The organism is Nocardioides agri (assembly GCF_013778305.1).
Lineage (GTDB): Bacteria > Actinomycetota > Actinomycetes > Propionibacteriales > Nocardioidaceae > Nocardioides > Nocardioides agri.
On record NZ_JACEIC010000002.1, the window covers coordinates 2,812,815 to 2,869,273 of the forward strand.

At 72.2% G+C, this 56,459-nt stretch carries 51 protein-coding genes, 1 tRNA gene and 1 riboswitch (2 of these 53 cut by a window edge); of the genes, 27 read left to right on the forward strand and 25 right to left on the reverse strand.

Going from position 1 to position 56,459, the window contains the following annotated elements:
• The 4 genes in view from HZF07_RS18170 to HZF07_RS18185 are tightly spaced (at most 19 nt apart) and all read left to right on the forward strand, a layout consistent with a single transcriptional unit that may run on beyond the window.
• Window positions 1-618, forward strand: the 3' portion of a protein-coding gene (locus tag HZF07_RS18170; protein WP_157343585.1) for a sulfate ABC transporter substrate-binding protein. 423 nt of this gene lie to the left of the window's left edge; only the last 618 of its 1,041 coding nucleotides appear in the window; its start codon lies beyond the left edge, outside the window; it ends in the stop codon at window positions 616-618.
• Window positions 618-1,499 carry a sulfate ABC transporter permease subunit CysT gene (gene cysT, locus HZF07_RS18175; RefSeq protein ID WP_157343587.1) on the forward strand — a complete coding sequence of 294 codons (882 nt, stop codon included), beginning with the start codon at window positions 618-620 and terminating at the stop codon, window positions 1,497-1,499. Before HZF07_RS18170 ends, cysT begins: the two co-directional genes overlap by 1 nt.
• Window positions 1,492-2,301, forward strand: a complete 810-nt coding sequence (locus HZF07_RS18180) for a sulfate ABC transporter permease subunit (RefSeq protein WP_181645355.1) — start codon at window positions 1,492-1,494, stop codon at window positions 2,299-2,301. Before cysT ends, HZF07_RS18180 begins: the two co-directional genes overlap by 8 nt.
• A 19-nt stretch (window positions 2,302-2,320) precedes the next feature.
• The gene (locus HZF07_RS18185) at window positions 2,321-3,301 is read left to right on the forward strand and encodes a sulfate/molybdate ABC transporter ATP-binding protein (RefSeq protein ID WP_157343589.1); all 981 of its coding nucleotides are present in this window, start codon (window positions 2,321-2,323) and stop codon (window positions 3,299-3,301) included.
• 61 nt (window positions 3,302-3,362) lie between these two features.
• On the opposite strand, the gene HZF07_RS18190 is transcribed toward HZF07_RS18185, so the two are convergent.
• Window positions 3,363-4,430, reverse strand: a complete 1,068-nt coding sequence (locus HZF07_RS18190) for a hypothetical protein (protein ID WP_157343591.1) — start codon at window positions 4,428-4,430, stop codon at window positions 3,363-3,365.
• Between the two features lie 16 nt (window positions 4,431-4,446).
• Window positions 4,447-4,938, reverse strand: coding sequence for a YajQ family cyclic di-GMP-binding protein (locus tag HZF07_RS18195; protein ID WP_157343593.1), 492 nt, complete (start codon window positions 4,936-4,938; stop codon window positions 4,447-4,449).
• A 124-nt stretch (window positions 4,939-5,062) separates the two neighbouring features.
• Here HZF07_RS18195 and HZF07_RS18200 point away from each other — a divergent pair.
• A tRNA-Tyr gene (locus HZF07_RS18200) sits at window positions 5,063-5,144 on the forward strand.
• A gap of 26 nt (window positions 5,145-5,170) precedes the next feature.
• On the opposite strand, the gene HZF07_RS18205 is transcribed toward HZF07_RS18200, so the two are convergent.
• Both HZF07_RS18205 and HZF07_RS18210 read right to left on the reverse strand, forming a co-directional pair.
• A complete protein-coding gene (locus HZF07_RS18205; protein ID WP_157343596.1) occupies window positions 5,171-5,947 on the reverse strand; it encodes a DUF2306 domain-containing protein in 777 nt (258 codons plus the stop codon).
• A complete protein-coding gene (locus HZF07_RS18210) occupies window positions 5,944-6,255 on the reverse strand; it encodes a hypothetical protein (RefSeq protein WP_181645356.1) in 312 nt (103 codons plus the stop codon). The genes HZF07_RS18205 and HZF07_RS18210 overlap by 4 nt, the downstream gene beginning before the upstream one ends.
• A 261-nt stretch (window positions 6,256-6,516) precedes the next feature.
• On the opposite strand from HZF07_RS18210, the gene HZF07_RS18215 reads away from it, so the two are divergent.
• Entirely contained in the window at window positions 6,517-7,242 is a 726-nt protein-coding gene (locus HZF07_RS18215; protein ID WP_157343598.1) for a DUF4386 domain-containing protein, read from the forward strand.
• Between the two features lie 3 nt (window positions 7,243-7,245).
• Here the strand turns inward: HZF07_RS18215 and HZF07_RS18220 are convergent, their stop codons facing one another.
• Complete coding sequence (locus tag HZF07_RS18220; RefSeq protein ID WP_181645357.1) at window positions 7,246-10,044, reverse strand: LuxR C-terminal-related transcriptional regulator; 2,799 nt, start codon at window positions 10,042-10,044, stop codon at window positions 7,246-7,248.
• A gap of 100 nt (window positions 10,045-10,144) precedes the next feature.
• Complete coding sequence (locus HZF07_RS18225) at window positions 10,145-10,732, reverse strand: helix-turn-helix domain-containing protein (protein ID WP_157343600.1); 588 nt, start codon at window positions 10,730-10,732, stop codon at window positions 10,145-10,147.
• Window positions 10,733-10,850: 118 nt separating this feature from the next.
• On the opposite strand from HZF07_RS18225, the gene HZF07_RS18230 reads away from it, so the two are divergent.
• The 3 genes from HZF07_RS18230 (at window position 10,851) to HZF07_RS18240 (ending at window position 14,510) form a co-directional block, all read left to right on the forward strand.
• Window positions 10,851-11,819, forward strand: a complete 969-nt coding sequence (locus HZF07_RS18230) for an NAD(P)/FAD-dependent oxidoreductase (protein WP_157343602.1) — start codon at window positions 10,851-10,853, stop codon at window positions 11,817-11,819.
• Between the two features lie 63 nt (window positions 11,820-11,882).
• Window positions 11,883-12,152, forward strand: coding sequence for a hypothetical protein (locus tag HZF07_RS18235; RefSeq protein ID WP_157343604.1), 270 nt, complete (start codon window positions 11,883-11,885; stop codon window positions 12,150-12,152).
• A gap of 153 nt (window positions 12,153-12,305) precedes the next feature.
• The gene (locus HZF07_RS18240) at window positions 12,306-14,510 is read left to right on the forward strand and encodes an MMPL family transporter (protein WP_157343606.1); all 2,205 of its coding nucleotides are present in this window, start codon (window positions 12,306-12,308) and stop codon (window positions 14,508-14,510) included.
• 146 nt (window positions 14,511-14,656) lie between these two features.
• On the opposite strand, the gene HZF07_RS18245 is transcribed toward HZF07_RS18240, so the two are convergent.
• Window positions 14,657-15,553 (reverse strand): SMP-30/gluconolactonase/LRE family protein, encoded by an 897-nt coding sequence (locus HZF07_RS18245; RefSeq protein WP_157343608.1) that lies wholly within the window; start codon window positions 15,551-15,553, stop codon window positions 14,657-14,659.
• 60 nt (window positions 15,554-15,613) lie between these two features.
• Between HZF07_RS18245 and HZF07_RS18250 the strand changes: the two genes are divergently transcribed.
• From HZF07_RS18250 to HZF07_RS18260, 3 genes are read left to right on the forward strand one after another with little or no spacing between them, the layout of a single operon-like run.
• Window positions 15,614-17,416 (forward strand): IlvD/Edd family dehydratase, encoded by a 1,803-nt coding sequence (locus HZF07_RS18250; protein ID WP_157343610.1) that lies wholly within the window; start codon window positions 15,614-15,616, stop codon window positions 17,414-17,416.
• 30 nt (window positions 17,417-17,446) lie between these two features.
• Window positions 17,447-18,349: a fumarylacetoacetate hydrolase family protein gene (locus tag HZF07_RS18255; protein WP_157343612.1), complete on the forward strand. Its 903-nt coding sequence runs from the start codon at window positions 17,447-17,449 to the stop codon at window positions 18,347-18,349.
• A complete protein-coding gene (locus HZF07_RS18260) occupies window positions 18,346-19,824 on the forward strand; it encodes an aldehyde dehydrogenase (NADP(+)) (protein ID WP_181645358.1) in 1,479 nt (492 codons plus the stop codon). The genes HZF07_RS18255 and HZF07_RS18260 overlap by 4 nt, the downstream gene beginning before the upstream one ends.
• A 101-nt stretch (window positions 19,825-19,925) precedes the next feature.
• Here HZF07_RS18260 and HZF07_RS18265 read toward each other — a convergent pair whose 3' ends face one another.
• Both HZF07_RS18265 and HZF07_RS18270 read right to left on the reverse strand, forming a co-directional pair.
• Window positions 19,926-20,306 (reverse strand): hypothetical protein, encoded by a 381-nt coding sequence (locus HZF07_RS18265; protein ID WP_198346424.1) that lies wholly within the window; start codon window positions 20,304-20,306, stop codon window positions 19,926-19,928.
• Window positions 20,307-20,441: 135 nt separating this feature from the next.
• Entirely contained in the window at window positions 20,442-20,942 is a 501-nt protein-coding gene (locus HZF07_RS18270) for a hemerythrin domain-containing protein (protein WP_157343614.1), read from the reverse strand.
• A 324-nt stretch (window positions 20,943-21,266) separates the two neighbouring features.
• Here HZF07_RS18270 and HZF07_RS18275 point away from each other — a divergent pair, with 324 nt between their 5' ends.
• On the forward strand, window positions 21,267-21,548 hold the full coding sequence (locus HZF07_RS18275; RefSeq protein ID WP_157343616.1) for a hypothetical protein: 282 nt from the start codon (window positions 21,267-21,269) through the stop codon (window positions 21,546-21,548).
• Between the two features lie 149 nt (window positions 21,549-21,697).
• On the opposite strand, the gene HZF07_RS18280 is transcribed toward HZF07_RS18275, so the two are convergent.
• Complete coding sequence (locus HZF07_RS18280; protein ID WP_157343618.1) at window positions 21,698-22,012, reverse strand: DMT family transporter; 315 nt, start codon at window positions 22,010-22,012, stop codon at window positions 21,698-21,700.
• An 11-nt stretch (window positions 22,013-22,023) separates the two neighbouring features.
• A riboswitch (guanidine-III (ykkC-III) riboswitch) is annotated at window positions 22,024-22,086 on the reverse strand.
• A 94-nt stretch (window positions 22,087-22,180) separates the two neighbouring features.
• Here HZF07_RS18280 and HZF07_RS18285 point away from each other — a divergent pair.
• Entirely contained in the window at window positions 22,181-24,625 is a 2,445-nt protein-coding gene (locus HZF07_RS18285) for a glycoside hydrolase family 31 protein (RefSeq protein ID WP_157343620.1), read from the forward strand.
• Window positions 24,626-24,674: 49 nt separating this feature from the next.
• Window positions 24,675-25,358: an acyltransferase gene (locus tag HZF07_RS18290; protein ID WP_157345681.1), complete on the forward strand. Its 684-nt coding sequence runs from the start codon at window positions 24,675-24,677 to the stop codon at window positions 25,356-25,358.
• Here the strand turns inward: HZF07_RS18290 and HZF07_RS18295 are convergent, their stop codons facing one another.
• Together HZF07_RS18295 and HZF07_RS18300 are read right to left on the reverse strand one after the other, a co-directional pair.
• On the reverse strand, window positions 25,359-26,042 hold the full coding sequence (locus HZF07_RS18295) for a ZIP family metal transporter (RefSeq protein ID WP_157343622.1): 684 nt from the start codon (window positions 26,040-26,042) through the stop codon (window positions 25,359-25,361). It abuts the gene before it with no gap.
• Window positions 26,039-26,971, reverse strand: a complete 933-nt coding sequence (locus tag HZF07_RS18300; RefSeq protein ID WP_181645359.1) for a metallophosphoesterase — start codon at window positions 26,969-26,971, stop codon at window positions 26,039-26,041. Before HZF07_RS18300 ends, HZF07_RS18295 begins: the two co-directional genes overlap by 4 nt.
• 111 nt (window positions 26,972-27,082) lie before the next feature.
• On the opposite strand from HZF07_RS18300, the gene aceB reads away from it, so the two are divergent.
• Genes aceB through HZF07_RS18325 form a run of 5 tightly spaced genes read left to right on the forward strand, consistent with a single transcriptional unit; the run spans window position 27,083 to window position 34,175 of the window.
• Entirely contained in the window at window positions 27,083-28,675 is a 1,593-nt protein-coding gene (gene aceB / locus HZF07_RS18305; RefSeq protein ID WP_157343624.1) for a malate synthase A, read from the forward strand.
• A complete protein-coding gene (locus tag HZF07_RS18310) occupies window positions 28,672-30,135 on the forward strand; it encodes an FAD-linked oxidase C-terminal domain-containing protein (RefSeq protein WP_157343626.1) in 1,464 nt (487 codons plus the stop codon). The genes aceB and HZF07_RS18310 overlap by 4 nt, the downstream gene beginning before the upstream one ends.
• Window positions 30,135-31,232 (forward strand): FAD-binding oxidoreductase, encoded by a 1,098-nt coding sequence (locus tag HZF07_RS18315; protein WP_157343628.1) that lies wholly within the window; start codon window positions 30,135-30,137, stop codon window positions 31,230-31,232. The genes HZF07_RS18310 and HZF07_RS18315 overlap by 1 nt, the downstream gene beginning before the upstream one ends.
• The gene (locus HZF07_RS18320) at window positions 31,232-32,476 is read left to right on the forward strand and encodes a (Fe-S)-binding protein (RefSeq protein WP_157343630.1); all 1,245 of its coding nucleotides are present in this window, start codon (window positions 31,232-31,234) and stop codon (window positions 32,474-32,476) included. Before HZF07_RS18315 ends, HZF07_RS18320 begins: the two co-directional genes overlap by 1 nt.
• 31 nt (window positions 32,477-32,507) lie before the next feature.
• Entirely contained in the window at window positions 32,508-34,175 is a 1,668-nt protein-coding gene (locus HZF07_RS18325) for an L-lactate permease (RefSeq protein WP_157343632.1), read from the forward strand.
• On the opposite strand, the gene HZF07_RS18330 is transcribed toward HZF07_RS18325, so the two are convergent.
• The 4 genes from HZF07_RS18330 to HZF07_RS18345 all read right to left on the reverse strand — a co-directional run bounded on the left by HZF07_RS18330 (window position 34,172) and on the right by HZF07_RS18345 (window position 39,277).
• Complete coding sequence (locus HZF07_RS18330; protein ID WP_157343634.1) at window positions 34,172-35,431, reverse strand: GNAT family N-acetyltransferase; 1,260 nt, start codon at window positions 35,429-35,431, stop codon at window positions 34,172-34,174. The genes HZF07_RS18325 and HZF07_RS18330 overlap by 4 nt on opposite strands.
• Before the next feature lie 283 nt (window positions 35,432-35,714).
• The gene (locus HZF07_RS18335) at window positions 35,715-36,911 is read right to left on the reverse strand and encodes an HNH endonuclease signature motif containing protein (RefSeq protein WP_309504837.1); all 1,197 of its coding nucleotides are present in this window, start codon (window positions 36,909-36,911) and stop codon (window positions 35,715-35,717) included.
• Between the two features lie 342 nt (window positions 36,912-37,253).
• Window positions 37,254-38,429: a fumarylacetoacetase gene (gene fahA / locus HZF07_RS18340; protein WP_157343638.1), complete on the reverse strand. Its 1,176-nt coding sequence runs from the start codon at window positions 38,427-38,429 to the stop codon at window positions 37,254-37,256.
• On the reverse strand, window positions 38,426-39,277 hold the full coding sequence (locus HZF07_RS18345) for a hypothetical protein (RefSeq protein WP_309504838.1): 852 nt from the start codon (window positions 39,275-39,277) through the stop codon (window positions 38,426-38,428). Before HZF07_RS18345 ends, fahA begins: the two co-directional genes overlap by 4 nt.
• 69 nt (window positions 39,278-39,346) lie before the next feature.
• Here HZF07_RS18345 and HZF07_RS18350 point away from each other — a divergent pair, with 69 nt between their 5' ends.
• A complete protein-coding gene (locus tag HZF07_RS18350) occupies window positions 39,347-40,549 on the forward strand; it encodes a homogentisate 1,2-dioxygenase (protein WP_157343640.1) in 1,203 nt (400 codons plus the stop codon).
• A gap of 2 nt (window positions 40,550-40,551) precedes the next feature.
• The gene (locus HZF07_RS18355; RefSeq protein WP_157343642.1) at window positions 40,552-40,854 is read left to right on the forward strand and encodes a DUF1905 domain-containing protein; all 303 of its coding nucleotides are present in this window, start codon (window positions 40,552-40,554) and stop codon (window positions 40,852-40,854) included.
• A 9-nt stretch (window positions 40,855-40,863) separates the two neighbouring features.
• Here the strand turns inward: HZF07_RS18355 and HZF07_RS18360 are convergent, their stop codons facing one another.
• Window positions 40,864-41,616: a hypothetical protein gene (locus tag HZF07_RS18360; protein ID WP_157343644.1), complete on the reverse strand. Its 753-nt coding sequence runs from the start codon at window positions 41,614-41,616 to the stop codon at window positions 40,864-40,866.
• A gap of 156 nt (window positions 41,617-41,772) precedes the next feature.
• Here HZF07_RS18360 and HZF07_RS18365 point away from each other — a divergent pair, with 156 nt between their 5' ends.
• Both HZF07_RS18365 and HZF07_RS18370 read left to right on the forward strand, forming a co-directional pair.
• Window positions 41,773-44,136: an FdhF/YdeP family oxidoreductase gene (locus HZF07_RS18365; RefSeq protein WP_181645360.1), complete on the forward strand. Its 2,364-nt coding sequence runs from the start codon at window positions 41,773-41,775 to the stop codon at window positions 44,134-44,136.
• Window positions 44,133-45,104: a pirin family protein gene (locus tag HZF07_RS18370; protein ID WP_157343646.1), complete on the forward strand. Its 972-nt coding sequence runs from the start codon at window positions 44,133-44,135 to the stop codon at window positions 45,102-45,104. Before HZF07_RS18365 ends, HZF07_RS18370 begins: the two co-directional genes overlap by 4 nt.
• 6 nt (window positions 45,105-45,110) lie before the next feature.
• On the opposite strand, the gene HZF07_RS18375 is transcribed toward HZF07_RS18370, so the two are convergent.
• The 3 genes from HZF07_RS18375 to HZF07_RS18385 are packed head-to-tail and all read right to left on the reverse strand — an operon-like array spanning window position 45,111 to window position 47,746.
• Window positions 45,111-45,545: a CHRD domain-containing protein gene (locus HZF07_RS18375; RefSeq protein ID WP_157343648.1), complete on the reverse strand. Its 435-nt coding sequence runs from the start codon at window positions 45,543-45,545 to the stop codon at window positions 45,111-45,113.
• Between the two features lie 31 nt (window positions 45,546-45,576).
• A complete protein-coding gene (locus HZF07_RS18380) occupies window positions 45,577-47,112 on the reverse strand; it encodes a signal peptidase I (protein ID WP_157343650.1) in 1,536 nt (511 codons plus the stop codon).
• A 28-nt stretch (window positions 47,113-47,140) separates the two neighbouring features.
• A complete protein-coding gene (locus tag HZF07_RS18385; RefSeq protein ID WP_157343651.1) occupies window positions 47,141-47,746 on the reverse strand; it encodes a hypothetical protein in 606 nt (201 codons plus the stop codon).
• Between the two features lie 206 nt (window positions 47,747-47,952).
• Between HZF07_RS18385 and HZF07_RS18390 the strand changes: the two genes are divergently transcribed.
• Window positions 47,953-48,525, forward strand: a complete 573-nt coding sequence (locus HZF07_RS18390) for a DNA-3-methyladenine glycosylase I (RefSeq protein ID WP_157343653.1) — start codon at window positions 47,953-47,955, stop codon at window positions 48,523-48,525.
• Here HZF07_RS18390 and HZF07_RS18395 read toward each other — a convergent pair.
• The 4 genes from HZF07_RS18395 to zwf all read right to left on the reverse strand — a co-directional run bounded on the left by HZF07_RS18395 (window position 48,507) and on the right by zwf (window position 53,064).
• Complete coding sequence (locus tag HZF07_RS18395) at window positions 48,507-49,013, reverse strand: hypothetical protein (protein ID WP_157343655.1); 507 nt, start codon at window positions 49,011-49,013, stop codon at window positions 48,507-48,509. The genes HZF07_RS18390 and HZF07_RS18395 overlap by 19 nt on opposite strands.
• 70 nt (window positions 49,014-49,083) lie before the next feature.
• On the reverse strand, window positions 49,084-49,698 hold the full coding sequence (gene eda, locus HZF07_RS18400; protein ID WP_232523072.1) for a bifunctional 4-hydroxy-2-oxoglutarate aldolase/2-dehydro-3-deoxy-phosphogluconate aldolase: 615 nt from the start codon (window positions 49,696-49,698) through the stop codon (window positions 49,084-49,086).
• Window positions 49,682-51,571, reverse strand: coding sequence for a phosphogluconate dehydratase (gene edd / locus HZF07_RS18405; protein ID WP_181645361.1), 1,890 nt, complete (start codon window positions 51,569-51,571; stop codon window positions 49,682-49,684). Before edd ends, eda begins: the two co-directional genes overlap by 17 nt.
• Window positions 51,568-53,064, reverse strand: a complete 1,497-nt coding sequence (zwf, locus tag HZF07_RS18410; RefSeq protein WP_157343657.1) for a glucose-6-phosphate dehydrogenase — start codon at window positions 53,062-53,064, stop codon at window positions 51,568-51,570. The genes edd and zwf overlap by 4 nt, the downstream gene beginning before the upstream one ends.
• Window positions 53,065-53,152: 88 nt before the next feature.
• Between zwf and HZF07_RS18415 the strand changes: the two genes are divergently transcribed.
• Window positions 53,153-54,379 (forward strand): ROK family protein, encoded by a 1,227-nt coding sequence (locus HZF07_RS18415; protein WP_309504839.1) that lies wholly within the window; start codon window positions 53,153-53,155, stop codon window positions 54,377-54,379.
• Window positions 54,380-54,504: 125 nt separating this feature from the next.
• Here the strand turns inward: HZF07_RS18415 and HZF07_RS18420 are convergent, their stop codons facing one another.
• A complete protein-coding gene (locus HZF07_RS18420) occupies window positions 54,505-55,059 on the reverse strand; it encodes an LURP-one-related/scramblase family protein (protein ID WP_157343661.1) in 555 nt (184 codons plus the stop codon).
• Window positions 55,060-55,143: 84 nt separating this feature from the next.
• Between HZF07_RS18420 and HZF07_RS18425 the strand changes: the two genes are divergently transcribed.
• Window positions 55,144-56,459, forward strand: the 5' portion of a protein-coding gene (locus HZF07_RS18425) for an amidase (RefSeq protein ID WP_181645362.1). 85 nt of this gene lie beyond the right edge of the window; only the first 1,316 of its 1,401 coding nucleotides appear in the window; the start codon lies at window positions 55,144-55,146; its stop codon lies beyond the right edge, outside the window.

Consider the following 56,459-nt stretch of genomic DNA (forward strand, 5'->3'; position numbering starts at 1 on the left):
AAGCCGGGCGTCGAGGTCATCACGCCCAACCCCGGCTCGTCCGGCTCCGCGCGGTGGAACATCCTCGCCGCCTGGGCGCACGCGACCGGCGGCGCCGACGACGAGGCCGCCGGCTCGGCGTTCCTCACCAAGCTGCTGAAGAACACGATCGCCCTCCCCTCGAGCGGCCGTGAGGCGACCACCGCGTTCACCGACGGCAGCGGCGACGTGCTGCTCTCCTACGAGAACGAGGCGATCCTCGCCAAGCAGAGCGGCGCGGACGTCGACTACATCGTCCCGCCGGACACGCTGCTCATCCAGAACCCCGCCGCGGTGACCACCGACGCCGGCGACGCCGCGAAGGCGTTCCTGGAGTTCATCACCGGTCCCGAGGCGCAGGCCGACTACGCCGCCTCCGGCTTCCGTCCGGTCATCGACGACGTCGACATCCCCGAGGTCGAGGGCGCCAACGACCCCTCCGACCCGTTCCCGGCGCCGGAGACGCTCTACACGATCGACGACAACTTCAACGGCTGGGGCGAGGCCGCCGACAAGTACTTCGGCGACGGCCAGGAGGGCAACCCCCTCGGCATCATCACCAAGCTCCAGCAGGACCTCGGCAAGGAGGGCGATGAGTGATGTCAGCCGCCCTCTCCGGGGCGACGCTCGACGTAGGCCGGCCGGTCCCCGATGACGGGGGCCGGCCTCGCCGCGCGCGTCGTACGAAGCCCCGCAACACCCTGACCCCCGGTGCCGGCCTCGGGCTCGGCATCGCGATGCTGTGGTTCAGCCTGCTCGTGCTGGTCCCGCTGTCCGCGATCGTCGCGTCGGCGGCCGCGGGCGGCTGGGCCAACTACGTCAACGTCCTCACCGATCCGCAGACCTGGAACGCGCTCAAGCTGACCGTCAGCCAGGCCGCGCTGGTCACGGTGATCAACGTGGTGATGGGCACGATCATCGCCTGGGTGCTGGTCCGCGACCGGTTCCCGGGCAAGGCGATCATGAACGTCATCATCGACATCCCGTTCGCGCTGCCCACCGTGGTCGCGGGCCTGGTGCTGCTGGCGCTCTACGGCCCCAACAGCCCGATCGGCGTGCACTGGGCCTTCACCCAGAAGTCGGTGGCTCTGGCGCTCGCCTTCGTCACGCTGCCGTTCGTGGTCCGCGCGGTGCAGCCGGTCCTGGAGGAGCTCGATGCCGACGTCGAGGAGGCCGCGGCCTCCCTCGGCGCCCGGCGCAGCACGATCTTCCGCCGGATCATCCTGCCGAGCCTCGTCCCCGCGATCACCGCGGGCGCCGCACTGAGCTTCGCCCGGGCGATCTCGGAGTACGGCTCGCTCGTGCTGCTCAGCGGCAACCGCCCCAACGAGACCGAGGTCGCGTCGGTGCGGATGCTGTCGTTCATCGAGAACGGCAGCTACGCGTCGGCGGCGGCCGTCGCCTCGATCATGCTGGCGGTCGCGCTGTTCGTGATCGTGGTGCTCGACATCGTGCAGAGGCGGGTGTCGCGCCGTGGTTAAGGTCTCCGCTCCCGTCCGCTGGACGCTCCGCCTGCTGGCGATCGGCTACGTGTTCTTCCTCGTGGCCTGGCCGGTCGGCATGCTCTTCCGCCGTACCTTCGAGGGCGGCCTCGACAACCTCCGCGACGCCTTCAACGACGAGGACGTCGTCTCCGCGCTCCTGCTGACCGCGCAGGTCGCCGGCATCGCGGTGATCATCAACCTGGTCTTCGGCCTGACGATCTCGATCCTGCTCGTGCGCTACGAGTTCCCGGGCAAGCGGCTGCTGTCCGCGATGATCGACGTCCCGCTCTCGGTGTCGCCGGTGGTGGTCGGCCTCGCGCTCGTCCTCGTCTACAACGGTCGCGACGGCTGGTTCGGCACGACGCTGGAGGACAACGGGTTCCAGGTCATCTTCGCGACACCCGGTCTGGTGATGGCCACCTGCTTCGTGGCGCTCCCGCTGGTCATCCGTGAGGTCGTCCCGACCCTCACCGAGGTCGGCGACGAGCAGGAGCAGGCCGCCCGCAGTCTCGGGGCCAACGCCCCGCAGACCTTCTGGCGGATCACCCTGCCCAGCATCAAGTGGGCGCTCGTGTACGGCGTGGTGCTCAGCCTCGCGCGGTCCGTGGGCGAGTTCGGCGCGGTCAAGGTCGTGTCCGACAACGTCAGCGGCCGCAGCCAGACGGCCACCTTGATGGTCGAGGAGAAGTACCAGAACTTCGCGCAGGGCTCGGCCTACGCGATCGCGTTCCTGCTGGTGATGGTCTGCATCGCCTGTCTGGTCGTGGTCGCCGTGCTCCGCCCCCAGGACGAGAACTGACGCAGGAAGAGGAACAGACATGAGCATCGACATCACCGGAGTCACCAAGACCTACGGCGACTTCGTCGCCCTCGACGACGTCAGCCTCACCATCCCGACCGGGCAGCTGACGGCCCTGCTGGGTCCGTCCGGCGGCGGCAAGTCCACCCTGCTCCGCGTCATCGCGGGCCTCGAGACCGCCGACACCGGCGAGGTGACCATCGAGGGCGTCAACGCGACGAAGCTGCCGCCGCAGAAGCGCAACGTCGGCTTCGTCTTCCAGCACTACGCCGTCTTCAAGCACATGACCGTCGCGAAGAACGTGGCGTTCGGCATGGAGATCCGCAAGCGGCCCAAGGACGAGATCGCCGCTCGGGTCGACGAGCTGCTCAAGCTCGTCCACCTCTCGCAGTTCTCCCACCGGCTGCCCTCGCAGCTCTCCGGCGGGCAGCGGCAGCGGATGGCGCTCGCCCGGGCGCTCGCGGTCGAGCCCACCGTGCTGCTGCTCGACGAGCCGTTCGGTGCGCTGGACGCCAAGGTCCGCAAGGAGCTGCGCGACTGGCTGCGTCGGCTCCACGACGAGGTGCACGTGACCACGGTCTTCGTGACCCACGACCAGGAGGAGGCCATGGAGGTCGCCGACGAGATCGTGGTGATCAACGAGGGCCGGGTCGAGCAGGTCGGCTCGCCCGACGAGCTCTACGACGAGCCGGCCAACGACTTCGTCATGGGCTTCCTGGGGGAGACCACCAGCCTCGGGGGGGTGCTGCTGCGGCCGCACGACGTCCACCTGTCGCTCACCCCGCAGGAGGCCGGCGCCGCCGAGGGCTCGATCTCGCGGGTCCTGCGCGTCGGGTTCGAGGTGCGCATCACCGTGCTCACCGACGACGGCGACGAGGTCAACGTGCTGCTGACCCGCACCCACGCCCGCCAGCTCGGGCTCGAGCCCGGCGTCCGGGTCTGGGTGTCCGCGGCCTCCGGGGCGACCACGGTCCCGAAGATGGCGGCGGCAGCGGGCTGAGGCGGCCGCGCCGGCGCGCTCCTCCCGCACCCGGGGGAGCGCGCCGGCTCGGCGTACGCGCTCAGGGCAGGAGGTGCACGGAGCCCACGAACCGGCTCACGACGTCCGCCTCCCGGCGCCACTGGCCCGGTCGCGCGCCCCACGTCACCCGGAGGTCCGGCGTGCCGAGGGCGACCAGCCGCCAGGTGCCGGCGGGGTCGTTGTAGAGCGACACCTTGTCGCGGGTGTGGCGCCAGGTGAGCCGGTCGGCGGGTCGCCCGTCCAGCACGGCCACGCCGCGCTCGAGCCGCACGTCGTGCACCCGCTTCAGGCGGCGCAGCGCCGCCGCCAGGTCGTCGAGCGACCTCCTGGGCACGGGCACGACCTCGGCGTACCGCTGCAGCGACCCGCGCCCGGGCCGCAGGTAGAGGTGGCACCGGCCCTGGAAGCTGTCGACGGACTCGGTCTGCGGCACCGGCGGCCGGTAGGTGGCGGTGCGCCCGTGCCCGGCGCACGTGCTGGTGCGACCGCGCACGAGCGCCACGCTGGCGGTGACCTGATCGAAGAGGTCGTCGCGGCTGTCCTTGCCGTGCGGCGTGGTCCACGAGACGCGTACGCCGCGGGCCAGGACCGTGCGCTCCTGGAGGTTCTGGCCGTCGCAGAAGCAGAAGTAGTCGAGCCGCTCGCCGCGGTGGTCGCCGTACACCGGCACGTCGGCGGCGTACGAGACCTCGCCCAGCTGGCCGTCGCCCTGGCCGGACGGCGTGTAGGGGTCGACGTCGCGGGCCTTGACCGAGCCCAGCGTCGGGCCGGGGCCGAAGGAGATCGTGAGCTCGCGGGCGAACGCGCGCACGAAGGAGCACCTGCGCCCGTCGCTCTCGGTCGGCACGAACGCCGGAGGGACCGCCAGCCGGACCACGAGCCCGGTGTTGCCACGGGCTGTCAGGTCGGCGCACTGCGCCCGGGTCCAGCCCACGGGCAGGCGCGGGTCGGCGGCCCGGAACGGCGCCGGCGGGTCCGCCGGCTCCGGCGGTGGCCGACTCGTGGTGTCGGCCGGGAGGCCGCCCGACCCGGGCGCGTCGTCCGTGCAGCCGGCCCCGGCCAGGACGGCGGTGACGGCGAGCACGACCAGCAGCGCCCGAGTGCGCACGGCGTACGTCGGCGGGCTAGCGGTAGTTGGTGAACTGCACCGCGAAGTCGTAGTCCTGCGCCCGGACGAGGGCCTGGACGGCCTGCAGGTCGTCGCGCTTCTTGGACGAGACGCGGAGCTCGTCGCCCTGGATCTGCGCCTTGACGCCCTTGGGGCCCTCGTCGCGGATCAGCTTCGAGATCTTCTTGGCGTCCTCGGACGAGATGCCCTCCTTGAGCGCGATCGAGATCTTGCTCTGCTGGCCGGACTGGCGCGGCTCGGAGGCGTCCAGGATCTTCAGGCTCTGCTGGCGCTTGACCAGCTTGTCCTTGAACACGTCGAGGACGGCGCTCGCGCGGTCGTCGGCGGACGCCGAGATCTCGATCGCGTGCTCGCCCTGCCACTCGATCGTGGCGCCGGTGCCCTTGAAGTCGAAGCGGGTGGCGATCTCCCGCGCCGCCTGGCCGAGCGCGTTGTCGACCTCCTGGCGGTCGAGCTTGCTGACGATGTCGAACGACGAGTCGGCCATGTCTTCTCCTCTTCGGGCCGGCCCCGTTCGGTGGAGGGGCCTGGCGTTTTCCTGCTCCAGATGTGGCTGCGCTATTGTTTCGCGTTGTCGCCGGACGGCCAAACAGGTCGTCTCGACACACCCCGGCAGGTTGCCCGAGCGGCCAATGGGAGCGGACTGTAAATCCGTCGGCTTTGCCTTCGCAGGTTCGAATCCTGCACCTGCCACACACGGGACGAGAGCCCCGCACAGGTCACTGTGCGGGGCTCTCGGCATTGCGCAACCAATCGCTGGAGTTGCGAGGACCTGCCCCGAGGAGATGTCGCCTCCCAGCCGTTCGGGGGCGTCGTTCGCGGGCCAACCGGGGACGGCGGCGGATGGCCCATTCAGCGACGGCGAGGTTGATGACCCAGCCGGCACCCTTCGCGAGGTCGTCGCGGACGTCGCCGGTGCCGAGGAGGCCGGCGCCGAGCGGCTCGGTGACGACCTGGGTGCCGGCGGCGAGGCCGATGGCGTAGGCGCGGATCATCCAGGCGCGGTGGGCGGGGATCTGGTGGGTGCGGGCGGCGCGGACCCCGACAACGATGGCGCCCACCATGGCGGAGGCGAACACCAGCCGGAACGTGTAGAGGACATCCCCGGTGCCCGGCTTCGGTGAGTACGCCACTGTCAGCCAGACCGCAGACCCGGCGACCACGAGACCGGCGACGGCGAGCACACGCCCGGCGCGCCGGTGCCAGGTCTGGTGCTGGCGGCGGAACCGGGGCACGAACTGGAGGATGCCGGCCAGCGCGAAGACTGCGGCGCCGACGATGTGGACGACGAGGGCGACCGGGAACCCGGTGAACCGGTCGTCGGCAGGGATGACCGCGGGGCCGCCGGCGAGCTGAACGAGACGCAAGGTGCCGGCCGTGAGCGGGATGAAGCTCAAGGCGAGGAGCGCGAGGGGCACCGGCCAGCTCGCGCGGCTCCGGTCCTGACGCGCGTCGGTGCGGCGGGGGATGGGCGCGCGGGTCGGGAGCTGCTTCATCGGTCGCTCCCGGGGTCGACGCGAGCATCGTCAGTCGACCCAGGCTCGACGCGGGTGACGGAGATGAGCGGCATTCCGAAGTCTCGAAGCCGGGCAAGCATCCCGTGCAGGGCGGCCTGGTCCGCGACGGGGCCGCGCAGGATCGTGATGACGCCCTGCCCGGCGGTGCCGGGGCTCTCCGGGCTCGAGTTGGGCACGCTGGCGAGCGTCATGCCGTCGAACCACGCCAACCACCGTTCGTCCAGACGTCCTTCGAGGCGGATCTCGTACAGACCGGCCTCGTCGTGGCCGACGGAGTGGCTGTTCACCGGTGGTGCTCCCTCTTGCTGGTCCCGACTGCTCAGCGTGTGCTGATGTCGTCCTGATGCCTGCAAGCTAGAAGCGGAAGCGGTGAGTGGTCGTCACATCATGTGGTGACCCGGGTGGTGAATCCTGCCGCCGGCACGACCCGCAGGGTCCGGCTCGACTTCCCGGGTTCGGCAACAAGGGTTGTGGTCGCCCACGTGCGGGAGGACTCTCGGAGAGAACGCACACGACGTGGTGGTCGCCCAGGTCTCGACCTTTGCCGCATGGCACTCATCTCGCGTCTGAACACGCCTGTCGGCCGCTTGCCGTGCAGGTGCCATCTCGCGAGTGCCGTTGGCGTTGCCATCGGCAGAGGGGAGCTCGTCATGAGCTCGAGAAGTAGCACCGCGACCACGGTCGGCATCCTGTTCTTCGTCCAGATGGCGACCGCCATCGTCGGCACCAGTCTGATCTCGGCGTTCACGGACGGCGACGCCAGCCGCACGTCGCTGACAGTGGGCGTCCTGTTCATGATCTGCGCGGGAGTCGCCGTCGTCGGCATCGGCCTGCTCATGTACCCCGTCCTGAAGCCGGTCGACGCCCGGCTGGCCCTCTGGTACCCCGTGCTGCGGGTCGTCGAGCTCGTCGTCTCGGCCGCCTGCGGCATCTACCTGCTGGTCCGGTTGGAGGTCGTGCCCAACCACCTGTTGTGGGTGTACATCCCGACGGCTGCCGGCGGTCTCGTCCTCACGTACCTGCTGTTCGTATCGAGGCTGGTTCCGCGTCCCATCGCGCTGCTCGGCCTCGTCGGCTACGCGTGCCTCGCGGTCGGGGTCCCGCTGGACCTTCTCGGTGTCCTGGACATGGACTCCGGGGCGGGTCAGGCCCTTCTCGTGCCTGGTGGCCTCTTCGAGGCGCTGGCTCTGCCGATCTGGTTGCTGGTCAAGGGATTCCAGGCGCCGTCTCGCGCGCCGGCGCACCTGGCGCCGACGCTCGCAGCGACCGGCTGAGGCTCACCGGCTCCCGGACCCCGCCAGGAGCCCGAGCCGGTGTGCCCGGCTGACGGCGGCGCGACGGTTGTTCACCCCGAGCTTCGCGTAGATGTGCTTGGTGTGGGTCCGGACCGTGTTGAGGGAGACAACGAGGTGGCGGGCGATGGCTGGGCCGTCGAGGTCCGAGCCGAGGAGTCGCAGCACGTCGAGCTCCCGGTCGCTCAGCGGATCGACCGGAGCGATCTCCTCAGCGCGTCGTGGTGGCGGGGACACCGGGGTCGACGCGGCAGCGGCGCGGTGCTCCTCGGCCGGGGGGAGGCTGGCCGTCACGGCCACGAGTAGCTCGTGCACGAACCCCGACCGGGGCTCGCCGTCCGCGACCTCGAGAAGCAGCGGCGTCAACCCCGAGGCCGCGTCGACGAACACTCGAACCCAGCCGTCGGACGCAGCGAGCTCCACAGCGTGACGGAGGGCATCGAGCGCTGCGCCTCGGTCCCCGTTCGCGTCGTAGGCACTGGCACGGAGCACCTCGAGCTCGATGACGGAGCCGACCCGTCCGCCACCGGTGGCCGCAGCCAGCAGACGGTCCAGGAGAGCGACCGCGGCGTCCAGCGGCTCCGGGGTCTCGGTGACGGCGTGCTCTGCCAGCAGCACCCGGGCGAGGGTGACGTGCTCGTACTCGCGGAAGTAGGACAGCTCGTCATCGACCGAGACCCCGTGGTCGCGCGCCCAGGCGCGCGCCTGGTCGAGGTCGCCTTGGGCGGCGAGGACCCGCGCGCGGGACGCGTGCACCGGCTGAACGTTCGGGGAGTAGTCGCCGACGTAGACCCGTTCGGCCTCGTCGAGCAGCTCCAGGGCCGCGGTCAGGTCGCCCTCGGCGGCGCGGAGCCTGGCCATGCCGACGCGCCAGCGGTACGGGTTCTGGGCGAGTGCCGCGGCGTCGCCGAGCTCGTCGGAACGGCGCAGGTGTTCCGCGGAGGCGCTCAGGTCGTTGCGGTACCAGGCCACCCGGCTCAGGCCGACGAGCATGTCGGCGGTGCCTCGCATGGCGGTCTCTCCGGCGGGGGTGTTGGCCTGGGCCAGCTCGAGCGCGTGGGCGAAGGTACGTTCGGCGTCGCGCAGCCGGCCCAGGCGCAGCTCCATGTCGGCGATGGCGATCGAGCAGCCCAGCACGTCCGCGATGTGCCCGGCGCGGGTGAGGGCCGGGATCGACCGGGCGTAGCTGGCGTGCGCCGCCTTGAGGTCTCCGGTCGACCAGGACGCCAGACCGGACAGTGCCGCCGCCGCTCCGACTGCCAGGTGGTCGCCGTCGACAGCTGTGTCGAGGGCACGCTGCGCGCGGGCGATGGCGCCGGCTGGGTCGCCGTCGATGAGCGCGAGAGCCGCGCGGTACATCTCGACCGCGGCCGGGACCCGGGCGAGCTCGTCGGGGTCGACGACCACGAGCTCGGCCGCAGGCCTGGTCAGCATCGCCTCGACGTGGTCGAGGCGCTGGTCGACGCCAGCGAACTCGTTGCTGGACATGAGGCCGCCGATGAGCGCGATCGCGAGGACCGGACGGTTGTCCAGGTAGTCGTCGGGCAGCTGGTGTGCCCAGCGGCGGAGGAGGTCCTCGCGCCGTTCGCGGCCGAGATCCCGGAAGGAGCTCTCGATGAGGACCGCGGCGCGATCGTGGTCACCCGCCTCCAATGCGTGCCGCACGGCTGACTCGACCTGGTCGGCTCCGGCGTACCAGTCGGCAGCGCGACGGTGGAGCTCGGGCACGTCGCCGGGTCGTTCCTCGAGCAGGTGCGACTGGAGCACGTCGCCGAAGAGGTGGTGGTAGCGGTACCAGGTCCGGTTCGCGTCGAGTGGAACGAGGAACAGGTTGGCGCGGTCCAAGCTCTCGAGCATCGCCTTGCCGCTGCGGCCGGGTCCCGCGCGCTGCGGTGGGCTGACCGCGTCGCACAGGGGTCCGGTGAGGCGGTCGAGGATGGAGGTGTCGAGGAGGAACCGGCGTACGTCGTCCTGTTGGCGGGTCAGGACCTCGTCGGCGAGGTAGTCGACGACGAACCGGTCGTCGCCGGCGAACCCGGCGATGAACGCGGACGGGTCGTCGCGGCCGCGCAGCGAGATGGCGGCGAGCTGGAGGGCTGCGACCCAGCCCTCGGTGCGTGCCTCCAAGGAGGCGATGTCCGAAGGTGCGAGTCCGAAGCCGTGGACGTCGTTGAGGTACGAGGCGATCTCGTCCTCGGTGAAGCGCAGGTCGGACGCCCGGACCTCCAGCAGCTCACCCCGTGCCCGCAGGCGCGACAGCGGCAGCGCCGGGTCGGCCCGGGTGCTGATGACCAGGCGCAACTGGGCCGGCATGTGGTCGACGAGGAACGTCATCCCGGCCGCGACGTCGACGCCGTCGGCCAGGTGGTAGTCGTCGAGGACCAGCACGACCTCGTCGGCATGCACGCTCAGCTCGTTCACCACGCCTGCGAGAACGGACTCCACCGGCACCTGCCCCGACTGCAGCAGGGTCAGCGCCCCGGCAGCGGAGCCTGGGAGGGCTCGGTCGAGTGCCAGGAGGACGTAGGTCCAGTACGACGTCGCCTGGCGGTCCCGCTCGTCGAGCGACACCCACGCGATCGGCCGCTCGGCCGCCGCGCTGTCCGGTCCGGTGGCCATCAGGGAGGCGAGGAGCGACGTCTTCCCGAACCCGGCGGGTGCGGAGACCAGCGTCACCGGGAAGTCCGACGCGCGCTGGAGGAGGTCGGCGAGCCGCGGTCGAGCGACGACGTCGCGCCGCGGGCTCGGTCGGAGCAGCTTCGTCTCCACCAGTGGGTCGGCCACGCGGCTCCCCTTCCTGGGCGTCGGACCCGACGCCCCCTGAGCGTAGGACAGAACAGGGTCCACGGCGCGGCGGTCGACGAGCGGCCCGCGGCCTGCTGCGTCAGTGGGCCGACTCGGACGTGCTGGCGTGCGTGTGCATCCGTTCGCCGGGGCGGCCGAAGATGCTCAGGACCTCGGCCGGTCCGTCGCCAGTGCTGCCGAACCAGTGCGGAAGCCGGGTGTCGAACTCGGCGGCCTCGCCGGTGCCCAGGACGATGTCCTGGTCGCCCATGACGAGCCGCATCTGCCCGGACAGCACGTAGAGCCACTCGAACCCGTCGTGCGTGCGCGGCTTCGGCTCCGACTGGTCCGTGGGGATGACGATCTTCCACGCCTGGATGCCACCCGGGTGGGTCAGCGGCAGGACGGTGCGCCCGTTGACGCGTCGCGGCCTCAGACGGATGCGGGGGTCACCCACCTCGGGTGCGCCGACCAGGTCGTCGATGGGTACCCGGTAGGTCTGCGCCAGCGGCAGCAGCAGCTCCAGGCTCGGGCGTCGCTGCCCGTTCTCCAGCCGCGACAGGGTGCTCTTGGAGATCCCGGTCAGGTCCGCGACCTCGGTCAGGGTGACGCCGCGCTGCTCGCGAACACGCCGTAGACGCGGACCGACCTGGTCGAGCGCGGCCGCGATGGGGCCGGTGCTGCTCATGGAAGCGCTGGCAGATGCGGGCTTGCGTCCGGAGTCGACCATCCGCCCATTGCACCGCTCGTTCCCAGGATCGGCAACAACCGTTGTCGGTGAGGCGGGCGCGGACGACTCTGGTGACATGAACGAGTACGACGTGGTGGTGGTCGGCGGGGGAGCCGCCGGCCTCTCAGCAGCCTTGGTCCTCACCCGCGCCCGTCGCCGCGTCGCGGTCCTCGACGCAGGGCGGCCGCGCAACGCGCCTGCTGCCCACATGCACGGCTTCCTCGGATCCGACGGACTCGCGCCGGCCGAGCTGCTCGCGGCCGGCCGCGCCGAGGTCGCCGGATACGGCGGCCGCCTCGTCTCCGGAACGGTCGCGACCATCACCGCGTGCCCGCGCACCAGTGCGCAGAGCCGTCGCGGTTTCGAGGTCCTGCTCACGGACGGCACCAGGCTCACGACGCGCCGCGTCCTCGTCACGACCGGTCTGCGCGACGACATCCCCGACATCCCCGGAGTCCGGGAGAGGTGGGGACGCGACCTGCTCCACTGCCCCTACTGCCACGGCTACGAGGTCCGCGACCAGCCCCTCGGCGTGCTCGGCGGCGACCCTGCGTTCATCGAGGACGCCCTCTCGCACGCGCACATCATCCGCCAGTGGTCCGACGACGTCGTCTTCTTCGCCAACGGCGGGTCCCTCACCGTCGCGCAGCGTGAGCAGCTCGTCGCCCGTGCCATCGGGTTCGTCGACACACCGGTTGCCCGCCTCGTCGTCGAGGACGACCGGCTGAGCGGTGTCGAGCTCGAAGGCGGCCAGGTCGTACCCCGCACTGCGGTGTTCGTCCGACCGCGGTTCGTGCCGAACGACACCCTGCTGACGGGACTCGGCTGCGAGACCGGCCAGAACGGCTGGGTCGCGGTCGACACCACCGGTCGCACCAGCGTCCCGGGCGTCTGGGCGGCCGGCAACGCCGTGAACCCTCGCGCCCAGGTCATCACCGCCGCCGGCGAAGGCTCCGGGGCCGCCATCGCCATCAACAACGACCTCGTCGACGAGGACCTGCCCATCGCGGTCACCAACTTCCGCCTCGGTCTGCCCGTCGGCTGACCCAGGACCGGCCGGCCCCCCGCTGGACCGGCGTACGACCCTCGACTCCGAAGGAGCATCGCCATGCCCGACTCCAGTACCGACCCGCAGGCCGCCCGACCCATCCGGGTCGTCGGGCCGCCCACCAAGCACCAGCTCGCGCTGATGATCTGGCTCGCGGTGTTCCCGACCCTCACGGTGCTGAACCTGACCATCGGCCGGTCTCTCGAGGACACGAACCCGGTCCTGCGGACCTTCGTCCTTGCGACCCTCGCGGTCCCCATCGTCATCTACGGCCTCATGCCGCGCCTGCACGAGGCCCGTGGCCGCATCCTCGCCCGCCGCGCCGCCTGACGCCGCACCCCCCAGCCGCCGGCAGTCGGTCGGTTCATCGGCCCGGACGAGATCACCACCCTGCTCACCACGTGTGGTGACGACCGCTCACCACATCGGTTCCTAGGTTCACGGTTCAGCAAGCCCCGGCCACCACACTCGAGAGGCACCACCATGAACCGACTCATCCGCGCCGTGGCGATGGCCAGCGCGAGGCACCCGTGGCGCACGATCGCGAGCTGGGTGCTCGCGGTGGTCGCCGTCTTCTTCCTCGCGGCCGTCGGCGGCGGCACGTTCGTCGACGACTTCTCCGCGCCCGGCAGCCAGAGCTCCCGAGCCATGGACCTCGTCGGCAGCAACTTCCCGGAGGCCGCCAAGGGCAACGCCCTCGTCGTGTTCGAGGCACCGGGCGGCGCCTCGCTCGAAGAGGACAGGGCAGACGTCGCCGCCGTCCTGGAGAAGGTGGCCGGACTCGACCACGTCGCATCGGTCACCGACCCGTTCCAGGCCGGCACCCTCTCCGAGGACGGCCGCATCGGGTACTCGGTGATGACCCTCGACGTGCCGGAGCGCGAGATGGGCAAGCCGGCATTCGCGACGCTCTCGGAGGGCGTCACCAGCATCGACCCCGGTGCTGACGCCACCGACATGCGGGTCGAGCTCGGCGGCGACGCGGTGTTCCTGAACGCCGGCGGCGGCGACTCCAGCCACGTGGGCATCGGCCTGCTCGTCGCGCTCCTGGTACTCCTCGTCGTGTTCGGCACGTTCGTCGCCGCGGTCCTGCCGATCGGGCTCGCCCTCGTCGCGGTCGGCGCCGCCATCGGCGGCATCACCCTCATGGCCGCGTTCATGGACGTGTCCGTCTCCGCCGTCCCCGTCGCCGGTCTCGTCGGACTCGGCGTGGGCGTCGACTACGCCCTGTTCGTCGTCGCCCGCTACCGCGAGAACCGCTCCGCCGGCCGCGACAACCAGGCAGCGCTCGCTGGCGCCATGGGGACCTCCGGTGCTGCGGTCGTGTTCGCCGGCGGCACCGTCGTCATCGCCACCTCAGCGCTCGTTATCACCGGTGTGGGCGTCCTGACCTCCATCGGTCTCGCCACCGCGATGATGGTTCTCTCCTCGGTCATCGCAGCCGTCACCCTGCTCCCGGCACTGCTGAGCCTGCTCGGCGACCGCATCGACAAGGGCCGCATCGGGCGCCGGCAGCGCACCGTCAAGGCCGCCGAGGAGACTGCCTGGTGGCGGTTCGGGCACCGCGTGTCCGCGCGCCCGTGGCCCTATCTGCTTGCCTCCGTCGCGGTCCTGCTCGCCATCGCCGCTCCCGCACTGTGGATGCAGACCGGGTTCCCGGCCGCCGGCGACGCCCCGAAGGAGACCACCCACCGTCAGGCCTACGACCTGCTCACCGAAGGATTCGGCGTCGGCATCAACGCGCCCTTGCTGGTCGTTGCCGACCTCGGCGCCCCGGGCACCGACGCCGCCGGCGTGGAAGCCGTGGCCGAGGACATCGCGGCCGTTCCGGGCATCGCCTCGGTCGGCGAGCCCCAGACCTCCGAGGACGGCGACACCGTCGTGTTCACCGCCACCCCGACCACCGGTCCGGCCGACCTGGACACCTCAGCCACCATCGACCGGGTTCGCGACGTCATCCCCGGCAACGTCTACATCTCGGGCATCACGGCGGTCACCGACGACCTCAGCGCCCAGCTGTCGGCCAAGCTGCCGCTCTTCATCGGAGCCGTCATCGCGGTGTCGTTCCTGCTGCTGATGATGGTGTTCCGCTCCATCCTCGTTCCGGTGAAGGCGGCTGTGATGAACCTGCTGTCCATCGGCGCCGCCTACGGCATCCTGGTCGCCGTCTTCCAGTGGGGCTGGGGCGCCCAGCTCCTCGGCCTCGACGGGCCGACGCCGATCACGTCGATCATCGTCATCATCATGTTCCCGATCCTGTTCGGGCTCTCGATGGACTACGAGGTCTTCCTGCTCTCCCGCATCCGGGAGGAGTACGACCGCACCGGCGACAACACCGAGTCCGTCGCCCGGGGCCTGGCGGGCACCGGCAGGGTGGTCACCTCGGCGGGCCTCATCATGGTCGCGGTGTTCTCCAGCTTCATCTTCAGCCCGATCCCGTCGCTGAAGATGCTGGGCCTGGGACTCGCGGTCGCCATCCTCATCGACGCGACCGTCGTGCGGATGATGCTGGTGCCCGCGACGATGGCTCTGCTCGGCCACGCGAACTGGTGGCTGCCGGGCTGGCTCGACCGGGTGCTACCGCGGTTGACGGTGGAAGGGAACGACGATGTCGTGCCCGACAGCACCGTCGCCCCGTGGGACTCTCCAACACCCACTCCCGGTGCAGGCGAGCTCGTCGATCGCTGACGATCGCAGGCAGTCGCCGGCCCTGTGGTTCGGAAGAGTGCAGCTCAACGGCGTCGATCAGGGTCCGGGCGTAGGTGCTTCGACCCGTTGAGCGCGCTCGATCATCGAGTTGGTTGTTGCGGAGGTGGCTCGCTCCTCCGCCCGGTTCACGGGGTCTCTCGGGTGCTGAGCTGTCCGGACCACGCGTGAGGGGGCAGGCCGGTGCAGCCCGGCCGGGCGAGGAACAGGCTTCCTGACAGGGGGTGCTCGTCCTGCTCGGCGGGCGACAGCTCGCCCCGCGCGGTGGTGATCAGCAGCTGGTCGAGGCCGGGCCCGACGAAGGCCACGCTCGTGGTGTGTGGCGCAGGCAGCTCGATCAGGTCGAGCAGCTCGCCGGCCGTCGAGTAGCAGCGCACCTGGCCGCGGCCCCACGCGGCGAGCCAGAGGTTGCCGGACGCATCGACACAGAGGCCGTCGGGCAGCGCGTCGGTGAGGTCGAGAGCGGGCCGGCGGGGGCCGACCGCTCCCGAGCTCTGGTCGTAGTCGCGGACCCAGACCCGGCGCGCCGGGACGCTGTCGACGCTGTAGAGCAGCGCGTCGTCGGGGGAGAACGCCAGGCCGTTGGACAGCCCGAGGTCGTCGTCCAGGACCTCGGTGATGTCACCGTCGACGCGGAGCAGCCGCTGGGAGTGCCGGGCCCCGGCCAGCGACGAGGTGCCGACGAGGATCCGTCCACGCGCGTCGCACGTCCCGTCGTTCCACCGGTCGTCCGGGTGGTCGGCGAACAGGTCGGGGCCGGAGGTGCGCGTGCCGTCGGGCGCGACCCGCGTCAGGTGGTGGCCCTCCGCCACGAGGAGGGCGCCGTCCTCGGCGACGGCCGCCGCACCGACGTACGACTCGAAGTGGTGGCTGGGCCCGATCTCGACGCTGCCCTGGTCGAGGCGTCCCGTGTGGACGGCCCTGCCGAGGATGTCGACCCAGACCAGCCGCTCGCGGGCCGCGTCCCAGAGCGGTCCCTCGGCCAGCTCGAACACGGGATCGGTGACCTGCTCGGCGGTCGTCATCGCCGCGACCCGCGACGTCGGTGCGGCAGTAGCATCGGGTCAGCCTACGTATGGAGGCCCATGACTGCCGAGGGTCACGAGGCGCGGAAGCGGCTGCGCAGCCAGGACTGGTTCGACAACCCGGACAGTCCCGGGATGACCGCGCTCTACGTCGAGCGGTACCTGAACTGGGGCCTCACCCGCGACGAGCTGCAGTCGGGCAGGCCGATCATCGGCATCGCGCAGACCGGCTCGGACCTGACGCCGTGCAACCGACACCATCTCGAGCTGGCGCACCGGGTGCGCGAAGGGATCCGGGAGATGGGTGGGATCGCGTTCGAGTTCCCGGTGCATCCCATCCAGGAGACGGGGAAGCGGCCCACCGCGGCGCTGGACCGCAACCTGGCCTACCTCGGCCTGGTGGAGGTGCTCTACGGCTACCCGCTCGACGGCGTGGTCCTCACCACCGGGTGCGACAAGACCACCCCGGCGTGCCTGATGGCCGCGGCCACGGTGAACCTCCCGGCGATCGTCCTCTCCGGGGGCCCCATGCTCAACGGTTGGTTCAAGGGGGAGCGCACCGGCTCGGGGACGATCATCTGGAAGGCGCGGGAGCTGCTCGCGGCCGGGGAGATCGACGCGGCCGGGTTCGTCGAGCTGGTCGCCTCGTCAGCCCCGTCGCCGGGCCACTGCAACACCATGGGGACGGCGTCGACGATGAACAGCCTCGCCGAGGCGCTCGGGATGAGCCTGCCCGGCTCGGCGGCGATCCCCGCGCCCCACCGCGACCGCGGCAGGGTGGCCTACCTGACCGGCAAGCGCATCGTCGAGATGGTGTGGGACGACCTCAAGCCCTCCGACATCCTGACCAGGGCGGCTTTCGAGAACGCGATCGTGGTCAACTCGGCGATCGGCGGCTCGACCAACGCGCCCATCCACATCAACGCGATCGCTCGCCACGTCGGCGTTGGCCTCGACGTCGCGGACTGGGAGGCGGTCGGTCACCGGGTGCCGCTCCTCGTCGACCTGCAGCCTGCCGGGAGGTTCCTGGGCGAGGAGTACCACCGGGCGGGCGGGGTGCCGGCCGTCGTCAACGAGCTGATGCGTCACGGGCTGATCCAGGAGGACGCGCTCACGGTCAACGGGAGGACCATCGGCGCCAACTGCCGCGACACCGTGAGCGAGGACGCCGAGGTGATCCGCAGCTTCGACGACCCGCTGGTGCAGGACGCCGGGTTCATCGTGCTGACGGGGAACCTCTTCGAGAGCGCGATCATGAAGACGAGCGTGATCGACGACGACTTCCGCAAGCGCTACCTGTCGGACCCCGAGCAGCCGAACGTGTTCGAGGGCAGAGCGGTCGTCTTCGAAGGGCCGGAGGACTACCACGACCGCATCGACGACCCCTCGCTCGAGATCGACGAGAGCACCATCCTGTTCACCCGGGGCAACGGTCCACTCGGCTACCCGGGCTCTGCGGAGGTCGTGAACATGCAGCCGCCCGCCGCGCTCATCAAGCGCGGTGTGCACTCCCTGCCGTGTGTCGGCGATGGCAGGCAGTCGGGGACCTCCGGCTCGCCGTCGATCCTGAACGCCTCCCCGGAGGCGGCAGCGGGAGGCGGCCTGGCGCTGCTGCGGACCGGCGACCGTGTGCGGATCGACCTCGATGCGGGTACGGCGGACATGCTGGTGCCCGACGAACAGCTCGCCGAGCGGCGCGCGACGCTGCGGGACACGCCGTTCCCGGTGCCGGAGTCGCAGACGCCGTGGCAGGAGATCCAGCGTTCGATGGTGGGCCAGCTCTCGGACGGCATGGTCCTCGAGCCGGCGGTCGTCTACCAGCGCATCGTCCAGACCAAGGGCGTTCCCCGGCACAGCCACTGAGCCCAGACCCGACGAGAGGCAGAGCAGCCCATGCACCTTGTCCGTTACGACACCGGCGACGGACCCCGGGTCGGGGTCCGCCGGGACGACTGGATCACGCCGGTGAGCGACGTCCGCTCGATGGCCGAGATGCTCGCGATGCGGCTGGACGTGCTCCGGTCGACGGTCGAGTCCGCCTCCGCGACACCGGTCCGCGTCGCGTCGGCGCGGCTGCTCGCCCCGCTCGACGGGCGGGCCGAGCTGTGGTGCGCCGGCGTCACCTATGCCCGTTCCCGGGGCGCCAGGATGGAGGAGAGCGCCGACCAGTCGGTCTACGACAAGGTCTACTCGGCGGACCGGCCCGAGCTGTTCCTGAAGGCGCCGGCCTGGCGCCTGGTGACCGACCGCGAGCCGGTCGGGATCCGGGCCGACTCCGGACACGACGTACCCGAGCCGGAGCTGGCCGTGGTGGTGAACGCGCACGGCGAGATCGTCGGCTACACGGTGTGCAACGACATGAGCTCTCGGTCCATCGAGGGCGAGAACCCGCTCTACCTTCCCCAGGCCAAGGTCTATGCCGGCGCAGCGGCGCTGGCGACCGGCATCAGGCCGGCCTGGGAGGTGCCGGACGCCACCGACCTCGCCATCACCCTGGTGGTCCGCCGAGGTGCGACGGAGGCGTTCGCGGGCGAGACGTCGACCGCCCAGCTGACCCGTCCGTTGCGGGAGCTGGTCGACTACCTCTGCCGCGCCAGCTTCTTCCCCGACGGCGCCGCATTGGCCACCGGCACCGGGATCGTCCCCGACCTGGACTTCAGCCTGCGACCCGGCGACGTCGTGGAGATCGGGATCGAGGCGGTCGGACGGCTGGTGAACCGCGTGGAGATCGGCAAGGAGGCCTTCGGGTGGCTCAACGACCCCGAGGGCCGCCTCGTGCCGGAGGCGACCCGGTGAACGACTGTCCCGACACGACCCCGGAGCAGCTGGAGCAGGTCCTCGCCGCCGCCGCGGCCGCCGCGCCTGTCCTCGGCTCGGCCCGTCCCGCGGAGCGCGCGGCGTGGATCCGCGCGACGGCGGACGCGCTCGACGCCGCCGCCGACTCCCTGGTGCCGCTCGCCATCGAGGAGTCCGCTCTCGCCGAGGCACGGCTGCGGGGAGAGGTCGCCCGCAGCTCCGGGCAGCTGCGGCTCTTCGCCGACGCGCTCGAGGATGGCGCACTCCTCGAGCCGATCATCGACACCGCCGACCCGGACGCGACGCCGATCCCGCGGCCGGACCTGCGCCGGGTGCTCGTCCCGCTCGGCCCGGTGCTGGTCTTCGCCGCCAGCAACTTCCCCTTCGCCTTCAGCGTCTGCGGTGGAGACACCGCCTCCGCGCTCGCCGCCGGCTGCCCCGTGGTCGTCAAGAGCCACCCCGGCCACCCCCGGCTGTCCGACGCGGTCGCCGAGGTGATGGTCACGGCGCTCCGGACGGCCGGCGCCCCCGACGGAACGCTCGCCGTCGTCCACGGCGACCGCGCCGGCGTGGACGCCCTGGGTGATCCACGGGTCAGGGCGAGCGGCTTCACCGGCTCGGTGGCCGGAGGGCTGGCCCTGCACGAGATCGCCGTCAACCGGCCCGACCCGATCCCGTTCTACGGCGAGCTCGGCAGCCTGAACCCGGCGTTCGTCCTCCGCGGCGCCCTGGAGGAGCGGCGCTCTGGCATCGCGTCCGGGTTCGTCGCCTCCTACACGCTGGGCGTGGGGCAGTTCTGCACCAAGCCGGGCCTGCTCGTGCTGCCGGTAGGGCACGGCCTGGAGGAGGAGATCGTGGCGGCCGCCGAGGAGGTCGCGCCCGCACGGATGCTCAACGACCGGATCCACGAGGGCTACACCGCAGGTCTCGCAAAGCTCCGTGAGCGCGGCAGCGTGGAGGCGCTGGTGACCGGGGACGAGTCGGACCGCGGTGCCTCGGCCTCGCTGTTCAAGACCACCGTCCCGCGGCTGATCGAGGATGCCGCGGTGCTGCTCGAGGAGTGCTTCGGCCCGACGTCCATCCTCGTCGAGTACGCCGACGACGACGAGCTCCACGCCGCGGCGGCCGCCTTCGGCGGGAGTCTCACGGCGACGGTGCACGGCGCCGACTCCGACACCGACGTTGCCCAAAGGCTGCTTCCCCTGCTGCAGGACCGGGTCGGCCGGGTGGTGTGGAACGGCTGGCCGACCGGTGTGGCCGTCTCGTGGGCGATGCAGCACGGTGGGCCGTTCCCCGCGACCGTCGGATCGGTCCACACGAGCGTCGGCACCACGGCGGCCCGCCGGTTCCAGCGCCCGGTGTGCTACCAGGACACCCCGGGTGACCTCCTCCCCGAGGTGCTCCGCGACCGGAACTCGCTGAACGTGAGCCGCCGGGTCGACGGCGAGATCACACGTTCCGACATCGGGTCCTGAGGGCTGGCAGGGCGAGCCGACACCAGACGGGGCCGCGTGGGTCCCCGGAGGCGCGTGACGTGGAGACGTCCGTCACCGAGGCTCAGCCGAGGACGTGCACGTCAGTCCGGATCGGCTGCGCCGTAGAGCAGGCGTCTCACCGCCGCCCGGGACACGAGCAGGGCGATGACGAGCAGCGTCACGGGTACGAAGCCGCCCAGACTGACCGAGCCACCGAAGATGACGTCGATCAGCCAGAGCACGACGAGCTTGCTCCCTGCCGCCACCACCCAGAGCATGAGGGCCGATGTCGTCCTCGCCGCCCGTGTGGTCGCCCCGCGCAGCCGCGCCAGGACGATGCCCTTGAGGAGGAGCACCGCCTCGAGCACGACCTTCAGCAGGACGGCGGTGAGCAGCGAGAGCGTGAACGTCTCGCTGATCACCGCCGGGAGGTACTGGATGGCGAGGTTCAGGACGACCACGTAGACGAACACGTCGATCACGTCGGCCGGATGCGCGACGACCCAGGTTCGCAGCGGGCCGCCCCGGGGACCGGTCCGGCCAGCCGCGCTCGGCTCGGCTTGCCCTGTCACAAGGCCCGATACTGCCCGACGGCGCGGTCGGGCGCAGGGATGTGCTCAGGAGATGATGGCGTCGACGGTCTTCTTCAACGCGCCGGGCTGCGCGGGGCTTCGGGGAGCCCGCTTCCGGGCTTCAGCCATCTGTGCACCGATCTCCTGGAGCACCTTGCGGCCCAGTGCCTCCCGCACCTGCGGGAACCACTCGTCCTCCTCTTCCTCGATGTGGTGCCGGACGTTCTCGATGAGGACCGTCGTCTTCGCGGTGAAGCGCTCGTCCTCCGGCTTCATGCCGGCGAGCTCCATGACGAGGACGTCTGCGACGTGGTGCTCCTCGTAGGACTCCAGGACGTCGTCCTCCAGGTCCGGCACGAGCTCCCGGACCCGGGGGTACATGACCTCGTTCTCGATGTAGGTGTGGACCGTGAGGAGCTCGATGATCTGGTCGACGAGCCTGCCCTTGGTCTTGTGGGCGGCGTCGCCAGCGCCCTCGAAGGCGCGGAACGCGCGCAAGATCTGCTTGTGGTCGTCCTTCAGCATCACGATCGCGTCAGTGGACATGGTGAGTCTCCTGGAGGTTGGGTGGGCGTGGGCGGCCGGAGGGTCGCCAGCTGGAGGGGTCGAGCGGCGGGGGCCGCCGGGGGAGACCGCTCAGTCAGCGGCTGCCGGGGTAGTACCCCTGAATCCCGGGAAGCAACGCCCGGCGGGGATCGGCGCTCGACCAGACGGGTTGTCGACGCCTCACCCCCACAGGTGGGCGTGGCTGTCCCCAGTGCGGGCACCGGAAGGGTGCGCAGCGCCCTCGCGTAGCGCCGCCTCCTCCCCGCTCATGCAGCGGGCGACCATCAGGGTCGGAGAGAGGCCGCCACTATCAAGGAGACCTTCATGGCCACCGCCACTGCCCACAACGACGCCACCTACACCACCGGACGGCGCGTCAGCACCGAGACGAAGGCGTCCTTCAAGACCACCGAGATGATCGCGTACGTCGTGGTCGCCATCGGCGTCCTCACCGCGTCCGCCGTCGTCGACAGCGAAGACTTCGGCGCCCAGGACGCATGGTTCCTCGTCACGCTGCTGACCATCGGCTACATGATCAGCCGCGGGCTCGCGAAGTCCGGCAGCCGCGACTTCTACGACGACGTCACCAAGCACGACCACCGCTGACCCCAGAGACACGTCAGCGACTCCGACGCCCCGCCGCCCGTGACGGGTGGCGGGGCGTCGTCGTCGAGCGTCGTGGGCCCGGCGCGGGAGCCGCGGCCGGTGCTGTCGAGGGTCGCGGTCACGGCGACGACGAAGCGGTCCCGACGTCCTCAGTGGGTCAGCTCGAGGCCGACCACGCAGCCCACCAGGCCGAGCAGCAGCAGGACCTTCGCGACACTCACCGGCTCGTCGCCGGTGACCATGCCGAAGCCGACCGTGAGGGCGGCGCCGATGCCCACCCAGATCGCGTACGACGTGCCGGTCGGCAGCGTCCGCATCGCGTAGGCCAGGCCGAGCATGCTGGCGACGAGCGCCGCGGCGAACACCGCCGACGGCACGAGGCGCGTGAAGCCGTCGGCCCTCCCGAGGGCGACCGCCCAGACGGCCTCCAGCACACCGGCGAGCACGAGCACGAACCAGGCCATGACTGACTCCTCATGGCCGTCTTGTCGCGTCCCGGGTACGGCTCCCTCGTCCGGCAGCCGCGCTGCGGCTGACCCCTCGAGCCTAGGCGGCGGTCGAGGAAAGGTAAAAACGGGCGAACATCGACCGAAAAGTGGGCCGTGACGGCGGTCACGTGTGAGGATCCGGCCATGCGTCACCGACCGGTCCTCACCTCGCTCAGCGTCGTCGCCCTCCTGGGCGGCCTGCTCGCCGTCACCGCACCCCAGGTGACCGCGGCCCCGTCGCCCGCGGCACCCGCGCCCGTCCGTGCCGGAGAGGCGCGCGCGGTCGTCACCGCTCCCGTCGGCGGCGACTGGTCGGTGCGGTTCGTCGACGACGGTGCGACCGTGCTGGCGAGCGTCGAGGAGGACGCCGTCGCGCTGCTCACCGCGGCCGGCCGCGTGCCCGCCGACCACGTGCTCTCCACCCGGGGCAGCACCGTCGAGCTCGGCACCGCCGACCCCGCGCTGACCGCAACGGTGCAGGTCGCTCGGGCAGGGTCAGGCGCGTTCGAGGTCACCGCGACCGGTCACGGCGCCGGCATCACCGGCGTCTCGCTCGACCTCGGCGCCGGCCGCACCGAGCACTACCTCGGCCTCGGCGAGCGCTCGGACGCCGTGGACCACCGCGGTCGCTCCGTCCTCAACCGGGTCCTCGACGGCCCGTACACGCCGACCCAGGCCAAGCTCATCGACCAGCTGGTGCCGAAGCCCGGCCAGGGCGTCACCCCGGACGCGACGTACTTCCCGATCCCGTGGTTCCTCTCGACGACCGGGTACGGCGTGCTCGTCGACAACGACGAGGACAGCACGTTCGAGCTCGCCACCAAGGCGCACCCCCAGGTCAACCGCGTCACCGTGCAGTCCGACCGCCTCGCCGTGCGGGTCTTCCTCGGCCCGACGCCCGCTCGCGCGCTGGCCCGGATGACCGGGGCGATCGGCCGCCAGCCGAAGCCGACGACGCCCGCGGTGTACGGCGCCTGGTACCAGGCGCGCAGCGACGTGACGACCGAGGTCGAGCAGCAGCGCGCGAGCGGCGTGCCCCTCTCCGTGGCGCAGACCTACACCCACTACCTGCCGTGCGGCGACCAGGTCGCCGAGCGCGAGCAGGCGCGGACGAAGGCCCTCCACGACCGTGGGGTCTCGGTGACGACGTACTTCAACCCGATGGTGTGCGTGAAGTACCACGCCGCCTACGACCCGGGGCTGGCCGCCGGTGCGTTCACGCGCAACCCCGACGGCTCGGCGCTGACCTACCCCTACAACACCGCCAGCCACTTCGAGGTCTCGCAGGTCGACTTCTCGGCGCCGGCCGGGCGCGAGCTCTTCCAGCGGCTGCTCGGCGAGTCCGTCGCCGACGGCTACGACGGGTGGATGGAGGACTTCGGCGAGTACACGCCGCAGAACGCGGTCTCGGCCGACGGGACTCCCGGCCCGACGATGCACAACCGCTACGTCGAGCAGTACCACGCGACCGCCCGCGACTTCGAGGAGAAGGCGCCGCGGCCGCTGCTGCGCTACCAGCGATCGGGCTGGACCGGCGCGGTGAAGGAGTCCTCGATCGTCTGGGGCGGCGACCCGACGACGAACTGGGGCTTCGACGGCCTCACCTCCTCCGTGCGCCAGGGCCTGACGATGGGCACCTCCGGCGTCTCGATCTGGGGCCCCGACATCGGCGGCTTCTTCACGCTGCCGGGCGACGAGATGCCGAGCGACGAGCTGCTGGCGCGCTGGATCGAGTACGGCGCGTTCACCGGTGTCATGCGACTCCAGTCGGGTGGCATCTCGATGCTCTCCGCCGACGACCGGCCCGCGGTGACCGACAAGGCGGTGGCGCCGGTCTGGAAGCGCTACACGCGCTTGCGCACCATGCTCTACCCCTACATCGCCGGCAGCCAGCAGGCCTACCACCGCACCGGTCTGCCGCTGATGCGCCACCTCGCCCTGACCAACCCGGCCGACGCCACGGCCGTGGAGACCGACGACCAGTACCTCTTCGGCGACGACCTGCTCGTCGCGCCGGTCACGAGGAAGGGCGCGACCTCCCGCCGGGTCTACCTCCCGCGCGGCCAGTGGCTCGAGCTCGCCCGCACCTGGCGGCTGCGCGGCGACGGCCGCCTCACCCTGGGCGCCGGCGAGGTCGTCGAGGGCAGGCGCACGGTGCGCGCCACCGCGCCGCTCGGCACGATCCCGCTCTACCTCCGAGCCGGCGCCGTCGTGCCGATGCTGCCGCGCACGGTCGACACGCTCAGCGAGTACGACGGACCCGGGATCGAGCGGCTCGCCGACCGGGCCGACCGCCGTACCCTCCTCGCCGCGCCGGCCCCCGGCCGCTCCCGGGGCACGCTCGGGCCGGACGAGCGGCTGACCTCGACGGTCACCGACGCGGCGTGGGCGGTCACGCTGGACGCCCACCGGTCGCGCCGGTACGACGTGCAGGCCACGCTGGCCGGTCTGCCGAAGGGCTGGGAGCCCTGTGCCGTCCAGGCCGGCGGCCACCGGGTGCGGTTCGACTACGACGCCGCCCGGCGGGTGCTGGAGCTCTCCGCGACGGTCGGCGCCCGCGGCACGCTGCGGGTGACGGCCTGCCGCTGACGTGGCGGCCAGCATCGACCGGCTTCTCCGCTACTCTCCGCCCGTGGGGATGAAGCGGCTGCTCAACGCCGGCGTGCTGAGTGCGCGCGGCTGGCTGGAGCGCGCCGGTGAGATCACGCCCGGCACGCGGGCGGCGGACCGGTTCGGCAGCTTCGGGGTGGACTCCTCGATCGGCTTCCCGGCCGCGACGCTGATGGGCACCCGCTCGATCCACCTCGGCACCGGCGTGCTGGTCGGCCGGCAGGTGACGCTCTCGGTCGGCTACGGCCCGGACGACCCGAACCTGCCCGAGCGGGGCCTGGTCATCGGCGACCGCTCGGTCATCGGCGCCCGGTGCAGCATCGTCGCCCACCGGTCGATCGAGATCGGCGACGACGTGTGGTTCGGGCAGGACATCTTCGTCTGCGACTCCAGCCACGGCTACCAGGACCCGGACCTGCCGATCGGCGAGCAGTTCGGCGCCCACCAGCCGGTGCGGATCGGCTCCGGCACGTGGATCGGGCACGGCGCGATCATCCTGCCCGGCGCGCAGATCGGCCGGAACGTCACGGTCGCCGCCGGGTCCGTGGTGCGCGGCGAGGTCGCCGACCACTCGGTCGTGGGTGGGGCGCCCGCACGGCTGCTGCGGCACCTGGAGCCCGGTGTCGGCTGGGTCGGCACGCGGGGCGACGTCCGGCCCGTGCTGCGCGGCCACTTCGGCGGCGCGGACGAGGCCGGCTTCGAGACCGCCTGACTACTGCAGCGAGCTGAGGACGCCGGCCACGAGGAAGCCGAGCACCGTCAGGAGCCCCGCGACCCGGCCCGCACGCTCGTAGGACTCCGGGACCATCGAGTCAGCCAGCATCGTGAGCACCGCGCCGCCGGCGAAGGCGCTCGCGATCTCGCCGGTGTGGGAGCCGGTGTCGGCGACGAGGTAGCCGGCCATCGAGGCGACGCCGCACACGGCGGTCAGCGCGGCCCACATCACCGTGATCCGGCGCTCGCCGACGCCGGAGCCGCGCATGTCGATGGTGCCGGCCAGGCCCTCGGGGATGTTGGAGAGCAGCACCGCGGCGAGGAACGCGACGCTGATCTGGCCGCCGAGCGCCAGGCCGAGCCCGAGGATGAACGACTCCGGGATCCCGTCGAGCAGCGCGCCGAGGAAGAGCGCGACGCCGGAGCTGCCGCCGCGGTCGACCAGCCGCGCGCCGACGTAGTAGGAGAGCGCGCCGACGAGGAACGCGGCGCCGATCTCCCAGCCCAGCTGGAGGTTCTCCTCCGGGATGAGCTCGTAGCCGACCGCGCTGATCAGCGTGCCGGCGCCGAAGGCCATCATCAGCCCGACCGTGCGCTTCGAGCGCCCCAGCGGGTTCGCGAGCGCCTGGCCGATGAGCAGCGAGCCCGCGGCCAGCAGGCCCCACAGGAGTGCCTGGCTCACACGTGGCCCGGCAGGTCGAGCTCACCGGTGTAGAGCGGTGAGTCCTTGCGGGAGAGCAGCTCCCGCCGCTCCTCGGGCGACATCGCCTCGACCTGGGCGCGCACGTCGGACGGGAAGCCGCTGACCTCCGGCGCCTCGTCGACCGGCACGATGGTGTGCACCACGCGGTCGTCGTACAGGTGCACCATCGTCATCGCCTGGTGCCCGTCGACGCCGGAGACGAAGCGCTCCAGCGGCGCGGGGTCGGAGGTGTAGCAGGTCGCGGACGCCACCGAGACCGGGATGCCGGCGAACGTGGAGTACGTCGAGTAGTGGAAGTGCCCGCCCATGATGCAGCGCACGTCCGAGCCCTCGAGGACGGCGGCGAGGCGGTCCTGCTCGAGCAGCTCGATGACCTCGGCGGCGGGCATCATCGGGATCGGGATCGGCGGGTGGTGCAGCGCCAGGAGCGTGCCGTGCTCGGCCGGCGTGGCGAGCACGTCGGCCAGCCACGCCAGCTGCGCGTCGGAGAGCTCGCCGTGGTGGTAGCCCGGGACGCTGGTGTCGAGCGAGACGATCCGCAGCCCGTCGACCTCGTGGACGCGGTCCTGCGTCGCGTCGCTGTCGGTGCCGAAGAGCCCCTGGGCGTACGCCGCGCGCTCGTCGTGGTTGCCCATCACCCAGACGACCTCGGCCCCCATCTCGGCGGCGATCGGCTCGACCAGGCTGCGCAGCCGAGCGTAGGCCTCGGGCTCGGCCTTGTCGGCGAGGTCGCCGGTGAAGACCAGCGCCTGCGGGAGCGGGTCGAGCCGCGCGATCCGGGCGAGGGCGAGGGCGAGACCGATGTCGGGGTCGACCACGTCGTACTGCCGGGCGCCCGCGGCGAGCAGGTGCGGGTCGCTGAGGTGCGCGATGGTGTGCCGCGCTGCTGGGTACTGGCCGAACTGCACGCCCGTCACGCTACCGGTCGGGACGCCGGGAGCCGTTGCGGTCGCGCCGGTGCCGTGCGACGGTGCCGAGGACACACCGCCACCAACCTCTCGGGATCGGAGTGGGCGCTCATGGACGTGCCGGACGGCGTGCAGGTCACCGGGCCGATCGAGGACCGGTACGACGAGGTCCTCTCCCGCGACGCGCTCGAGCTGGTCGCGCGGCTGCACCGCGAGCTCGACGGCCGGCGGCGCGAGCTGTTGGCCCGCCGGGGTGAGCGGGTCCGCCAGATCGCCGACGGCGGGACGCTCGACTTCCTCGAGGAGACCCGCTCGGTCCGGGAGGACCCCGACTGGCAGGTCGCCGCCCCCGCGCCGGGCCTGGTCGACCGCCGGGTCGAGATCACCGGCCCGACGGACCGGAAGATGACCATCAACGCGCTCAACTCCGGCGCCAAGGTCTGGCTCGCCGACCACGAGGACGCCAACACCCCGCTGTGGGAGAACGTCGTGGGCGGCCAGCTCAACCTGCTCGACTCGATCACCGGCGACATCGACTTCACGAGCCCCGAGGGCAAGGAGTACAAGCTCAGGTCCGACGGCGAGCTGGCCACGATCGTCGTCCGTCCGCGCGGCTGGCACCTGCCGGAGAAGCACGTGCTCGTCGACGGCGAGCCGACGTCCGGCGGCCTGGTCGACTACGCGCTCTACCTGACCGCCTGCGGGCAGCGGCAGCTCGACCGCGGCCTCGGCCCGTACTTCTACCTGCCGAAGATGGAGTCCCACCTCGAGGCGCGGTTGTGGAACGAGGCGTTCCTCATCGGCCAGGACCACCTCGGCCTGCCGCGGGGCACGATCCGGGCGACGGTCCTCATCGAGACCTACCCGGCGGCGTTCGAGATGGAGGAGATCCTCTACGAGCTCCGCGAGCACTCGGCCGGGCTCAACGCCGGCCGCTGGGACTACATGTTCAGCGTCATCAAGTGCTTCCGCACCCGCGGCCGCGACTACCTCCTGCCCGACCGCAACTCGGTGACGATGACGGTGCCCTTCATGCGGGCCTACACCGAGCTGCTGGTGCGCACCTGCCACAAGCGCGGCGCGCACGCGATCGGCGGGATGGCGGCGTTCATCCCGAGCAAGGACGAGGAGCGCAACGCCCTCGCCTTCACCAAGCTCACCGAGGACAAGACCCGCGAGGCCGGCGACGGCTTCGACGGCTCCTGGGTCGCGCACCCCGGCATGGTCGAGGCCTGCCGCGAGGCCTTCGACAAGGTCCTCGGCGACCGGCCCAACCAGCGCGACCGGCTGCGCGAGGACGTCCACGTCACCGCCGACGACCTGCTCGACGTGCGGTCGACGCCCGGCGAGATCACCGAGCATGGGCTGCGCAACAACGTCGCCGTCGGCATCCGCTACCTGGAGTCGTGGTTGCGCGGGTCGGGGGCGGTCGGCATCTTCGGACTGATGGAGGACGCCGCGACCGCCGAGATCTCACGCAGCCAGGTGTGGCAGTGGCTGGACAACGACGTCGTGCTCGCCGACGGCACCCAGGTCACCACCGAGCTGGTCGAGACGATGATCGGCGAGGAGCTCGACAAGGCCCGCGAGGAGCTCGGCCCGGAGGGCCGCTGGGACGACGCCCGCGCGCTCTACACCGAGCTCGCGCTGGCCGACGAGTACGCCGACTTCCTCACCCTCTCGGCCTACGAGCGGATGCCATGACGCCTGGGGTCGAGGCCGTCGCCCGCCGCGCCCGGGAGGTCGTCCCGGCCGACGGGGTCGTCGACGACCCGGCCCGGCTGCGCACCTACGAGTGCGACGGGCTCGCGCACTACCGCGTGGTGCCGGCGCTGGTCGTGATCCCCGAGGACGCCGACCAGCTCGCGGCCGTCGTCCGTGCGTGCGCCGAGCACCGGGTGCCGTTCGTCGCCCGCGGGTCCGGCACCGGGCTCTCGGGTGGCGCGCTCCCGCACGCCGAGGGCGTGCTCGTGGTGACCTCGAGGATGCGCGCGATCCGCGCCGTGCGCCGCGACGACCAGCGCGCCGTCGTCGAGCCCGGAGTCATCAACCTCGACGTGACGCGCGCGGCCACGCCGTACGGCTACTACTACGCGCCCGACCCCTCGAGCCAGCAGATCTGCTCGATCGGCGGCAACGTCGCGGAGAACTCCGGCGGCGCCCACTGCCTCAAGTACGGCTTCACGACCAACCACGTGCTGGCCGCCGACTTCGTCACCGCGGACGGCGACCGGGTGCGGCTCGGCGGCGGCGCTCCCGACAGTCCGGGCTACGACCTGCTCGGTGCGGTCGTCGGGTCGGAGGGCACGCTCGGCATCGTCACGGAGGTGACCGTGCGGCTGGTCCGGCTGCCCGAGGAGGTGCGCACCCTCCTCGTCGGGTTCGGCTCCACCGACCAGGCAGGCGCGGCCGTCTCCGCGATCATCGCCGCCGGCGTCGTGCCGGCCGCGATCGAGATGATGGACGAGCTCGCGATCGAGGCCGCGGAGGAGGCCGTGCACTGCGGCTACCCCGAGGGCGCGGGTGCCGTGCTGGTGATCGAGCTCGACGGGCCGGCGGTCGAGGTCGAGGCGGAGTACGCCGCGGTCGAGCGGCTGTGCCGCGACAACGGCGCCTTCGAGCAGCGCGTGGCGACCGACCCCGCGGAGCGGGCGCTGATCTGGAAGGGCCGCAAGTCCGCCTTCGCGGCCGTCGGCCGGATCAGCCCCGACTACATCGTCCAGGACGGCGTGATCCCGCGGACCGCGCTGCCCCAGGTGCTCGCCGCGATCGCCGAGCTCTCCGCCACCTCGGGCGTCCGGGTCGCCAACGTCTTCCACGCCGGCGACGGCAACCTGCACCCGCTCGTGCTCTTCGACGAGGCACGTCCCGGAGAGGCCGAGGCGGCCGAGGAGGTCAGCGGCGCGATCCTCGACCTGTGCATCAGCCACGGCGGCTCGATCACCGGCGAGCACGGCGTCGGGATGGACAAGGCGAAGTTCATGCCGCGGATGTACGACGAGGCCGACCTCGACACCATGCAGCTGGTGCGCTGCGCCTTCGACCCGCAGTCGATCGCCAACCCCGGCAAGGTGTTCCCGACCCCACGGCTGTGCGGCGAGGTGCCCGGCAGGCACAAGGGTGCGCACCCGGCGCAGGAGGCCGGGTTGGCGGAGGTGTTCTGATGACGACCGTCGCCGTGGCCCGGCCCTCGACCACCGCGGAGGTGGCAGAGGTCCTCCGGGACGCGGCGGCGCGCGGGCACACCGTCGTCCCCACCGGCCGCGGCACCAAGCTGTCGTGGGGGATGCCGGTCGAGCCCGACGTGCTCGTCGACCTCAGCGGCATGGACCGGGTGGTCGACCACCAGGCCGGCGACCTCATCGTCGTCGCCGAGGCAGGCGCCCGGCTCGCGGACGTGCAGGCCCTCGTCGGTGGTGCGCGGCAGCGGCTCGCGCTCGACGAGACGGTGCCCGGCGCCAGCATCGGCGGCACGATCGCGACCAACGCGTCCGGCCCGCAGCGCCTGCTGGCCGGCACCGCGCGGGACCTGCTCATCGGCGTCACGGTCGTGCGCGCCGACGGCGTCGTGGCCAAGGCCGGTGGCCGGGTCGTCAAGAACGTCGCGGGCTACGACGTCGGCAAGCTCATGGTCGGTTCCTTCGGCACGCTCGCGGTCGTCACCGAGGCCGTGTTCCGCCTGCACCCCGAGCCGGAGGCGCGGCGCTGGGTGAGCGTCGAGCCGGACGACCTCCCCGACGCCGTCCGCGCCGTCGTGCACTCGCAGGCCGCTCCGTGGGCGGTCGAGGTCGACGGGGGCACGCTGTCGGTCCTGCTCGGTGGGCGGACCGACGGGGTCGACGCCCGCGCCCGCACGATCGCCGACCTGGTCGGCGGCGACGTCTCCAGCACCGCTCCACCCTGGTGGGGCACCTGCCCGTGGGCCGAGGGCGAGACCGGCCTCAAGATCACTTTCCTGCTGTCCGGCCTGCGCGACGTGCTCGCCGCCGCGGCCGACGTGGGCGCCCGGGTGCGGGGGTCCGCCGGGTCCGGGGTCGTGCACGCCGCGGTCGCCGACGGCGTACCCGATGCGCTGGCGCGGCTGCGGGAGGCCGCCGCCCGCCACGACGGCACGGTCGTCGTGGTCGACGCACCGCCCGAGGTGAAGGCTGCTGTCGACGTCTGGGGGCCGGTGCCGGCGCTCGACCTGATGCGGCGGGTGAAGCGCGAGTTCGACCCCGACCACCGGCTCTCGCCCGGCCGCTTCGTGGGAGGCATCTGATGGGCCCGGACCCGGAGCTGGTCGACGACTGCGTGCACTGCGGCTTCTGCCTGCCGACCTGCCCGACCTACGTGCTCTGGGGCGAGGAGATGGACTCGCCGCGCGGCCGCATCCACCTGATGCAGCAGCACGTCGAGGGCGCACCGCTGACCGACGCGATGGTCGGCCACTGGGACGCCTGCCTCGGCTGCATGGCCTGCGTGACCGCGTGTCCCTCGGGCGTGCGCTACGACCGGCTCATCCAGCAGACCCGCGCCGAGGTCGAGGCCGAGCACGAGCGACCCCGGTCCGAGAGGGCGCTGCGCCGGCTGATCTTCTCGGTGTTCCCCTACCCGCGCCGGCTCCGGGTGCTCGCCGGACCGCTGCGGCTCGCCCAGCGCACCGGCCTCGACCGAGCCGTCCGCCGGACCGGGCTGCTCGACCGGGTCGCGCCGTCGCTCGCGGCGATGGAGCGACTGGCACCCCGGCTGACGAAGCCCGAGCCGCTGCCCGCGCGCGCACCCGCGGCCGGCGTACGCCGCGCGACCGTCGGGCTGCTGACCGGCTGCGTGCAGGGCGCGTTCTTCCCCGGGGTCAACGCCGCCACGGTGCGGGTGCTCCAGGCCGAGGGCTGCGACGTCGTGATCCCGCCGGAGCAGGGGTGCTGCGGTGCGCTGTCTGCGCACAGTGGGCGCGAGGCGGAGGCGCAGGGGTTCGCTCGGGCGGTGGTCGACGCCTTCGCGTCGGCCGAGGTCGACTACGTCGTCGTCAACGCCGCCGGCTGCGGCTCGGTCATGAAGGAGTACGCCGAACTGCTCGGCCCCGAGGCGCAGGCCTTCCAGGACAAGGTGCGCGACATCGCCGAGCTGCTCGACGAGCTCGGCCCGGTCGCGACCCGGCACCCGCTGGAGATGTCCGTGGCCTACCACGACGCCTGCCACCTCGGGCACGCCCAGGGCGTGCGCGTCCAGCCGCGCAGGCTGCTGACCGCGATCCCCGGCCTGGAGCTGCGCGAGATCGCCGAGAGCGAGCTCTGCTGCGGCTCGGCCGGCATCTACAACCTGCTCAACCCCGAGCCTGCCCGCGAGCTCGGGGACCGCAAGGCGGCGAACATCGTCGCCACCGGCGCGGACGTGCTCGTCACCGCCAACCCCGGCTGCCTCATGCAGGTGGCCGCCGCGATCGAGGGAGCTGACCACCCGATGCGGCTCGCCCACACGGTCGAGGTGCTGGACGCCTCGATCAGGGGGTACCGCCTGGACTGAGCCCATCCACTCACCTGGGGAAGTGGTCGCCATGTTCCAGCAAGACCTCGACCCGGTCGGCGGTTCGCTGGCCCTCAGTGCACTCTGCGGTGCGCTGCCACTGATCACCCTGTTCGTGCTCCTCGGCGGCCTCAAGGTGCGCGCCTGGCTCGCCGGCCTCGCCTCGCTCGCGGTCGCCCTCGCGGTCGCCGTCGTGCTGTTCTCGATGCCGGTCGACCAGGCCCTGCTGGCCGGCGTCGAGGGTGCGGCGTTCGGCTTCTTCCCGATCCTCTGGATCGTCGTCAACGCCATCTGGGTCTACAACCTGACGGTCGAGACCGGCTACTTCGACGTGCTGCGGCGGTCCTTCGAGAAGGTCAGCGCCGACCAGCGGATCCAGGCGATCATCATCGCGTTCTGCTTCGGCGCGCTGCTCGAGGCGTTGGCCGGCTTCGGCACCCCGGTCGCGATCACGGTCGTGATGCTGATGGCGCTGGGCTTCGAGCCGCTCAAGGCGGCGGCCGTCTCGCTGATCGCCAACACCGCACCGGTCGCGTTCGGCGCGCTGGCCACACCGATCACCACGCTGGCGACCGTGACCTCGGGCGCCAACGACGACCCCGGGCTCACCGTCGACACCCTCGGCGCGATGGTCGGCCGGCAGACGCCGATCCTCGCGATCGTCGTGCCGCTGATCCTCGTGGGCGTCGTCGACGGGCGCCGCGGCGTACGCCAGTGCTGGCTCCCGGCGATGGTCTGCGGCGTGGCGTTCGGCCTCTCCCAGTTCGCCGCCGCCAACTACGTCTCCGTGCCGCTCGCCGACATCGTCGCCTCGCTGGTCGCCGCCGCTGCCGTCGTCGTGCTGCTGCAGCTCTGGTCGCCGGGGGAGGAGCTGCGCTCGGAGCCGCCCGCCGCTGCCGGGGAGCCGGGTGGCCGCGGCGGGCTCGCGGTCTCGGCGCCGTCCCAGGTCGACACCCGCACCGACGTGCTCAAGGCCTACGCGCCGTACGCCGTGATCATCGCGATCTTCTCGATCACCAACATCACCGCGGTGAAGGAGTGGCTGGCCGAGAGGCCGTGGACCTACGCCTTCGACTGGCCCGGCCTCGACGTGCTCAACCCGGCGGGCGAGCCGGTGTCGACGACGACGTTCAACCTCAACTGGCTGCCCGCCGCGGGCACGCTGATGATCCTGGCCGGGGTCGTGACCTGCCTGATCCTGCGCATCGGCCCGATGACCGCACTGCGCACCTACGGGCGCACCTACGTCGAGCTGCGCTCCGCGATCCTCACCGTGATGGCGGTGCTCGCGCTGGCCTACGTGATGAACCTGTCCGGGCAGACCTCCGCGCTGGCCGCGTGGCTCGCCGGGGCGGGCAGCGCCTTCGCGCTGCTGTCGCCGATCCTGGGGTGGCTGGGCGTGGCGGTCACCGGGTCCGACACCTCCTCCAATGCCCTCTTCGGCGGCCTCCAGGTGCAGACCGCGGCGAAGGCCGGCCTCGACCCGGTGCTGATGGCGGCGGCGAACTCGTCGGGCGGCGTGCTCGGCAAGATGGTCAGCCCGCAGAACCTCGCGATCGCCGCTGCCGCCGTGGGCATGGCCGGCCGTGAGGGCGACATCTTCCGCAAGGTGCTCGGGTGGAGCCTCGTGCTGCTGGTGCTGATGTGCGCGATCGTCGGGCTGCAGTCGACGCCGGTGCTGGGCTGGATGGTGCCCTAGAACCCGACGGCCGCGGCCGGCGGGACGTCGGTGCGCAGCGCCCGCCAGAGCTCGCGGGCCGTGCCGGCGCGCGCCTCGGTCACCTGCCCCGCCCGCACCAGGCCGACGAGGTTGCCGCCTCCGGTGTACGCCGCGCCGAGCGCCGCGACCGGGAGCCGCAGGTCGGCCTCGGCGTCGGTCCGCTCGGCCGTGGCGCTGCCGTCGGCGTCGGCCACGATCCGCCAGCGCCCGTCGTTCCAGGGGGCGGCCGTGTCGTCGACCTGCACGACGACGTCGCACGGCGCGCTCCAGGTGCGGGCGGCGAGCGCCTCGGGGAGGTCGACGATCCGGATCCACAGGCTGTCGTAGGTCTCGATCGACGACGTGCCGCGGGGACCTCCGGCCCAGGCGAGCACGGGGTCCTCGCTGCTGATGCTGCGCAGCTTGACGCTCCCCATCAGGTCGAAGTCGACGAGCCGGCGCAGCAGCGCGAGCCGGGTCGCGGGCGCGCCCACGACCTTCCAGGCCTCGAGCTTGCCGGACGGCCGCGCCCGCTCCCACTTGTGCTCGCGGCGGAAGACCGCGAACCCCACGTCCTCGCCGTCGCGCCGGGCGAAGAGCACCCGCCACGGCTCCTTGTCGCGCAGCTCCTCGGGATGGGTCACGCAGATCCGCTCGTAGTAGCCGAGCGAGCCCACCACCTCGCCGGACTCGGCGTGCGCGCGGTGACACGCCCGCATCCGCTCCGGAAGGCCGGGGTCGGTGATCGTGACCATCTGCGTGGTGACGGTGCCGGCGTCGGCGTCGAGGCCGGGTGCCGTGAGGGTGGCGCCGCGGGAGAGCATGACCTCGAGCTCCAGCGAGGAGAGGCCGTACCCGTACCGGCCGTAGATCGCCGGCTCGCTCGCGTGCAGCGCCGACACGTGCGTGCCCGAGGTGTCGCGCACCTGCTCGAGGTGGTGGCGCATCATCGCCGTGAGCACGCCCTGCCGGCGGTGGTCGGGGTGCACGCCGACCCAGGTCAGCCCGGCGCACGGCACGAGTCGCGGCTCGCCGTCCGGACCGGGGAGGGCGAGCTCGAGCGGGAAGACGCCGTAGACGCCGGGGTACGTCGCCGTCGCGGCACCGTCGATCTCGGCGGCGAAGCGCTGGTCGGCGGGCAGCCCCGTCAGCACCACGTCCGTCGCCGCGGGCAGCGGCTCCTGGAACCACACGGTGTCATCGGTGTTCCGGTAGCGGTCGGCGTCGGTGGCGATGCCCACGCGGATGTCGGTCATGGCGCCAGCCAACCGGGGTCGGCGCCGAGGCTCAAGGGGATTACGCCTCGGCGGGTGCTGTCCTCACTCCGGATGTGGTGTCGTCGTCCTCCCGGGGGCGCCATTGTTCGTCCTCCGCCAGGTCCGTCAAGGGTTCGCTTCGCCGGCTTCGCCGCCCTTGACTGACCTGTCTCCGGACGAGTTCGGCGCCTATCGGGAGGACGCCGACCTGCGGTCGGGCGCGCGGATGTTCCAGCGGTTAGGACGGAGTTTCTGGTGCACCTGGTGGATCAAGATCTCCGGTCTACGTCCGCCGGTGGAAGGCGACCTTGCCGGAGGGCTGCATCCGGGCCTCGTAGGTGGTGTCGTGGATGCGGGCGTGGTGCCACGGGCACAGGGCGATGCCCTGATCGACGGTCGTCTTCCCTCCGTCGACCCACCGGGTCCCATGGTGGGTGTGGAGACCGAGCTTGCGGTCGCAGCCCTCGGCGCGGCAGCCCTGGTCACGGACCGTGATCGCGATGCGCTGGTACTTGGGGTGGAACCGCCGCTCCCGGCCGACGTCGATGGGCACCGAGTCACCGCCGAGCACGACGGGGACGACGCCGGCCTCGCACAGCAGCCGCCGCGCGGCGCCGGGGGAGATGCGGTCGCCGGTATCGAGGAGACCGGCCCGCTCGACCCGTCCCAACAGCGAGTCCTCGGTGATGGTGACGACCAGGGTGGCGGTGAGGCCGCCCAGCTTCGGCAGCTGCGCGACCGGGAAGCGCTCGATCAGAGCGCAGAACGCCTGCCCCATCGCCTCCGGGCCGGGCACCCACTCGACACCCGCGCCGTGGGTGGCGCGTTGGTGCTTGGGGGCGGTGATCGCGGCCAGCATCTTGCGCAGCGCGGCACCGTGGAACGTGGGGATGGTGAACCGGCCGTGGGTCTGGCCGTGGCCGTCGTCGTGCATCGTGAGGCGGCAGGCATTCATCGCCGACGCTTCCTCACGCGCCAGCACAGCGGCCTCATCCGCGTCGGCGGCGTCGGGGTCGATGACCTCGTAGAGCCGCTTGCCCAGGATCCGCAGGGCCTTGGCGTCGTGGTGGGCCGCTTCGGCCAGCAGGTGCTGCTCGGCGCGGGGCTGCACGTCGGCGGGGAGCCGGTCGACGGCCTGCACGATGACGCGGGCCTGGTCGACACAGACCCGCCCGGCGGCGAGCGCGGTCCGGGTCAGGGGGTGCTGCTCGAGGTCGTGCCCGAGCCGCACCGTCCGGTAGGTCTCGGCACGGGTCTGCTGGGTCTGGTGCGCCAGCCAGTTCGCGGCACTGGAGGCGGCCACCTCCTGGCCGACGTGGAGGTCGTCGGCATGGGCCGCGACGCGGGCCTTCAGCTCCGCCAACTTGGCCTCGGCACGATCCAGCGCGACAAGCGTGGCGGCGGTCTCGGACTCGTCCATCGACCACACCGACGCCCCGGCCACAGCGTCGAGCTCCTGGTGGACACGGGCGGTCGCCACCGACACTCGGTGTCTGGGAGCGGCGATCGCTGTCATAGAGAAATCCAAGCACCGACCACCGACAGTCAGGTCCCCAGAACCCAGTCTTTGCCCGGTATGTGGACAATCCACAGGAACAATTTTGCGAGGGCGAGGGAGGCGGCCGGAAACCCGGAAAGAGACCGCTACCCCGCGCCCGCTTTGCTGCCTTGCGGCGCCGACCCCAAGCGACCCGCAAGCCGCTGTCGGGGGTCGGTGGTTTCGGGACAGGCGCGCTAGCGCGCCTTCCTCAACCACCGGTGCGGCCGGAAACCCGGAAAGCGACCGCAACCCAGAGCCCGCCGCGCCCGCCGCAGGCCGCTGTCAGCCCGCGGACGGCTCCACGCGGCCGACGACCTCACCGAGCGCCAGCCGGCCGCCGGAGGCCGAGGGGGCGGTGTAGCGCAGGGTGACGGTGTCGCCGTCGGCGAGGAAGGCGGACTCGTCGCCCCAGCCGATCTCCAGCAGCGAACCGCGGGAGTCGGGGTCGGGGCCGCTGATGGTGCCGGAGCCGTAGAGGTCGCCGGTGCGGAGGGAGGCGCCGTTGACGGTCATGTGGGCCAGCATCTGGGCTGGCGACCAGTACATCGTGCGGTACGGCGGTCGGCTGATGATCGACCCGTTCACCACGACCTCGACGGAGATGTCGAGGCCCTGGGTGTCGCCAGGACCCAGGTAGGGCAGGGGCTCCGGGTCCTGGTCGGGCAGCGGGACCCAGGCGGCCGACAGCGCCTCGAGCGGCGTCACCCAGTGCGAGATCGAGGTGGCGAAGGACTTGCCGAGGAAGGGGCCGAGGGGCACGTACTCCCAGGCCTGGATGTCGCGTGCGGACCAGTCGTTGAGCCCGACGACACCGAAGACGTGGTCGGCGAAGGCGGCGTACGAGACCGGGGATCCGAGCGTCGAGCCGACGCCGACGACGAAGCCCAGCTCCGCCTCGATGTCGAGGCGCGCGGACGGGCCGACGGTGGGACCCGACGTGCCACGTCGTTGGCCGGACGGCCGCACGATCGGCGTGCCCGACGCGACGACGGTGCCCGCGCGGCCGTGGTAGCCGACCGGGAGGTGCTTCCAGTTCGGGAGCAGGGGCTCCTGGTCCGGGCGGAAGATCCGCCCGACGTTGGAGGCGTGGTCGACCGAGGCGTAGAAGTCCACGTAGTCGGCGACCTCGACGGGCAGGTGCAGCGTGACGTCGGCCAGCGGGACCAGCGACGGCTCGACCAGGTCGCGTTCGGTCTCGTCACTGAGCAGCCCCGTCACCCAGCGGCGCACGGACTCGCGCACGAGCCTGCCCTCGGCCATCAGCGGGTTGAGGCTCCGCTCCTGGAAGACGTGGTGCACGTCGAGCATCTCGGCCGCGGCGACCGGTGCGAGGTCGACCACGAAGTCGCCGACACGGACGCCGACCCGCGGCTCCTCGCCCGGCCGCGAGAAGACCCCGTAGGGCAGGTTGTCGATGTCGTAGAGCGAGCCGGCGGCGCCGGGTACCCAGCAGGTCATGCGTTCTCCAGCAGTCCGAGGGCGAGCAGGTCGTCGAGGGGCTCCGAGACCGAGCAGGAGCCGAACGACGTGAACCAGCGTCGCGCGCCGGCCAGGTCGAGCTCGGCGGCGGTCTCGACGACGGCCGCCGGCGAGCGCTCCTCCAGGACGCCGACCACCTCGTCGAGCGGGGTGCCGTCGAAGGCGAGCCGGGTCGCGGCCAGCACGTTGAGGAACCCGTGGTGCTCGAACCCGTCGGTCCCGGTGTGCCGGATCGCGTTGTGCAGTCCGGCGGTGCACTTGAAGGGCGTCTCGCGGTCGAGCGCGGCGTCGATCCACCTGGCCAGCGCGTGCGCGGCCGGGAAGGCGCCTGCCTCCAGGCCGCCGGTGCGGAACTTCAGGCGGAACTCCCGGGCGGCCACCTCGTCGGCAGCCGCGAGCCAGGCGCCGGTCGAGCCGACGTGCGGCAGCTCGACGTACACCGGCACCTCCTCGTCCAGCAGGCCGTCGCTGCGGGCGGCGTCGACGGCGGCGCCCACCCGCCGCGCGGCGCCGACCGGGTCCTCGGGGTCGCGCAGCGCGATCTCCACGCCGGCCACGGCGACGTGCAGCTTGCGCGCCAGCCCGGCGGTCCCGGCGACCTGTCCGGCACCGCCGGTGACGACGACCGACAGCACGAGCGGGGTCGCCTTGAGCGCCGGCAGGTCGGTGTCGCGCACCACGAAGCTGCCGACCAGGTCGGCGTAGGGCGTGTCCCGGTGGGCCCGGTGCGCGGCCGCCGCCTCGCCCAGCGGCAGGTCGCCGGGCGGGAAGATCGCGGCATCGTCGACGAGTCCCCGCCAGGCGGCGGGCAGCGGTTCCGTTGACACGCTCGCTACTCTAACCAGAGGCCAGATAACGGACGAGTGCGTTCGATTATCGGACGACGTGGAGGGACGATGGCGCACTACCGACGGCTCGGCGAGGTGCCGCCCAAGCGGCACACCCAGCACCGCGACCCCGACGGGCGGCTCTACTTCGAGGAGCTGATGGGGGAGGAGGGCTTCTCCTCCGACTCCTCGCTGCTCTACCACCGCGGCGTCCCGTCGGCGATCGTCGGCAGCGAGGTCTGGGAGCTCCCCGACCAGAGCCGGACGCCCAACCACCCGCTCAAGCCGCGCCACCTCAAGCTCCACGACCTCCCGACCGGGACCGACGCCGTGACCGACCGCCGCCTGGTCCTCGGCAACAACGACGTGCGGATCTCGTACGTCGTGACGGGCACCGAGGCGTCGCCGTACTACCGCAACGCGATCGGCGACGAGTGTGTCTACGTCGAGTCCGGCACCGGCGTGGTCGAGACCGTCTTCGGGGTGATCGGCTACCGCGCCGGCGACTACGTGATCGTGCCGCGCGCGACGACGCACCGCTGGGTGCCGGCCGAGCCCAGCCAGCTCTACGCGATCGAGGCCAACAGCCACATCGCCCCGCCCAAGCGCTACCTCTCCCGCTACGGCCAGCTGCTCGAGCACGCGCCCTACTGCGAGCGCGACCTGTACGGCCCCGAGCAGACCTTCACGCAGGAGGGCGAGGACGTCGAGGTGCTGGTCAAGCACCGCACGAGCGCCGGCATCGTCGGCACCCGGCTCACCTACGCGACCCATCCCTTCGACGTGGTCGGCTGGGACGGCTGCCTCTATCCCTACACGTTCAACATCGAGGACTACATGCCGATCACCGGCAAGGTGCACCAGCCGCCGCCGGTGCACCAGGTCTTCGAGGGCCACAACTTCGTGGTCTGCAACTTCCTGCCGCGCAAGGTCGACTACCACCCGCTGTCGATCCCGGTGCCCTACTACCACTCCAACGTCGACTCGGACGAGGTCATGTTCTACGTCGGCGGCGACTACGAGGCGCGCAAGGGCTCGGGCATCGGGCTCGGCTCGATCTCGCTGCACCCGGGCGGCTACGCGCACGGCCCGCAGCCGTCGGCCGTCGAGGCGTCGCTGGGCGTCGAGTACTTCGAGGAGTCGGCGGTCATGGTCGACACCTTCGCCCCGCTCGACCTGGGCGAGGGCGGCCTCGCGGTCGAGGACCCGGCCTACGCGTGGACGTGGGCCGGCCGCGGCCCCGACGACCCCGCGGTGTTCTCCAACTCCTGACCATGTGGTCCTGCGAGTTCGACGCGGTGCTCTGGGAGTGGGACGCCGCGCCCGCGGGCTCGTCGTGGGTGTTCCTGACCGTGCCCGAGGACGAGACCGAGGAGATCCGGCTGCGCGCCGGCCCGCCACGCGGCTTCGGCTCGGTCCGCGTCGAGGTGAGCATCGGCGGCTCGACCTGGCGCACGTCGGTCTTCCCCGACAAGACCCGCGGCTTCGTGCTGCCCCTCAAGAAGGCCGTACGCCGCGCCGAGTCCCTCGACCTCGGGGACTCGGCGCGGGTCAGGCTGACGGTGCTGGACGGCTGAGGCGGTCGGTCAGGCCGCGACCGGCTGCGCCGTGAGCACCTTGTAGGTGTACGCCGTCCCGATGATCACCAGTGGGATCGTGACCAGCAGGCCCACGCCGCAGGCGATCGCGCCGGCGATCGCCACCAGGCCGCCGACGACGTACCAGACGACCGTGTTGCCGAGGTGCTTCGTCGTCAGGTCGAAGCTGGCCCTGATCGCGTCGATCGGGGGCAGGTTCTGGTCGATGACGAAGAGGAGCGTGTACGACGTCAGGAAGGCGATCACGACCCCCGGCAGGATGAACAGCACGTAGCCGATGCCGGTCGCGAGGCCGACGACCAGGCTCGCCACGATGATCCCCCCGATCTGGTCGGTCTTGAAGATCTCGGCGGTCTGGAACGGCCGGCCGTCGGTGATGCCGAGGGCGCCCCGCAGGATGCCCGCTCCCACGACGAGCATGACGAAGTACTGGAACGCCGCCGCGATGCCACCGACGATCATCCGCCACAGGGTTCCGGAGCCCTCGTCGCAGTCGAATCCCTCGCTCGTCACGGTGCACGTCGGGTCCGTCGTCATCAGCGCCTGGAAGGCCCAGGCGATGAACCCGGTGACGAGCGCGACGACGAACAGCACGACGACGGCGAGCAGGATCTGGCTGGCGTTCTCCTGGAACTTCTTCCAGCCGTAGGACAGCGCCTCGCCGAGGCTCCAGGCCTGACCGCCGGCCGGCGGGTACATGGAGGGCTCGGGCGGTGGCGGCGGGGGCAGGTTCTCGGACATGCGTCGCTCCTCGGGTGGGAGTCACTCGGGCTGCGTGCAACCTAGCGGCGCTGCCACTGGGGAGGACAGGGTGCGGACGGGCTATTGCGACCGGCGAGTCCGCCGGGCGGTGCTGGGGTACTCCTGCGGTGTGGAAGCACGGGGCAGGATGGACACGTGAGCCGGAGAGCACCCCAGCACGACGTCGACGAGCACCGCCTCGAGGTCGAGGAGCCGCCGGAGGCCGTCGCCGGCCCGAAGGCGGTGGCGGTCGCGCTGAAGATGGCGGTCGAGCAGATGGGACTGCGGCGTACGTCGCAGACGCTGCGGCGCCTCAACCAGGTCGACGGCTTCGACTGCCAGGGCTGCGCCTGGCCCGACCCCGCCCCCGGCCACCGGCACGCCGCCGAGTTCTGCGAGAACGGCGCCAAGGCGGTCACCGAGGAGGCGACCCTGCGCCGCGTCGACCGCGACTTCTTCGCCGCCCATCCGCTGGACGACCTGAGGGACCGCACCGACTACTGGCTGGGCCAGCAGGGACGGATCACCGAGCCGGTGCGGCTGCGGCCGGACGGCACGCACTACGAGCCGGTGTCCTGGGACGAGGCGTTCGCGACGATCGCCGGTCACCTGCGGGGTCTCGACTCCCCGGACCAGGCCGTCTTCTACACCTCCGGCAAGACCTCTAACGAGGCGGCGTTCGCCTACCAGCTCTTCGTGCGCGCGTTCGGCACCAACAACCTGCCCGACTGCTCGAACATGTGCCACGAGTCGACCTCCGTCGCGCTCGCCGAGGTCATCGGCATCGGCAAGGGGTCGGTGTCGCTGCAGGACATCCATGACGCCGAGCTGATCGTGATCGCCGGCCAGAACCCCGGCACCAACCACCCGCGGATGCTGACCGCCCTCGAGATCGCGAAGCGCAACGGCGCCAGGATCCTGGCGATCAACCCGCTCCGCGAGGCCGGGCTGGTCCGGTTCAAGAACCCCCAGAAGGCGCGCGGCATCGCCGGCCGCGGCACCGAGCTCGCCGACCTGCACCTGCCGGTCCGGATCAACGGCGACCTCGCGCTGTTCCAGGCGATCGGCTCGCTCCTCCTGGAGTGGGGCTGCGTCGACCGCGACTTCGTCGAGCGGCACACGGTCGGGTTCGAGGACTGGGCGGCGCACCTCCGGACGCTCGACTGGGACGTCGTACGCCGGGCCACCGGGCTCGACCGAGCGCAGATCGAGGAGGCGGCGCGGATGTTCCGCGACTCCTCGGCGACCGTCACCTGCTGGGCGATGGGCATCACCCAGCACCGCAACGCCGTCGCGACGGTGAAGGAGATCGCCAACGTCGCGTTCCTCCAGGGCAACATCGGCAAGCCCGGCGCCGGTCTCTGCCCGGTGCGCGGCCACTCCAACGTCCAGGGCGACCGCACGATGGGCATCTGGGAGCGACCGCCCGGGCACTTCCTGGACGGGCTGCGCGACGAGTTCGGGTTCGAGCCGCCGCGCGAACCCGGGCTCGACACGGTCGCGGCGATCGAGGCGCTGCGCGACGGCGAGGCCAAGGTGTTCTTCGGCATGGGCGGCAACTTCGTGTCGGCCGCACCCGACACCGAGGTCACCGAGGAAGCGATGCGCACCGCCGACCTGACCGTGCACGTCTCCACCAAGCTCAACCGCTCGCACGTCGTGCACGGGCGGGAGGCCCTGATCCTCCCGACGATGGGGCGCAGCGAGCGCGACCTCACCGGCGGCCGGTTGCAGCGGGTGACCGTCGAGGACTCGATGTCGGCGGTGCACGCCTCGCACGGGCCGCTGTCGCCGGCCTCGCCGCACCTGCGGTCCGAGGTCGACATCGTCTGCTCGCTGGCCGAGGCGACGCTGGGGGACCGGCACGACCTGCCGTGGGCCGCGTTCCGCAGCGACTACACCGAGATCCGACGCCGGATCGCGCGCGTCGTGCCCGGCTGCGCGGCCTACGACGAGAAGGTCGACCGCCCGGGCGGGTTCGTGCTGCCGCACCCGCCGCGCGACAGCCGCACCTTCCCGACCGAGCGGGACCGCGCGATCTTCACGGTGAGCCCGACCGAGGTGCTGCAGGTCCCCGAGGGCCGGCTGCTGCTGCAGACGATCCGCTCGCACGACCAGTTCAACACCACGATCTACGGCCTCGACGACCGCTACCGCGGCATCCGCAACGGCCGCCGCGTGGTGTTCGTGCACCCCGACGACATCGAGGCGTTCGGGCTGCGCGACGGGCAGCGCGTCGACCTGGTCAGCGAGTGGGAGGACGGGTCCGAGCGCCGGGCGCCGTCGTTCCGGATCGTCGCCTACGACCAGCCGCGCGGGTGCGCGGCCGCCTACTACCCCGAGACGAACCCGCTGGTGCCCCTCGGATCCACCGCGATCGGCAGCAACTGCCCGACCTCGAAGTCGGTGATCGTGCGGCTCGCGCCTGACACGGGCGGCACCGACGCGCAGGTCAGCGACGCCGGCAGCGTCATCGCGGGCGACGCCAAGCGCACCGTCGAGCCGGACCAGCTCTCATGAGCAACCCGGAGGAGAGGCCGGAGGAGGTCGTCTGCGAGAGCGCCGTCGCCGCCGGCATCGAGATCATGACGCCGCGCGACGTCCCGCTCGGCGGCCCGCGGGCCATGCGGGTACGCCGTACGCTCCCGCAGCGCCAGCGCTCGCTGATCGGGGCCTGGTGCTTCGTCGACCACTACGGTCCCGACGACGTCGCCGACACCGGCGGCATGGTGGTGCCGCCGCACCCGCACACGGGGCTGCAGACGGTGAGCTGGCTCTTCGCGGGCGAGGTCGAGCACCGCGACAGCGCCGGCCACCACGCGATGGTGCGCCCGGGCGAGGTGAACCTGATGACCGCCGGGCGCGGCATCAGCCACTCCGAGGTCTCCCCGGAGTCCACCACCACGCTGCACGGGGCCCAGCTGTGGGTGGCGCTGCCCGACTCCGCGCGGCACACCGATCCCGGCTTCGCCCACCACGCGCCCGCACCGGTCCACGGCGACGGCTACGAGGCCCGGGTCTTCCTCGGCTCGCTGCTCGGCGACACGTCCCCGGTCGAGACCTTCACGCCGCTGCTCGGCGCCGAGCTCCGCCTCGACGGGGCGGCGACGGTCGTGCTCGACGTGGACCCGGCGTACGAGCTCGGGGTGCTGGTCGACACCGGGGTCGTCGAGGTCGAGGGCGTCGAGGCCAAGGCGGGCGACCTCGCGTACGTGCCGCCCGGCCGCGACCTGCTCACGCTGGCGGCGCACGACCACCCGGCGCGGCTGCTGCTGCTCGGCGGCCCGCCGTTCGGCGAGCCGATCGTCATGTGGTGGAACATCGTGGCGCGCACCCACGAGGAGGTCGTGGCCTGGCGGGCGGAGTGGCAGGCGCAGATCACCCACGACGGCCTGGTCGACGGGTGGTTCGGCGTACCGGTCGGCGACGAGCGGCCGCCGATCCCGGCGCCGCCGCTCCCCAACGCGCGGCTCAGGGAGCGGCGGTAGTCCCGGTCAGCGGTGCAGGGTGCCCTGGATGGCGCCGGCGGGGTACGTCGGGTTGTGCACGTTGACGTAGTAGCGACGCGGGTGCGCGAGGATCCTCGCGATCGTCCGCTTCGGCACGCCGGTGGCGCACCTCGGGCCGCCGGTCACCGACCCGTGCAGGTCGACGACGATGCCGCCGTCCGATGCCCGGTGGATGTGGGCGGCGTCCGGTGCCTCGATGTTGCGCCAGGTGATGGTGGCGCACACCGTCCTCCGCGCCTTGTTCAGCGTGAGCGTCGCGGTGCCCGAGCCGTCCACGTCGCCACTGGGACGCAGCGTGGTCGAGAGCCGTTGAGTCGCGCGCTCGGCCGGCGCGGCGCCGGCGGGGGCGACGAGGCCGGTGAGGCTGGCCGTGGCGAGGAGCGCGAGCCCCGCTGCGCAGGTCCTGGTCGTGGTGTCCATGAGGTGGACACGTGCCGGCCGGCCAGCGGGTTCAGCGCTTGTTCCAGTGGTCGACGATGTCGTCCTGGCTCAGCGCCTGGTTGTAGACCGCGACCGCGTCGACGTTCATCGCGATCGACGGCGTGGGGAAGCCGGTGCCGGTCGGCATCGAGCCGTAGCCGACCCGCCACCAGCCGAGGTAGCCCTCGGGCAGCGTCACTCCGCCCTCGGCGACCTTCACGCCGTCGGCGTAGATCCGCGCGGTCGACTGGAAGGGCACGCCCAGCACGCTCTGGGTCGACACGCTCACCGCGACGTGGTGCCACGCGCCGTCGTTGTAGGCCTTGGTGGACCGGACGACCTGGATGGCGTACGGATCCCACGCGCCGTAGACGAGCCGGCCGTTCGGGTCGAGGTGCAGGGTGCGGTCGTAGCGGCTCGAGGTGGTGTCGCGGCTGTTCTCGAAGCCGATCAGCTTGCCGGTGTCGGTGGTCTTGAGCCACAGCTCGGCGGTGAACGACGACGGCGCCCAGCGCGCGTTGCCGTCCTCGACGATGCGGTCGGAGCCGCCGCCGAGCAGCACCGAGGAGCCCGGGTTGTTGGGGAGCGCGCCCGGCTGCCCGTAGGCGTCGATCCCGTAGTAGGTGCCCAGCCGGTTGTTGCCGGACCAGTCGCTGGCGACGACGCCGCCGGTGGCGTCGAGCAGCCACAGGAACTCGGGGCCGTCGGCCTTCACCGCCGCCGGGTAGGTCTGGAGCAGCCCGGGCGCGACCGTGAACGAGTTGCCGCTGTCGCGGGTGCGCGCGGTGAACGCCGCCGAGGCCGTGGGGATCGAGCCGGCGGTGACCGCCAGTGCGGTGACGACGACCGCACCGACGGCGGCGCCGCGGGCGACGCCGGGCGCGCGGCTCGGGGACGCGTGCCGGCCCGGGCTGCGCCGCGGGAGCAGCGGCGGCAGGCGGACGACGTCGGCACCGGAGCCGGTCTCGTCGTCGGCGTCGTCCTCGATCTCGTCGAGGTCGTCGTCGACCAGCCTGCGGGAGGCGAGCCGGAAGGCGCCCATGGTCAGGACCAACCAGCCGAAGAGCCGCAGGAAGTCGCCGGTCTGGGGCCAGTGGACCGGCTTGCCGACGTAGGGGACGAGCAGCACGGCCTGGCGGGTGAACGCCTCGCGGGCCACCGGCGTGGAGTCGGTGAGGTCGTTGGCGTCGCCGGCGGTGGTGAACAGGCCGTCGTCGCGCCGCTCCACGACCCGGTGCAGGAGCAGCTCGCCGTCGTCCTTGGCAGGGTTCTCGAAGAGCATCACCCGGCCGACCGGCAGCTTGGACTCGGTGCCGATGTCCTGGGTCAGCGCGATGTCGCCGACCGAGATGCCTGGCTCCATCGACCCGCTCCTGACGAGGAAGGTGCCCCACCCCCAGAGCATCGGGATGACGCTGATCGCAACCAGGGTGAGCAGCATCGCCCGGTAGGCGCGGGCCATCAGGATGCCGAGGACCCGGGTCCACCCCCATGCGGTGGACCCGACCTCGGCCGAGGTGGGGGGAGGTGTGGCCGTCCCTCGCACGTGCCGCACCTCCTCACTCATCTCGTCGTCCTTCGTGGTGACCCTGAGGTCAGTTGGACTGCAGCTCCCACTGGAAGTCGAAGCCCGTGTGCGCGCCCTGGAGCTGGTCGATCTGGGTCTGGGTCAGACCGGAGGTGTCGAATGACCAGGTGATCTGGTAGGTCCGGGTGGAGGTGCCGGCGGGCACGTCCCAGCCACCGACCGCGGTGGCGTAGGAGTTGGCCTGGAACAGCTGGGACATGGGGGTGCTCGTGAAGACGTCGCCCGTCTTCACGAAGCCGTTGCAGCTGGCGAACGAGCCGCCGTCGCCCTCGGCGACCGACATCTTGATGCGGTCCTCGAGGCCCTTGCCCGACGGGATCGGGTTGACGACGTAGCCCCTGACCTTGCCCGGCACGGACGCGTTGGCCGTGACCTTGATGCAGCGGGTGTCGGTGTCGCCCGGCTTCATCGAGGCGACCTGGAAGCGGGCCGCGCCGTTGTCGTCGTCGGTCAGCGCGACGCTGCCGGTCGAGAAGTCGTTGCCCGAGGTGCGGGTCTGGCCGGTGAACGCGGCGTACGACGCCTGGTAGACCATCGCGCCGGCGGCGACGACGGCGAGCGGGGTGACGGTCGCGGCCATCACCTTGGTGGCGCGCGGGCTGGGCTTCTTCATGCATGTCTCCTGAGGTGGTTCCGACCCCCCGGCTTCTCCGGGGCACGGCACCGTTCCGGGCCGAGGGTTCGAGAGCGTGGCGAGCAGGCGCGGACGCACGTCCGGCCAGTCGACTCCTCAAGGTTGACGTTTCAACCTGAGTGGAACCTCAAGAAACTTGCAGATCCCGCCGTGAAGACTCGCCCGACCGCTGCGAGGATGGCCCCATGGGACCGCTGCTCGGCGAGGACGGCTTCGCGCGCTGCCCGTGGGCGGGCGGCCCGGGCGTGATGCGCGACTACCACGACCACGAGTGGGGTCGGCGGGTGAGCGGCGAGGCGGCATACCTCGAGCGGCTGACGCTCGAGGCGTTCCAGTCGGGGCTGTCCTGGTCGACGATCCTCAACAAGCGCGAGGCCTTCCGGGAGGTCTTCGCGGGCTTCGACGCCGACGCGGTCGCGGCGTACGACGACGCGGACGTCGAGCGGCTGATGGGTGAGTCACGCATCGTCCGCAACCGGATGAAGATCGACGCCGCGATCACCAACGCACGCGCGACCGTGGCGCTCCGCGAGTCGGGGGGGCTCGAGGCGCTCGTCCTCGGCTTCGCGCCGACCGACCCGCCCGCCTGGCACGACACCGCGGAGATGGCGACCACCTCGGCGGAGTCCGTCGCGCTCTCGAAGGAGCTGAAGCGGCGCGGCTTCGCGTTCGTCGGCCCGACCACGATGTACGCCCTGATGGAGGCGATCGGGATCTTCGACCCGCACCTGATCGGCTGTCACCGCCGCGGCAGGTGAGCGAACCACAGCAGCACTGCCCCTGCGGCCACGAGGGTCCACCCCGGACCGTCCGCGAGCCCCGCCAGCGTGAGGGCGCCGCCGAGCAGGCCGACGGCGACGAGCGCGCCCGAGAGCCGGGCGAACACCGGTTGGCCGAAGAGCCGCGCGAACGGGGCGAAGTGCGCGCCGACGACCGTCACGACCCAGATCGGCACCAGCTCGGCCCGGTCGGCCGCGCGGAGGACGGCGGAGCCGAGCGGGATCGCGGCGACCATCGCGAGCACGCAGACGCCGTACCAGCGCACGGCGGCCGGCGAGGGCGGGGGCGGCGGCTCGGCGTCGGAGCGTGCGTAGCGCACGATCGTCGCCAGGACGGCCAGGCCGGCGACCACGCCCACAGTCCGGATGATGGCCTCGCCGGGCAGTCCGCCCGCGCCCAGCTGCACGAACACCTCGCCGCCGACCACGCCGACCGAGCTGCCGAATGCCCGTCCGTCCCAGCTCATCGGGCGACGTCGCACTCGCGGGGCATGGCGCCCAGCGAACCACCCGCAATCCTCTGGTGCCAGCGGCGGCTCAGCGCAGGGCAGCTGCCGCCGAGGCGAGGCTGCTGATCCGGTCCCAGTCACCGGACGCGACGGCGTCGGCTGGTGTCAGCCAGGAGCCGCCGACGCAGCCGACGTTGGGCAGCGCCAGGTACGACGCGGCGCTGGCGGCCGTGATCCCGCCGGTCGGGCAGAAGCGGGCCGACGGCACCGGTGCCGCGATCGACTTCAGGAAGTCGACGCCGCCGGACGCCTCGGCCGGGAAGAACTTGAGCTCGGTGCAGCCCGCCTCGAGCGCGGCCAGCACCTCGGACACGGTGCCCACGCCGGGGAGGAACGGGAGGTCCGTGTCCTGCATGGCGTGCAGGATGTGCCCGGTCGTGCCCGGCGAGACCAGGAACTGCGCCCCCGCGTCGGCGGCCAGCTTGGCCTGACCGGGCGCGACGATCGTGCCCGCGCCGACGAGGATCTCCGGGACCTCCGCCGAGATCGCGCGGATCGCCTCGAGGGCCTCCGGCGTGCGCAGCGTCAGCTCGATCACCGGCAGGCCGCCGGCGACCAGCGCACGAGCGATGCCGACGCCCTCCTCCGCGGAGTGGGCGACGACCACCGGCATCACCGGGACGACATCAAGCAGGCTGCGCAACAGGGACCTCCTGGCCAGGGGCGGTGACGCCCGGGAACACGCTCGCGCCGGTGTCGGCGGAGCCCACCGTGGCCCGGAAGGCCGCGAACAGCTCGCGCCCGGTGCCTGCCCACTCCGGGCCCTGCGGGGCCCGGCCGGTGATCGGGCGCTGCTGCAGCTCGGTCGGGTCGACGTGCAGCTCGAGGCGGCCGGTGGTCGCGTCGACGGTGATGACGTCGCCGTCGGCGACCCGGGAGAGCGGGCCGCCGAGCGCTGCCTCGGGGGTGACGTGGATGGCGGCGGGCACCTTGCCGGAGGCGCCCGACATCCGCCCGTCGGTGACGATCGCGACCCGCTGGCCGCGGTCCTGGAGCACGCCGAGGGCCGGGGTGAGCTTGTGCAGCTCGGGCATGCCGTTGGCGGCCGGGCCCTGGTAGCGGATCACCGCCACGAAGTCCCGCCCGTCGAGCGCACCCTCGCCGAACGCCGCGAGGAAGTCGTGCTGGTCGTCGAAGACCAGCGCCGGCGCGGAGACGACCCGGTGCTCGGGCTTGACCGCCGAGGTCTTGATGACGGCCCGGCCCAGCGGGCCGGCGAGCATCTGGAGCCCGCCGTCGGCGGAGAACGGGTCGTCGGCGGGACGGAGCACCGCGTGGTCGAGCGAGGCCTTCGGCCCCTCCTCCCACGTCAGGTCGTCACCGCGCAGGACCGGCTCCCGCGTGTAGTGGGAGAGTCCGCGCCCGGCGACGGTGCGCACGTCCTCGTGCAGCAGCCCCGCGCGCAGCAGGGTGTGCACGAAGAACGCCATCCCGCCGGCGGCGTGGAAGTGGTTCACGTCGGCCTCGCCGTTGGGGTACATCCGCGTGATGAGCGGGACCACCGCCGACAGGTCCGACATGTCGTCCCAGGTCAGCGTGATCCCGGCGGCGCGGGCGATCGCGACGAGGTGCATCGTGTGGTTGGTCGAGCCGCCGCTCGCCAGCAGCGCGACGACGGCGTTGACGACCGCCCGCTCGTCGACGATCTCGCCGATCGGGGTGGGGTCGCCGCCCTGACGGGTCAGCTCGACGACCCGGCGGCCGGCGGCCTTCGTGAGCGCGTCGCGCAGCGGGGTGCCGGGGTTGACGAACGACGAGCCGGGCAGGTGCAGGCCGAGCACCTCCATCAGCAGCTGGTTGGAGTTCGCGGTGCCGTAGAACGTGCAGGTGCCGGCGGAGTGGTAGGACGCCGCCTCCGCCTCGAGCAGCTCCTCGCGGCCGACCTTGCCCTCGGCGTACAGCTGGCGGACCCTGGCCTTCTCGGAGTTCGGCAGGCCCGACGTCATCGGTCCGGCCGGCACGAACACGGTCGGCAGGTGGCCGAAGGACAGGGCGCCGATCAGCAGGCCCGGCGTGATCTTGTCGCAGACGCCGAGCATGAGCGCGCCGTCGAACATGTCGTGGGAGAGCGCGATCGCCGCCGACATCGCGATCACGTCGCGGCTGTAGAGCGAGAGCTGCATGCCGTCGCGGCCCTGGGTGATGCCGTCGCACATGGCCGGCACGCCGCCGGCGAACTGGGCGATGCCGCCGGCCCGGATCACCGCCTTCTTCAGCGCCTCGGGGTAGTCGCGGTAGGGCTGGTGCGCCGAGAGCATGTCGTTGTAGGACGACACGATCGCGACGTTGGGCTTCACGACGCCGCGGAGCGCGAGCTTGCCCTCGGGCTCCGCGGCGGCGAATCCGTGCGCCAGGTTGGCGCAGGCCAACCGGCCGCGCGCGGGTCCGGTGTCGGCGGCCGCGCGGATCCGGCGGAGGTACTCCGCGCGGCCCTCGGCGCTGCGCTCGACGATCCGCGCGGTGACCTCACGGACGACGGGGTGGATGGCGGGGTGCACGGCGGGGTGGAGGCTCACTGGTCGGTCTCCTGCCAGGTACGGCCGTCCCGCTCGAGGAGCATCGCGGCGGCGGTCGGTCCGGTGGTGCCGGCCGGGTAGCGCTTGGGCCGGTCGGGCGAGCCCGCCCAGCGGCGCAGGACGGGCTCGGTCCACGTCCAGGCGGCCTCGACCTCGTCGCGCCGCATGAAGAGGGTGGGGTTGCCCTTGATGACGTCCATGAGCAGCCGCTCGTAGGCGTCGGGGAGCCGCGCGTCGAACGCCGCGGCGTAGCTGAGGTCCAAGGAGACCGGGCGGAGGCGGTAGCCCCCGGGCCCGGGCTCCTTGGCGGTGAGGTGCAGGCGCATGCCCTCGTCGGGCTGGACCAGGATGTGCAGCCGGTTGGGCGCTGTGACGCCCTCGGCTCCCGGGAACATCGAGTGCGGCGGCTCCTTGAAGAACACCACGATCTCCGACGCCCGGCGGTCCATCCGCTTGCCGGTCCGCAAGTAGAAGGGGACACCGGCCCAGCGCCAGTTCTGCACCTCGGTCTTGAGGGCCACGAAGGTCTCGGTGCGCGAGCCCCCGTGGCCGAGGTCGTCGGAGTACGACGGCACCGGGGCGCCGTCGACCAGCCCGACGTCGTACCGACCCCGCACGGTGTCGCGGTCCACCGCCTCGGGCGTCATCGGCTGCAGCGCGTGCAGGACCTTGACCTTCTCGTCGCGGACGGTCTCGCGCCCGACGTACGTCGGGGGCTCCATCGCCACCAGGCACAGCAGCTGCAGCAGGTGGTTCTGCACCATGTCGCGCAGCGCCCCGGCCTGGTCGTAGTACTCGCCGCGACCGCCCACGCCGACGGTCTCGGAGACCGTGATCTGCACGTGGTCGACCCAGCGGGAGTTCCAGAGCGGCTCGAGGAACGTGTTGGCGAACCGGGTGACGAGCAGGTTCTGCACGCTCTCCTTGCCGAGGTAGTGGTCGATGCGGAAGATCTGCGACTCGTCGAAGACCCGGCCGACCGCCTCGTTGATCTCCCGCGCCGAGGCGAGGTCGTGGCCGATGGGCTTCTCGAGCACGACGCGGGCCCGCTCGTCGACGACGCCGATCTCGTCGAGGCGCTGGCAGATCGAGCCGAAGAGCCGCGGGGCGACCGCGAGGTAGAAGACGCGCACGGCGTCCTCAGGGTGGGCGCGCTCCTTGAGCAGCGCGTGGAAGCGGTCCCAGTCCGCCGGGTTCTGGGCGTCGAGGCGCAGGTGGTAGAGCCGGGCCAGGAAGCGGTCCAGGACCGGGGTCAGCAGCTGCTCCGCCGCGACGAACGTCTGGAGGGAGCCATGGACGGCCTCCCGCCAGGCGGCGTCGTCGAGGTCGGACATCGAGACGCCGAGGATCCGGTAGTCCGCGGGCAGCTGGCCCTCGAGGTCACGGTGGTAGAGCGCCGGCAGCAGCTTGCGCAGCGCGAGGTCGCCGGTGCCGCCGAAGACGGTGAAGTCGCACGAGCTCGGGAGCACGTGAGTGGCGGGGGTTGCGTCCATGTCAGTCACGGTAAAGAGCCTTTCGGCCCTTTGCAAGCACTACTAAGGCCTTTTCAAGTTCAAAGTGGGCGGGTTTATGCTCTCGCCCGTGACCCAGACGTCCACCCGGAACGGCACCGCACCCGCCGCTCGCCCCGACGGCCGCGACAGCGCGGCCCCCGCGACGGCCGGCGAGCTGCTCGACCTGGTGCGCAGCGGCCGGGCCAGCACCCGCTCCCAGCTGCGCGCTCTCACCGGCCTCTCCCGCACCGCGATCACCACCCGGGTCAGCTCGCTGACCTCCGCGGGTCTGCTGCTGCTCGGCGAGGAGCTGGCCTCGACCGGCGGCCGGCCGCCCGGCGCCCTGGTCTTCAACCAGCACGCCGGCGTGGTGCTCGCGATCGCGATCGGCCGCTCGCGCAGCCAGCTCGCCGTCGCGGACCTCGACGGCCAGGAGCTCGCGTCGGACTCGCGCGACCACGAGGTGGGCGTCGGGCCGGACGAGCTGATGACCGAGATCGCCCAGCGGCTCGCGACGCTGCTCGACGGCGTCACCGCGCCGGTGTGGGGCGTGGGGCTGAGCCTGGCCGGCACCCTCGACCCCGACCGGGGCGTGAGCATCGGCTCCCCGGTCATGTCCGGGTGGGACGGCGTCGAGCTGGCGCCGTACCTCGAGAGCGTGACCCGCGCGCCGCTCTTCGTCGGCAACGACGCCGACGTGCTGGCGCGCTCCCAGCTGCTCGGTCGGTCGGCGGCGCTCGAGGACGTGCTGGTCGTCAAGGCCTCCACCGGCCTCGGCCTCGGCATCATCGCCGACGGCCGGGTGCTGAGCGGCCACATCGGCGCGGCGGGCGAGATCGGGCACACCAAGGTGCCGGCGGCCGACGGCCTGCCCTGCCGGTGCGGTGCCACTGGCTGCCTGGAGACGCTGGCGGGCGGCTGGGCGCTGGTCGACCGCGCCCAGGAGGCCGGCCGCGACATCGAGCACGTCCGCGACCTCGTGGCGCTCGCGCTCCAGGGCGACCCGGCGGCGCGCGGCCTGCTGCGCGACAGCGGCCGCGCTCTCGGCGAGGTGCTCGCGGTGGCGATCAACCTGCTCAACCCGGCGGCGGTCGTCATCGGCGGCGACATGGAGCCGGCGTTCGACTTCCACGTCGCCGGCGTGCGCGAGAGCGTCTACGCGCTCGCCGCGCCGCTCGCGACCCGTGACCTGCAGTTCCTGCCGGCGGCGCACGGCGACCGGGCCGGCGTGGTCGGGTGCGCCGCGCTGGCGCTGGACCACGTGCTCGCCCCGGTCGCCGTCGACCTCCGGCTGGCCGACCAGCAGCAGCCCTGACCCGCGAGTCGGCGCATCTTGTCCGCCTGGACCCGCCGAGTCGGCGCATCTTGTACGGCAGGCGGGCAAGACGCGCCGAGTCGCGCCCGCTAGGTGGGCAAGACGCGCCGAGTCGCGGGAAGGAGCTAGCCGACGTCGTGTGACATCGAGTCCACGACGACGGCGATCGCCAGGACCAGCGCCGGGTCCTCGCCGGCGGCGACCTCCACGCCGTACGTGTCGGCGATCCGGAACCACTTCTTCGAGACCTCGGCGATCTTGTGGCCGTCGCGCTCGATCTCGTACTCGTGGTCGACGATGTTGCCCTGCACGTCGAGCCCCTCGCCGCCGGCGACGTCGACCTTGAAGCGCTCGCGCAGCGGCGAGATCATCGCCTTCTTGACGGTGGCGACCGTCTCGCCGCCGGCGCTCTCGATCGTCATCGTGTCGCGGATGCTCAGCATCCGCTCCTGGATCTTGAGCAGCTCCTGCCCGGACGGGTCCTCGATGACCAGCGTCTCGCGGACCCGCAGCGCCTTGCCGTTGACCTTGAAGACGCGCTGGCCCTGCTCGTCCTCGATCCAGTAGTCGTCACCGATCGAGAAGAGCTTCTCGCGCATCCGGTACGTCGTACCGCTGCCGCCCCGTCGCTCCTCGCGTCGTTCCTCGCGCCGGTCCTGGCGTCGATCCCTGAGTCCCATGCCCCTCACTGTCCACCCGCGCGGACGCTGCGACCATCGCCCGATCCGGGTGACCGCGCCGCCACGGCCCACTAGCGTGCCGGTGTGACCCGAGTCCACGCCTTCGGAGACGACGCCCTCGGCACCTTCGACGCGGTCGGGCTGGTGGCCGCCATCCAGGAGGGGGAGGTGTCGATCCCCGAGGTGATCGACGCCGCGATCGCCCGCACCGAACGCGTCGCGCCCGACCTGAACGCGGTGGCCCACCGTGCCTACGACCGGGCCCGGGTGGAGGCCTGGGACCCGCGGGGCGGCTTCTTCGCCGGCGTCCCGACCTTCGTCAAGGACAACGTCGACGTCCGGGGCCTGCCGACCCAGCAGGGCTGTGACGCCTACACCGCCCGCCCCGCGGCTCTCGACGGCGACTTCGCGCGGATGTACCTCGCGACCGGGCTGGTCCCGCTCGGGAAGACCCAGCTGTCGGAGTTCGGCTTCAGCGCCGCGGCCGAGCATCCCCGGCTGGGCCCGGTCCGCTCGCCCTGGGACCTCGACCGCTCGGCCGGTGCGTCCTCCGCCGGCTCCGCCGCGCTCGTCGCGGCCGGCGCCGTCCCGATCGCGCACGCCAACGACGGCGGCGGCTCGATCCGGATCCCGGCCTCGGTCAACGGCCTCGTCGGGCTCAAGCCGACCCGCGACCGGCTCGCCCAGGACCGGCTCACGCACCAGATGCCGGTGCGGATCGTCGCCGACGGCGTCCTCACCCGGTCGGTGCGGGACACCGCGGCCTTCCTGCGCGAGGCCGAGCTCGTCTACCGCGAGCTGCGGCTGCCGCCGATCGGCGACATCACCCGGCCGGGCCGGACCCGGCTGCGGATCGCCGTCCACACGGGCGGGATCGGCCGCCGGTCGGCGCCGGAGGTCGAGGAGCTCACCCGGAAGGTCGCCCACCTGCTGGAGGAGCTCGGGCACCACGTCGAGGAGGTGCCGCACCCGGCGCCCGCGACCGTCCCCGAGGACTTCCTCCTCTACTGGTCGTTCCTCGCGATGGTCACGGTCCGCTCCGGCCGGCGCACCTTCGGCCCGACCTGGCGACGCGACCAGCTGGACAACCTGACGCTCGGCCTGGAGCGGCACTGCCGCCGTCGACTGCACCTGCTGCCGCGCGCGATCGGCCGGCTGCGCCGGCTGGGGCAGGTCTCCGCGCAGTTCCACAGCCGGTACGACGTGGCGCTCACGCCGACGCTGGCCCACGAGACGCCGCTGGTCGGACACCTCGACCCGACCGCGCCGTACGAGCAGATCATGGAGCGACTTCTGGACTGGGTGGCGTTCACCCCGTGGCAGAACGCCACCGGCGACCCGGCGGTCTCCCTGCCGCTCGCGACGACCGCCTCCGGCCTCCCGCAGGGCATGATGTTCGC

Coding starts and splice junctions, on each gene's coding strand:
- HZF07_RS18225 (WP_157343600.1), bottom strand. CDS start 10,732: ATGAGCAGCACCGGCCCCATCGCGGCCGCGCTCGACCAGGTCGGTCCG.
- HZF07_RS18420 (WP_157343661.1), bottom strand. CDS start 55,059: ATGGGACTCAGGGATCGACGCCAGGACCGGCGCGAGGAACGACGCGAG.
- HZF07_RS18325 (WP_157343632.1), top strand. CDS start 32,508: ATGTTCCAGCAAGACCTCGACCCGGTCGGCGGTTCGCTGGCCCTCAGT.
- HZF07_RS18385 (WP_157343651.1), bottom strand. CDS start 47,746: ATGAAGAAGCCCAGCCCGCGCGCCACCAAGGTGATGGCCGCGACCGTC.
- HZF07_RS18315 (WP_157343628.1), top strand. CDS start 30,135: ATGACGACCGTCGCCGTGGCCCGGCCCTCGACCACCGCGGAGGTGGCA.
- HZF07_RS18240 (WP_157343606.1), top strand. CDS start 12,306: ATGAACCGACTCATCCGCGCCGTGGCGATGGCCAGCGCGAGGCACCCG.
- HZF07_RS18185 (WP_157343589.1), top strand. CDS start 2,321: ATGAGCATCGACATCACCGGAGTCACCAAGACCTACGGCGACTTCGTC.
- HZF07_RS18280 (WP_157343618.1), bottom strand. CDS start 22,012: ATGGCCTGGTTCGTGCTCGTGCTCGCCGGTGTGCTGGAGGCCGTCTGG.
- HZF07_RS18230 (WP_157343602.1), top strand. CDS start 10,851: ATGAACGAGTACGACGTGGTGGTGGTCGGCGGGGGAGCCGCCGGCCTC.
- HZF07_RS18390 (WP_157343653.1), top strand. CDS start 47,953: ATGGGACCGCTGCTCGGCGAGGACGGCTTCGCGCGCTGCCCGTGGGCG.
- HZF07_RS18195 (WP_157343593.1), bottom strand. CDS start 4,938: ATGGCCGACTCGTCGTTCGACATCGTCAGCAAGCTCGACCGCCAGGAG.
- HZF07_RS18275 (WP_157343616.1), top strand. CDS start 21,267: ATGGCCACCGCCACTGCCCACAACGACGCCACCTACACCACCGGACGG.
- HZF07_RS18375 (WP_157343648.1), bottom strand. CDS start 45,545: ATGGACACCACGACCAGGACCTGCGCAGCGGGGCTCGCGCTCCTCGCC.
- HZF07_RS18320 (WP_157343630.1), top strand. CDS start 31,232: ATGGGCCCGGACCCGGAGCTGGTCGACGACTGCGTGCACTGCGGCTTC.
- HZF07_RS18245 (WP_157343608.1), bottom strand. CDS start 15,553: ATGACGACCGCCGAGCAGGTCACCGATCCCGTGTTCGAGCTGGCCGAG.
- HZF07_RS18310 (WP_157343626.1), top strand. CDS start 28,672: ATGACGCCTGGGGTCGAGGCCGTCGCCCGCCGCGCCCGGGAGGTCGTC.
- HZF07_RS18285 (WP_157343620.1), top strand. CDS start 22,181: ATGCGTCACCGACCGGTCCTCACCTCGCTCAGCGTCGTCGCCCTCCTG.
- cysT (WP_157343587.1), top strand. CDS start 618: ATGTCAGCCGCCCTCTCCGGGGCGACGCTCGACGTAGGCCGGCCGGTC.
- HZF07_RS18290 (WP_157345681.1), top strand. CDS start 24,675: ATGAAGCGGCTGCTCAACGCCGGCGTGCTGAGTGCGCGCGGCTGGCTG.
- HZF07_RS18395 (WP_157343655.1), bottom strand. CDS start 49,013: ATGAGCTGGGACGGACGGGCATTCGGCAGCTCGGTCGGCGTGGTCGGC.
- HZF07_RS18380 (WP_157343650.1), bottom strand. CDS start 47,112: ATGAGTGAGGAGGTGCGGCACGTGCGAGGGACGGCCACACCTCCCCCC.
- HZF07_RS18360 (WP_157343644.1), bottom strand. CDS start 41,616: ATGTCCGAGAACCTGCCCCCGCCGCCACCGCCCGAGCCCTCCATGTAC.
- HZF07_RS18255 (WP_157343612.1), top strand. CDS start 17,447: ATGCACCTTGTCCGTTACGACACCGGCGACGGACCCCGGGTCGGGGTC.
- HZF07_RS18250 (WP_157343610.1), top strand. CDS start 15,614: ATGACTGCCGAGGGTCACGAGGCGCGGAAGCGGCTGCGCAGCCAGGAC.
- aceB (WP_157343624.1), top strand. CDS start 27,083: ATGGACGTGCCGGACGGCGTGCAGGTCACCGGGCCGATCGAGGACCGG.
- zwf (WP_157343657.1), bottom strand. CDS start 53,064: ATGGACGCAACCCCCGCCACTCACGTGCTCCCGAGCTCGTGCGACTTC.
- HZF07_RS18235 (WP_157343604.1), top strand. CDS start 11,883: ATGCCCGACTCCAGTACCGACCCGCAGGCCGCCCGACCCATCCGGGTC.
- HZF07_RS18330 (WP_157343634.1), bottom strand. CDS start 35,431: ATGACCGACATCCGCGTGGGCATCGCCACCGACGCCGACCGCTACCGG.
- HZF07_RS18370 (WP_157343646.1), top strand. CDS start 44,133: ATGAGCAACCCGGAGGAGAGGCCGGAGGAGGTCGTCTGCGAGAGCGCC.
- HZF07_RS18350 (WP_157343640.1), top strand. CDS start 39,347: ATGGCGCACTACCGACGGCTCGGCGAGGTGCCGCCCAAGCGGCACACC.
- HZF07_RS18270 (WP_157343614.1), bottom strand. CDS start 20,942: ATGTCCACTGACGCGATCGTGATGCTGAAGGACGACCACAAGCAGATC.
- fahA (WP_157343638.1), bottom strand. CDS start 38,429: ATGACCTGCTGGGTACCCGGCGCCGCCGGCTCGCTCTACGACATCGAC.
- HZF07_RS18215 (WP_157343598.1), top strand. CDS start 6,517: ATGGCACTCATCTCGCGTCTGAACACGCCTGTCGGCCGCTTGCCGTGC.
- HZF07_RS18205 (WP_157343596.1), bottom strand. CDS start 5,947: ATGAAGCAGCTCCCGACCCGCGCGCCCATCCCCCGCCGCACCGACGCG.
- HZF07_RS18355 (WP_157343642.1), top strand. CDS start 40,552: ATGTGGTCCTGCGAGTTCGACGCGGTGCTCTGGGAGTGGGACGCCGCG.